This window comes from Paenibacillus sp. EZ-K15 (assembly GCF_002573715.1).
Classification (GTDB): Bacteria; Bacillota; Bacilli; order Paenibacillales; family Paenibacillaceae; genus Paenibacillus_AQ.
The window spans coordinates 460790-517887 of sequence record NZ_PDHM01000017.1 but is presented as its reverse complement, the minus strand read 5'-3'; the positions used below and the strand labels follow the sequence as shown (position 1 = coordinate 517887).

Sequence of the window (57098 nt, the reverse complement as noted above, 5' to 3'; positions counted from 1 at the left end):
ACCTTGATGTCCAAGTCGCACCTTGGCGGCAAAATCGTTGTGCAACTGCTCGGGCTGTCCGGCATGCTGCTTTGGCTCAACGTCGTAGCGGGTACGAATTACTGGTCGACCGGCTACGTCATTCCGTTCCTGATGATGGCGGCAACCCTTCTGATTACCGTAATATGCTGCACCAAAAAAATGCGCTGGCGCGAGTTCGCAGGTTTCTTGTTAACCCTGATCTTGCTTGGGTTTGTGCCCTTATTGCTGTATGCCATCGGCATGTCGCACGTATTATGGACAGCCGTTGCGGCGGCCGTATATTCCTTATTAACGTTTAGCGGGATGTGCCTGATTGCAGATAAGGGATTTCGAAAGGATATGAAGCGCAGATTACATTTTTGACAGGAGGTAAACATCATGTGCTCCATTACGATTAGAAGAATGGCAGATTATGAACGAGACGTTCGCGATGAAGTGGCGGAAGTGTTTGTCGATGGGTATTATAACGAATTGTCCTATTTCACCCAGGACCGAAGCACATTGAAGAAAGCCTTCCGGAGTTTCTTCAGTCCTGAGGTATTTTATGTAGCAGAGGTCCAGGGAATCATGATCGGGATTTTAGCCTGTTCCCATCATGGGCAGCGGGCCATGCTGGTCGAATTAGCTCCGCTTCAGGAGGCTTTTGGAGACAAGACAGGGGAGCTTGCATATAATGTCATGAAAAATGAATTTAACCCGGCATTGCCCTATGATGACGAGACGGGTTATATCGAATGTGTGGCAACTACCACAAAAGCGCGCGGCAAAGGCGTTTCCACCGCTTTAATGAAGCATGTCATGGAGGAGCTGCCATACAAGCGTTATGTTCTGGAAGTGACCGACAGCAACCAGGTCGCGCTATCGTTATATCAGAAATTAGGGTTTCGGGAATTTGAACGCAAATCCGAGGATGATACAAAGGAAAAAGGGTTCAGCGACCGTATTTATATGGAATGGAGAAAGTACGTACCGCGCAGTTAGGGGAAAGAGCGGGTTTGGATTGCGTCGTCTCATTTCGAGAAACCAAAAAGGCTTACAGGTAAAACCGTCTATGGAGATTGTCCATGGACGATTTCTTTTTTTCTCAATAAGATAGCCATGTAGCGGGCATATCCATCGCATTTTTGTGTAAATAATCGACAGGCTGTCACTCATAAGATGAAGAAGTGAAGGGTTCATTCCTAGGGATTGTGGGGAGGTGGCATGACTTGCTGTCGATGTTGCTCTTTATATTTTCCGTCGGTGCTGCAGTGGCCAGCGTGGACACCACCTGTGGGCTGAATGTGTTAGGCAGTCTGGAGGGCACGAAGGTCAGTAAATCCAAATATGCGCTGGTGTATATCGTGTCCTGTACTCTGGGCGGCGCTATGACGGGACTGGCGATCGGGTTCATCAATCTTTTGCTCAAATTAACCCCTGTTGGTTTATATCAAAACTATATTATTGTCGTGCTGTTTGCCATACTCCTGGGCTTAGAGTTCATTCAGAAAACAGGGATTCTCCCATCCGGAAATTTCATCGTTCCCTCGGAATGGATCAAGCACGCAGGGTACCTTTCCGCGGCATTATGGGGGCAGATTCTGGGCTTGGGTTTTATCACATTGCAGGTGGGCGTCCTCTTTCACGCCTATATCCTGGTCTCCTTGTTCGCCGCTTCATGGTGGCTGAGCCTGCTGGCAGGGGCAACGTTTGGTGTCGTTCGCGGTACCGTGTTCAGCCTCCCGCTGATCCGATCCATCGTGTACCGTATGCTTGAAAAAAGGGTACGCAACCTCACGCTTCTCACGGCCGTGCGGCAAACGGTATCCAAGCTGCTGATTATTGGTTCCATCATCTGGATCATCAGCTACTGAAGAGAAAGGAGCATACGGGTCCATGTATTACGCTTTGCTCGCGATATCCGTTACTCTGCCCATGCTGTTGTCGGTGGTGAGCTTTGGCTGGAGCCGTGTATTCGGTGACCCGGATCTTTTCCCCGGAAGTGCCCGTCTGCATGTTCTGCTCACCCTGCTGCAAGTCCTGTCCGTTACCATGGTATATTGTTTTCCATCGCGGCTCAGCTTCCTGGGCATCTCTTTACTCTATTTCGTTCAGGGCTTGGGTGTCGCTTATTTCATCCGGAAAAAAGGAAGGGTGGACTGTGGCTGCCTCGGACCTCAGATCAACTCCAAGCTTGGCTTTCCATTGATTGGGTTCAATCTGGCGATGGGTCTCATGGGGTTGGCCTACAGCCATCCTGTCTGGTTTACGCATAGTCACTCTTTCGAAGTTACTGGTCTACTTATGGAGGGAATGATGCTGCTGCTATCGTTGTTTATCATCATAGGGGTTCCGGATGCGCTGCATGCGATCCGAATATACCGCGAGATTGCCGCACCTTATGTTTCGAGAATAAAAAGGTTGTAAGGAGGCCGCGATGAACACGTTCTTCTGGATCTCATATACCGTGCTGTGGATTCTGGTCGTACCGTTGGTCATTCTGAATCTGGTCCTGTTCCGGCAGTTGGGGATTATGGTGATGGGTACCGCGAGAGGAGTGAATCAGTCCGGCATTCCGGTCGGCAAAAAAATACCCGGGGCCACAACGACGACCTTGCAAGGAGCCGAGTGGTCCACGAGCGAGCTGATTGGCACGCCTTCCCTCATGCTGTTCGGATCGCCGACGTGTAAGGAATGCGCCGATATTTTGCATGATTTTAGGCGGATCGCCAGGATGAATAACGTGAAACCCATTCTTTTGTTATTCTCGTCCGCGGATTTAGCATCGGATTATGTCCGAAAAATGGCTTATGACGATGAGGTGCTGATCGTAAGTTCGGAGTTTGCGAATCATCTGGATGTGCAGGTCACCCCCTATGCCTATGCGGTGGATATGAACGGCGTTATCAGGCATAAGGGATTGGTCAACAGTCGGGAACAGCTTGAAGCGTACGCGAAAGCATCAAGGGCTTCTTAAGATGAGGTGAGAGTATGTGGCGGAAGCCGGAGAACAAGGACGAAGAGACGCAGGTGTTGATCAGCCGGGTTACCCGGAAGATGAATCGGAAGTCGCTACTGAATAAATTTGCGCAAAAAACGGCCGAGACGCTTGCCAAAGTATTGGTCCGGCCCGATGATGATGATATCGTCAAAATCTCGTTTGCTGCGGGGCCCTGCCGGCCTCCGCATGGACAATATTGCTCGGGCTGCGGCGCAGATGCTTCCTGTCCGTCCGATTATATTATTTGCACACCCAAGACGGTGATTAACGATTGCAAAGGTCTATGTCCTTATCCTTCCGGGTGGTGGTATACGAGTGATCCAGTAGGACATCGAGCCAAGTGTCAGGATTGCATCTCGCAATATGTGCACCCTTATATCGGCCGAGATTGGTGTTATCAGGGAGCCCAAGTCTATGGGCGGTATGTGATCTGTGCATGCAGGTCAACGGAGCTGTATTGATAGAAGAATAAGGTATGTGATTTATGCAATTCATGATGAAATCAACATTGTAATCCAAGGTGGGAGGTGCCCGGTATGCAGCCGGATTTTTCGGCAGCTTCCAGCTGCTCGGAATCATTGCAGATGATCTATGATGCTTATTTTGCCACTTTAAATATTCAAAAGTCCGGCAGCAATGCCTATATGCTCGCTCCATCCGCGGGAGAAGGTGGCTTCTACCGCTTGCGGACCTATAGCGGCCTACAGATATGCTATTCGGATTATCAATATCATCGCCGGTTTACGAACCGGTTTCAATCGAAAGAGCCGATGATCGAGATTCAGTTCAATTTTAGCGGAGAACGGCATATCCATATTGGCGGAAAGGATCGCACCCTGGACCGTGGGACAAGCGCCCTGCTGTTGATGGAGGATATTGACGTTCGCTTTGCGCTACCGAACCAAGAGCGGCATCAGTCTTTCTCGCTTGGCGTTCCTGTCTCCCTGTTTAATTTTGCGGTGGCCCAGACTGCAGGACGTGAAGAGAATCATTTCAGGCAGCTGCTGGATGTTTCCGAATTTCAAAAAATCCACTTGTCTTTCAGCTCCTATGAACAAGAACTGATCAAGAGATTGATTCATGATGTTTGTCAGCCCATGCGATCCATGCTGCTTGTTGAAGGTACAGCCTATGAACTGCTGGATCGAACGATCCAGCAGCTGTTCGGTCATGAATCCTTGCCTGAAGGGCTATCAGCGGCTGATGTACGCAAGCTATGCCTCGCTCATGGGATTCTGGAGTCGAGATATGCTTCACCGCCTTCGTTGCTGGAGCTGGCCAGAGAAATTGGGCTGAATGATTATAAACTTAAGATGGGCTTCAGGCAATGCTACGGGACAACCGTATATGGGTTCATCCGGAAGGTCAGGATGGAGCGGGCGATGGAATTATTGCATAGCGGGGAGGCTAACGTGACCGAGGCAGCCTTGGCCGTAGGTTATCGCAATGTGAGTGCATTCTCGCAGACATTTCGCCAAACCTATGGTGTCAGCCCTTCTGAAGTTAAGAAGTACTACTGATACAGAGATTTACACGAATTCGTTTAACTTTCTTGTGATCGAAATAAGGCGTCCCCGTTTGGGGACGCCTTATTTTGTTTAAGTCGTCGAATCAAGCATCATTCGCAGAGGGCTGATCCCGTGTTCCAAGCACAACCAATGCCATCAGAAGGACAATGATCCCGATCAGCGCAAACGGGAGATGTTTGTCCACTCGATAGAGGGTCGTGCTGAGAATCGGGGAGATCATGGCAGCAATGCCCTGAACGGCAGACACCAGGCCGGCTACGCCGCCTTGCTGCTCGCGGCTAACCGCAAGCGAAGCGCCTGCCATAAATCCCGGCATCATCAACCCGGTGCCCACACCGAATAAGAAGAATGCGATGAAGTAGCTTATCAAGCTTCCGGTGAAGAGCAGCAGCAGCATACTGGCCATAAGCAGTACAGCGCCGATCAGAATCATCGCTTTTGGCGGCCATTTGAGTTTCTTCATCTGCAGGCCCTGCGTGACAATCATGGCGACTCCGCTAATCATCAAACTGAGGGAGATCATACGGGCTGTTTCCTGGGTCGTCAGATCGAGCTGATCCTGATAATAAAACCCGCCGATGACTTGCACCGTAATGATGCCCAGCATGGTGGCCAGGCCCGCAAATAAATAAAGACGAACTCCTTTTTGGAACGGATTCACACGGGGGGCCTTCTGCTGAATGACCGGTTTTGTGGCAGGGACAAGGTAAAGTACAGCAACCACAGCGATTACCGGTAGAAGGGCGCCAGCATACAGCGGGGCGATCAGGCTGATGAGCGCAAACCCGCCGGCAATAGCAGGACCCAATACTAAGCCTAAGCCGTTAGCCGAGCCAAGAAGTGCCATTCCGGCGGAGCGCCCTTTCTCGTCGGTCACATCGGCGATATACGCCTGAGCTGAAGAGGGAACAGCCGGAATAAAGAAACCCACCATAGCCCGAGTAACAATGAGCAGAAGGATAAGCAGCGCACCGGAGATTCTATCATGAAGACCCAGGTACATAACCGCAGTGAATAACATATAACTGACGAACATGCCGATAAAACCAAATACAATGACAGGCTTCCTGCCCTTGGAATCACTTAAATTTCCCCATACCGGTCCCATGACGGCCATTGCGATGGAGCCCAGGGATATGATCAAGCCGGAATGCGTCTCGCTTAATCCCAATTCTCTGATCAAGGGCGGCATAACGGGAGCGATGATCATTAATCCGACCATGGCGACAAATACGCTGAAGAACATGCTGATCCGGATTCTAGCCATTCTATTGTTTCCTCCTATCGTTCCGATTTGAAGCAACATTACGTTGTGAACATTGCTATTCATAAGCCTAAAGTATACTCGCGATTATTCGCTACCTGCTGGCGGATGAAGTTGTGGCGGAACGGATTATTTTAAGGGATAGGATGAATGGCTTTCGTATACTTCCATGTATTGCTTATTGAGAAACTATAAGGCGGTTTTTAGAAGTGGACGTAGACAATAATAGTTCAGGCAGCAGGTTCAGAAGCTTTACCAGCGTTCGGGCATCTCCGTAGTTCCAGCGTTCTGCCTCCAACACATGAACAAGGCCGTTCCGGACAGCCGGCAGGTTGTCCCATAGCGAGGACTGCATCATGTCTTCCGCAGCTTGCCTGGATACGGCATTGCCCGGTATAAGAATAAAGATACGGTCACCGGCGAAGAAGGGCAGCTCCTCAGTCGAAATTTCCTTATAACCCAACCCGTCGTTCAGCACCTTGCGAATAGGCTCCGTCGGTTGAAATCCACGCGCGTGATATAGACCTGTTGACATACCGGACATTCCCATAACGAAGAGACGGGATCCATGGTCATATACGAAGACGGACGCGGTTTCGCCAGGCTTCATGGCTTGCTGCAGTTCCCTCCACATGTTATCCGTCCTGGTTCGATACCAATTCAGCCATTGGTCTGCCTCATGCGCTCTTCCAAGCCAATCGCCAAGCGTATGCAAACGATGGGCGAGAGGAGCGAAGGAATTGAATGTGACAGTAGGGGCGATTTTTGAGAACCATCGGTATTCTTTTTCATCGGCATGGGCCAAAATGATCAAATCCGGTTTCCATTCCATGGTTTCAATCGAATTCTTCCGATGGCTTATATCAAGAGCATATTGAATATCAGCCTGCTGGTTATGGGTATTGGTCAGGCAATTGCCTTCCATTGGCCGCATTCCGATCGCGAGCAGATCACCGAAAGTTTCGCCGTAATACAGAATGCGATTTGGTACCGACGGAATATCGACTTCATGTCCGGTCCAGTCGTTTACGCGTTTACTGACGTCCATGCGTTCGGCGAATTGCTTCGGTGACATCCCCGTAATCTGGCGGAAACGGCGGCTGAAGTAGTATTCATCCGTGTATCCAATCTCTTGGGCGATGTTTCGCAGCGGTTCATTCCTTTGCGCTAGAAGTTCCTTGGCGCGATTAATGCGCAAGTCGGTTAAGTAATGCAGAGGTTTTTTCCCGGTTCGTTCCTGGAATATGTGCGTGAAACGCCAGGTCGATAATTCGGCCATCTCCGCCAGTTGTTTTACCGTCAGATCAGGATACATGTAGTGCTCGTCAACATATTGAATAACGCTCTCTACGGCTTGCACAGAGGTTGGTTCACGGTCTGCCTGAATATTTTGCTGAAGCAAAAAGACGAGCAATTCGTGAAACTTGGCATGCTGCTGCACCCAGTGGATATTAGATGAATATTCACCGTTAGAATGTAACGATTCAATCAGCCGGAGCAAATGAGAACTAGGATACGCACATAATTCAAACTTCCCCGGAATGAGTTCGTCTTTGTATGTTGTATGCTGCTGTTCACCGACTTGAATGACCGCGAAGGCAAGCGTGGAGTATTGAATGGCGTTGTCCGTTCCGTTATGAACCTGATAAGTGGTGCCGGGACACAGTAAATAACACTTGCCAGGCGTAATCGTGAGGACATATTGATCGATATGCAGACTGCCTTTACCTTTGGCAAAGATCAACAAGGTATGGGAGTTCGACGTCAAACAACCCGATGTCCATCCGATGGACTCCGTTCGGCTATCCGCATCCACTAAATGATAAGTTAAGGAACGATAGGGGATCTGAAAGGGATTCGCCTTCATGATGGCAACAACTCCATAATATTAATGATAATGATAATCAATATCGATAATTGTAAATAGAAAAACGAGACAATTCAATAGGTAAGTATTGAACTGTCTCATACAGATGGTCAGTTATTCGGTTATCATATTCGGAAGCTCTTGAAGTAACCATTCCCTTGTAGCTGCGTCACTACCGGATTTAGCAATGTCGATGGTATACACATGCCCATCCTTGACAGCAGGAAGGCTAGCCCAGATCGGACTGTTCATCATGTCTTGTGTGGATTTCTGAGCTTCGGGCTGAACCGGATTCAGGATAAAGATTCTGTCTCCGGCAAACTCGGGAAGGTTCTCCATCGAGATCTCCTTGAATCCACTGTCTTCATCCAGCAACTGTTGAATATTTGGCGTGGGCTTAAAGCCGTTAGGATGATAGAGTTCTTGAGATAAGCCCGTGCTGGCCATGACAAAGAGCCGGTCCCCCGGATAATACGTGAAGACGGAGGCCGTCTCATCGGGTTTCATGCCGACGGATTGCAGTTGCTGCCACATGGCATCTGCCTTAGCCTCATAATCGGTTACCCATTGTTCAGCTTGCGCCTTTCTGCCGAGAATATCGCCAAGCTCTGGCAAACGTTTATCCAAAGGAGCAAATGTATCAAACATAAGAGTGGGTGCAATCTTGGAAAGCTGTTCGTACGCCGTTTCGTCCGGGTCCGCCACAATAATCAAATCCGGATTAAGAGCGAGTACCTTCTCGAAGCTGATCGGGAAGCCAATGTCTTCGACGTTTTGAGTCTTATCTTCATAAACTGATCCTTTCACCCGGTCCATATCGGCGCCGATCGCTTGAACACCCAAGGCGAATAAATCGCTGAAGGTTTCCCCGGAAAATATGATGCGCTTTGGCGATACGGGGATATCAACACTGTGTCCTTTATAATCCGTATAGGAACGCATAGCATCTTCCGAGCCAGTATCGGATGGGGGGGAGTCGTTAGGGCTGACGGTTGGCTGAATAGCAGTTCCTGCCGTTCCCTGCTTCATAGAAGAAGGGGGGCTGCTCCCATTGCATGCCATCAACATGAGACTCATCAATGCAAGGATGCTGATAGTTATGGGCAATTTTTTAGTAGGTTTCATGGTTTCTCCTCCACAACGGTTTTCAAAACTATTAGAGATAATGATAATCATTCTCGTTAAAAACATCATAGCGGATGCTTGTTCCGGACTCAATGGACAAAAGAAAAGGTTCCTTTTCAGTTTGTACAAGCCGTTTGAAGTGGATAACGAAAGTGACAAAATTCATTTCGATGGTTTTGCACATCGTTCATACTTGGGTTCCAAAGACTGTATGCATGTCAGGAGGGAGCATGTTGTCGAGAATAAGACGCGGAGATATGATCCTGTTTGCCTTGATCCTGATCCTTGGCTCCTTCACCGGGCTGCAGTGGTGGAAGCATAGCCATGTGGATTACCAGCAGGGAGAACTCAAGGCCTTGATTACGGTGAATGGCAAAGAATACGAGACTGTCCCGCTGACCGGGGACGAACGTATCATTGATATTAAGACCAAGTTTGGACACAACACGTTGAAAGTGTATGACTACGGGATCCAGATGATTTACTCGGATGCCCCGAAAAGAATTGCACTGGATATGGGATTTATCTCGGAACCCTATCAGCAGATCATCTGCGTACCGACTAGAGTCGTGGTCGAGGTGTTAGTTCCCGAACACGAACAGCGTGAGACGGAACTGGATGCTGTGGTAGGCTAAGTTCAGGGTTCAAGAGGGTATGGCTATCATAAATTTTACTAAGAACCGGGGGTTATTGCCGGTTCTTTTCGTTATTTAGGACATTGGCGTGAATGTAAGGTTAGCGTAACTTTTTAGCTGAAAGGATAGTTATAATTAGAGAGGAAGTGAAGTCGTGTCACCATAATTTTCCGAAAAATAGGAACGAAGGAGGCTGAACATGCTTTCCATTATGAAAGGGCCGTACCTGCAAAACCCGACCGAGCACACCATGACCGTGATGTGGGAAACGTCGCTCCCTGCAACTTCCAGGGTGGACGTCCTGCATGCCGAGAGAATACATAGCGGACATCAAGGGAACTACAAGCAGCCTGTTGACCTATTCGGTACTTTCGCTGATGAGTCTCCAACACGGATACACCAAATAACCGTGAAGGGCCTCGAGCCCGGAACCACTTATTACTACAGGATCTACTCCCAGCATGAATCAGATGAGATTGATTCGGGATTTTATATGTTCAAGACGGCGGCAGGACAAGGAGAGCCATTCTCTTTTACGGTGACCAGTGAAACCGGGGGATATAGCGGGTTCGATTCGTCGGGAGGACATATTAATCAGAGAATTTTCAGCCGGATGAAGCAGTATCGACCCGATATCGCCTTGTTTGTAGGAGATGTCGTCCATGACGGGAAGACCGCTGAGGATTGGGACAAGTATTTCTTTGGACCAGGACGAGATTTTTTTGTGGATACGCCTATCTACAGTTGCCTGGGAAATCATGAGGACAACGCGTCATGGTATTACGACCTGTTTGCTTTTCCCGAACCGAAGAATTTCTACGCATTTCATTACGGAGACGTTCATTTCATCTGCTTGGACAGCACGGATTTAATCAGGAAAGAAGATTATCCTCGCAGCTCCGGCGTGATGAGTCCAGGAAATGCGCAGTATGATTTCTTGGAACGCGAGCTCTCAACATGTTATCGCAGGTGGAAAATTGTATATTTTCACTACCCGCCATATGTTTCAGGCGGATATCAGGTAGAGGATTTGCGGCAGCTTTGCCCGGTATTTGAACGATATGGGGTGGATCTGGTTATCAACTCGCATACAATTGTATATGAGCGAAGCCACCCCTTATCGCAAGGAACCGTGGATTATGACAACGGCATCGTGTACATCGTAGCAGGCGGCGCTGGTGCCATGCCGGGCTGGTTGCTACCGAAGAGGGAATGGCATACTTCGCAGTCATTGGCGGTGCCTCATTTTCTGCAAGTCGTTGTATCGTTGGATCGCTTGGAAGTGCGCGCCATCGATGATGAAGGGCGATTGTTTGATACGCTGCGAATACGAAAAAGCACTGAAGGCAAGAGGGATTACACATAGAAGAGATATGGTTGAATGAAGGTCTCCAGTCCAAGCAGTAATGTGGGGTGAAGATGAATATGATCGCATTGATATTAATTGTAGGCTTTTTATTCGTTGTGGTATATTTGAGGGCGATCTGGAACGTATTGCTGGACATTCGAAACGAGTTAAGAAACGATAGTGACAGAGGGGCATGATTAGATGATGAACGAGAAAAAAGACTACTCCCACGTATACTGGATTGGAGGCTCCCCCTGTTCAGGCAAATCCACGATTGCCGAAATGATCACGAAAGAGTACGGCTACACCTATTATCAATGTGATCTGTTCAACGAGAAGCATGTGAATGCATGTAATCGGTCTGAGTTTCCCACCATGTTCCGATTGAAGGATATGACATGGAATGCGTTGTGGTCACGACCTGTAGAGCAGCAGGTCCAAGAAGAACTGGATTTTTATCGCGAGGAATTCCGGATGATTGTGGATGATGTATCGGACATGCCGGACACGAGCCCCGTCATTGTGGAGGGCGCAGCACTTTTACCGGAAAAAGTAGCACAGCTGGTATTCAGCCCTCATCAGGCGATATGGATCGTGCCGGTAGCGGATTTCCAGAAGGAGCATTATGCGAAGCGGGAATGGATCCATGATATTCTGAATCAATGCGATGATCCTGATACCGCGTTTCAGAATTGGATGGGGCGAGATATCGGCTTTGCGGCATATGTGGCCAAGGACGCCATGGATCGGGGATTCAAGGTTATCTTCGTGGACGGAAGCAGAAGCATTACGGAGAACTACGAAGAGGTTAAACGGCATTTTAATCTATGAAAATAGCAGGGAATAAAATGAAGAAAATCAGAATTGCATTATTGGTTTTGCTGGTGCCTTTACTTCTGTCTCCCTTTGTGTACGTGCAGGCGAACAAAATGATCTACGCTAAGAAGGTGAATGCCTACCTGCTTGAAGAAGAACATCACAGCAAGGATGAGATAAAGTCGGTAAAAGGCGTCTGGGGCGTTAAGCTGCCTCCCTTTTATGTCGTCGTGGTGTTCAAGGACGAGCCTGATGTCGAATATATTTATTTTGCCCACAATTCGATAATGCAGTTCGAATACCGATTATCGCCAGAGGGGAGAGCCCGCGGAATTACCCGCTCGGACCTAAAGCATTATATTCCCAGGGACTGATATGGTATTATCTGATTTCAGTTTAAGTTGTTCAAGGGGGAACTTTGCATGTCCATTACGCTACAAACTTCACGTCTATTGTTGAAGAGCATTGATCAGGGTCGGGCATCGGATGTGGTGGATTTTATAGTCAAGAACGATGACCATTGGAAGGTATGGGAGCCCGCTAGAGAAGCTGAGTTCTATACCATCGATAAACAGGCGGAGATTCTGGCTGCGGAGAGTCGAAGCATAGCTGACGGATCTATGTTTAAAGTGTGGCTGCATCAAGATGATGAAATCATCGGTTCGATTGCGATCAGCAATATCGTTCGAGGTGCCTTTCAATCGGCACATGTGGGATACAAGCTGGCACAGGCTCATACGGGGAAAGGGTATATGACCGAAGCGCTAAGGGCCGTGGTCGCCTATTGTTTTGATACGTTGGAGTTGCACCGGTTGGAAGCTAACATCATGCCAAGAAACAAAGCTTCGTTGAATGTAGTGAGACGACTAGGCTTCTACGAAGAAGGACTGGCCATCAAATACCTGAAGATTAACGGCATCTGGGAAGACCACCTACATATGGTTATCCGCAATGAACGCTTGGAGTAAACGCATGGAAAAGGAAGATATATACTTCAATGATTTTTAAGACAAACCGATCATCAAGACTCAGACCTGAGATGGAAGCATTTGGGGTGCTGGGTCTTTCTCACAAATACGATAAGTTCAGGAGGTTATCGCTATGCCGTGGCCCATGGTCCATTTTGCGGTTGCCCAGCAGCTCTGCATACCGGAGCCGTCTCCGCATTTGCTGATAGGGAGCATTGCTCCGGATGCCATTCATGTTAGAGGCAAGATCACGAGAGAACAGAAAGGGATCACGCATCTGGTATGTGACGGAAGGCTGCCTGATGCAAACCTCATCAAGGAGAACTATCTGCATTATCTAAATCTGAAGCCGGGGAAGGCATGGAAAGAATATATATACGGTTATTTTGCCCATATCTACACGGATTTACGGTGGGTTCAGACGTTATACGCTGATTTTAAGCAAGAAAACATAGAGGACAAAGAAAACATTAGATTTACATATAACCAAGAGGTCAGTCAGCTTGAATTCGAATTGAAACGATCACAGCATTGGACAGACTCCATTTTGAATAAACTTAAGGATTCGGAAGGGCATGCCATGCCTCTTTTTGTTGAGAAGTCAGAGGTGGAGCAGTACCGAACGATCAAATTAGAGTGGCTGTTGGATGAACGTAATGAGCCGAAGGTTGAGCTGATTTATTTTACCTTAGATAAAGTAGAAGTGTTCATACAGGATACAGCTGGCGAGTTGAACACATTATTCACCCCTTCGGGGATTCATGCACATGGAGGTTAAATTGAAAAGAAAATATGCTGACCGGATCGATTGGCGAAGAGTCGTAAGCAGAAATTTCAAATGTGTATACATGGAGGAACAGGTGTTCAAGGGATATGTTACTTTACTTAGCCTTCATCAAGTAGAGAAAAGGTTATTCGTGCAATATCAAGACGAAGAATTGTGCATCGCAGCTGACGGGTACTTCTGGCTTCAGCAGTTTCCAGTGAATTCTAACTTCTGTGTGACCACGATGTTGAACCAGAACCATGAAGTGGTGCAATGGTATATCGATATTTCAAGGACGAATGGGATTAGTGACGAGGGGATCCCATATTGGGATGATGTCTATCTGGATGTTATTGTGCTTCCAGACGGAAACTTCTTCATTAAAGATGAAGATGAACTTGAGGAAGCCTTACGCCAAGGGCATATTGAACGTCAAGATTATAGGCTGGCTAAAGAAACGGCGGAGAAGATCAAATTGGAAATCCGATCTGGAGAAAACATGGTGATCAACAATAGTATCAGGCACTTTCAGCAATTGATAAACCTCTAACCATCCTCATCCCTGATGATCAAACATGGAAACCCGTCCAGCTAACCGACGAACAAAAGGATGAGGTTGAAGCCCATGTTATGAAACACACCAAAAATCTGTGAGTCTATTGTAATTGAGATACTAGGAGGACTTTTTATGCTTCAAGTAGAAGTTAGGCGACCCAATCGCGGCGATATAGATGCCATGGAGGATTTTTTCAGGGTCGTGATTACCGATACTTTTGCCAAAGAAGGTTTATCAGATTTATCGGAGGACATAGAACAGGAGATCGACAGCAAAAATAGGTACTTGAACGCGGATTTTGATACTCACGGAGAGGAGAGATACTTTCTCATCGGACTACTAGACAACAACATTGTGAGCTGCATCGAGTTTGGACCATCCAATACATTGATCCGGGAAGCTACTGATGGTGAATTGCGTGATGTGGTTGAAATCGGAACGGTATTTGTTCATCCTGATTACCAACAGCAAGGGATCGGAAGTCTAATGTTAAATGTCATGTATCTTACCCTTCTCATTAAAGGAATGACTGAATTTTGTTTGGATAGCGGATACTCCCAAGCACAGAAGATCTGGAAGAAGAAGCTGGGTGAACCCGATTATGTCCTTCAGGACCATTGGGGGAGCGGAGCAGACCATTTGATATGGAAAAGAAGGCTCGCGGATGTTCCAGTTCTATTCAGATTATAGACGGTTATTCGAACAATCGAAGCCAGGTGGAAGTTCTGGTTGAAAGCAGACATTTTTATTTATTGAATTAAAATTCATGTTATCGTATATTTATTCCTATCATATTGTAGGAGTGGTATATGTGCATAAGAGAATCGAAGAGCTTACCTTAAACGCTTGGCCAGCGCTCCAAACCTTGACACATCATGGATGGCTGTTACGATTTGCAGACGGTTATACCAAGAGATCCAACTCCATTCATGCTCTCTATACGGAGCCTTCCAAAGACCTTTATGGCCAGATTGAACAATGTGAGCGTTTATATGTGAAGGCTGGGCTTGACGTCATATTTAAAATGACACCATTCAATCCGCAGGAACTCGATCCTATTTTGGAATCCAAGGGATATACCATACAGGATCCTACCAGCTTTAGAGTGTTGGATCACTTGGATGATATTGAGCCTCCATCCCATGAGGAGGTAAAGATCGAAGAAAAGCCAACCGATGAATGGCTGGATGTGCTCGGGGATATTACCGGAATTTCCGAGAGAAACAAGGCTGTGAAAAGAAAGCTGTTTAACTATTCCGTGATACCGTATGGATTCTTCATCCTATATGATCAAGCTGAACCTGTAGCATGCGGGATCGGAGCTTTGGAGCAGGGCTTTGTAGGAATATATGATCTGGCTACGGCTCCGGCATGTCGAAATCGCGGGTTTGGCAAACAGTTACTGTTACATATACTGCAGTGGGCTAAGAAGAATGGAGCCACGAGCAGCTATTTACAGGTGGTACAGAGTAATCTTGCTGCAAGCCGATTGTATGATCGTCTTCAGTACAAAGAGATTTATTCCTATTGGTACAGACACAAGCGTATCGAAGGGGAAGCACATGCAACCCAAATCATGGATGTTCATGAATCTGACCCCTTACGTGAACAAGGGGTTACTCAATCTGAGGAACAGTTGTATAATCATGGAAGATGCCTGGCACGGATGACCCGGCTTTAGATGATGTTATCCGATGCGGAAAGTTGGTGAATCCATGTTTGATTTATCATCGAAATATTATGATGTAATTTACAGCCTTAAGGATTATGAGCAGGAGGCGCAGCAGGTCCGGGAATATATTGAAAGACAGGGTAAGGATTACCGGACCATGCTTGACGTTGCCTGTGGAACCGCGGAACATGCTTTGTTCTTAAAGCAGTACTATGCAATCGATGGTATCGATCTAAATCCCGAATTCGTCTCGATAGCGAAGTCGAAAAATCCTGAGGGTGATTATTCGGTTGCCGACATGACTCGTTTTTACTTGGACCGGAAATATGATGTGATCCTGTGTCTATTCAGCTCCATCGGATATGTGAAAACGCTGGATCTATTGGTACAGACCCTTACGCAGTTTAAGGAGCATCTGAACGAGGAGGGTGTCATTCTGGTTGAGCCGTGGCTTACACCGGATGTCTGGACCGCCGGAAGAGTGGACACGATCATGACTGAGCGTCATGGGATCCATATGAGCAGGATGTCCCATTCGGACCGCGAAGGCAATATTTCGATCATGAAATTCGAGTATTTGTTTGGAAGTGAGCATGGAATTGAGCATCACACGGAGGAGCATCGTTTGGGTCTCTTTACCGTGGAAGAGATGATCAAGGCATTCCAGGAAGCGGGCCTTCACGTGGAGCACGATCCGCAAGGCTTGATTGGAAGAGGCATGTATATTGCACGAAATATGAAGTAAGGAGGAGCTTGTAATATGTACGTCTATAGGCCGCTGGCAGACGAGGATTTATCAACGATATGCAGCTTTCCTCAAACGCCGGAGGAGCTGTTTTACGTGAGTCCCAGATCGGAGTTTCCTTGGACGCCGGAGCAAATCTTGAGTTTGCTAGAAAATCGATATGATCCTACGGTTATTGTTGAAGAATCTACAGGGCAGGTTGTCGCTTATGCAAATTTTTATGAGGATACTGATCAATCTCTGTGGCTCGGCAATGTTATCGTTGCTCCGTCGCATAGGGGAATGGGAGCCGCGCAGAAGCTGTTACAGACCATGATGGATATAGCCAAAGAGAAATATGGAATGACAATCTTTTATCTTAGCTGCCATAATACCAACTCCAGAGGGCTGGTTTTTTATCATAAGCTTGGATTTGAGCCCTTCGATGTCCGTATTACGACGTTAGATGATGATCAGAAGATGATTACCATTCAGATGAGACTGAATTTGGTCTAAAGCAGGATGCGTTGTTCAGTCTGGTTCTTGGAGTGAAAGGGGAGTAATGTATGTCCAGCATTCAGGCGGTGCTGTTTGATTTTGATGGTACTCTAGCGGATACGCTGCCGCTCTCGTTTAAAGCGTTCCGGGCGGTTTTCATGAAATATGAAGGTAAAACGTTGACGGATGCGGAAATCGTGCAGACGTTTGGGCCAACGGAGGAAGAGATTATAACTGAAAATCTCTCGAATCCAGCCCATGTTGACGAAGCCGTAGCCTATTATTACGAAGTTTTCGAGAAGGATTTTCAGAAGCATGTACATATGTCGGAGGCGATTCAGGATCTTATTAGGAAGCTGTGGGATTTACATATACCCATGGTCATTATTACGGGCAAGAGCAGAAGGTGCCTGGATATATGTCTAAGAAATCTGGAGCTGGACGGTTTTTTTGCTGCTACCATCACGGGTGATGAGGTTGAACGTTCCAAGCCGGATCCGGAAGGGATACTCAAAGCCGTTCAATTGCTGGGTCTGAGTACATCGGACGTGGTTTTTGTCGGCGACAGCGATGCTGATATAGCGGCAGGCAAATCAGCCCAGGTGTTCACCATTGGAGCGCATTGGTTTGATACCGTACAGAACGTAGAATTTAGCGTTGAGCCTGATGATATTTATACTCGGCCCGATCAGCTAATAGCCCTCGTCATGGGCCAGGGAAATTGAGCGAGGGAATGAATGCAGGAGGACTATATTGAACAACAAGACAAGTATCCATTCCCCAGGAATGCCCTTCACAATTGAATGTGAGGACATCCTGCTCAGGGAATATATGGTGGAAGACCTTGATGCGATCTTCAAGATCACGCACGAACCGGAGATCAGACAGTTCCTGCCCGGTTGGGATGTATCCAGGGAACAGCGACTCGAATGGTTAATCAACTATGAAATTGTGGAGAATCGACAGTTCTTGCAGGCCGTTCATGACGGCGGGGATGTGGGGCAGCTGCGTCTGCGACTAGCCATGATCTTAAAAGAAACAGGCGAATGTATCGGCTGGTGCAATACAGGTCCTAAGGAAGAGCTACCTCAGCCCAATCGAGAGATTATGTACGGAATCTCAAATCAGCATTACAATAAGGGATATACAACGCAAGCTGCACGGGCATTAATCCAGTTCTTGTTCCGGAATACAAGCGAGCGCGAGCTAAGCGCTTTAGCCGTCGTTCATAATCATGCTTCCAATAAGGTAATCCAAAAATGTGGGTTTAAGTATATGGGGGATATCGAGCTTGAGCAGGAGAGATATCATCTCTATAAACTCCGCAGAGAGAGTTAAGGAGGTATGATGAAACAGCTTGCCTTGGGTGCAGGAATCTTCATTTTGGTCGAATTGCTTCTATTTATACTCTTTGGAGTAGACGAATGGATCATGCTAATACTAGCAGCAGGGGTAATCATTACATTGTTATTGTTAATACTTGTTCGTCTATCGGAGCTGGTAAAGAGTAACAGGGATCATCTAGAGCACCAACAAAGGCAGAAGATTCGGGAATTAAATCAACAATCCAGATTGGAATAAGTAAGCTGTAAGGAGGCGCACCCGTGCGTTACAACGTTATTTTATTTGATGCAGATGAAACATTATACGACTATGCCAAATCGGAGGCTTTTGCGCTATCCGGCGTTTTTGGCGAGATTGATCAGGAGTGCACGGATGCCATCGTAAACAGCTACAGACGCATTAACCAGCAGTTGTGGCATGATTTTGAGCAGGGGAAGGTTACACAAAGGGACTTGCGTACGGCCAGGTTTGACCGGCTGTTGGCAGAACACGACATCAAGTGCGCCTTGGATGCCAATGCCTTTAGCGATATATACATAAAATATCTAGGGCAAGGCTCCTTTCTGATGGAGGAGGCAGAAGAGCTGTGCAGTCAACTTGCGGAACGCGGTCAACGAATGGCTATCATCACGAACGGAATCAAGGAAGTGCAGTTTAACCGAATCAGCCGGTCGCCGTTATGCGATTCCTTTGAATGCATCATTGTTTCGGAGGATGCCGGGTCCCAGAAGCCCCACGAAGGCATATTCGATTATGCATTCGATAAGTTGAATCACCCCGACAAGAAGGAAGTTCTCATTGTCGGCGATTCATTAACTTCCGATATACAGGGAGGCATTCGTTACGGGATTGATACCTGCTGGTATAACCCGCTGCGCAAGGCAAACCCAACATCCATTCAACCTAAATATGAGATCCATTCCCTTATGGAACTGCACGATATTATTTCATCTGAGTGATCTCTTCGTATCCTGTACCCGATGCGGCTTCGTCGAAGTATTCAATCCCGATGTGCTCAGAGGCCATAAAACCGGAGTACTGGGAACGTTACTCGATATAATCTGGCGTTAACTAAAATACATATCAACAAAGGAGCATGAACATGATACAGGCATTTATTTTTGACATGGATGGGGTCATTATTGACAGTGAACCGCTTCACTTTGAAGTCGATATTCAGGTGATGAACGACTACGGATCGGCGATAACCCATGAACAGCTGGAGAAGTATGTGGGCATGACCAATCCGGAGATGTGGGCAGCTATTAAAGATGAACATCAGCTTGCTCAATCCGTTTCGGAAATCATTGAATACCAATTGTCCAATAAAATTGAAATACTCACCTCACGGGAAATGGAGCCTATAGATGGCATACGAGAGCTCCTTGCAGAGCTTAAAGCACGTAACATACCGGCGGCTATTGCATCATCATCGCCACCTGTATTTATTTCGGCCGTTTTGCGTAAGTTCGATCTCCTGCATCATTTTGAATGCGTTGTGAGCGGTGAAGAAGTGGAGAAGGGAAAACCGGCACCGGATGTATATCTTAAGGCGGCTGAATTGCTCGGTGTGGATCCGGAGCATTGCATGGTGCTTGAGGATGCAAGGCACGGCGTTGCTGCAGCGAAGGCGGCTGGCATGAAATGCATCGGCTTCGTGAATCCGAACTCGGGGAATCAGGACTTATCGCAGGCTGATCATGTGGTGAACTCGGTCCGAGAAGTCGCGCAAATTTGTCAATTTGAATAGTTCATGGTCTTAGAGCTTGGCAGTTTGGCCGCATATTGCGGCTAAGCTGTTTTTTTGTTTTTGGTCCAAATGGTTATAAACTCAACTTATTGATCATAAAACTCGTTTATACTATATCTACTATATTATATCTACTATTAGTATCTAGACCTAAGTCTAGGTTGATTATCGTCTGAAGACGGAAGTCATCCTTCTTCAATCATGATATTCTTACATTAACATGATATGTGAGAGGAATGTGAACGGATGATTTCGGATATAAATTTGAACCACGATATCGCACAGTACACGGACTGCCAAGTGTGTAGTCTATCAGAGGAGACAAGGCCTGATGGATTTTTTACGTAATTTAGGCGATATCGGATTATTTATTCATGCCATGATCGATGCGATTATTTTTCCGATTCCGGCACTTTTCTCGCAATTGTCTTTAAGTGCATTGAGTCCGGACCGTGCGATCTGGCTCGCCTCGATCGGTTTTGTCGGCTGCTTGATCGGAACGCCGATCGGTTATGGAATTGGCAAGGCTTCCGGAAATTTGGTCTTAACCAAGGTCATGAAGAAAAAATGGTACGATTCCGCCACCGCCTTGTTTACCAAGCATGGCGAAGCCGCAATTCTTGTCGGTGCGTTTACACCGATTCCTTTTAAAATCTTCACCATTCTATCCGGCTGCATGAGCTATCCCTTATGGAAACTTCTCACCTACGCAGCGATCGGACGCGCCGTGAAGTTCTATACCGTAGGTGTGCTCTTCTACGTATATGGCCGTGCTGCAGAGAATATGGTGGACAGCGTACTTACGATTATTTTGATGTCCGTAGGTGCTCTGATTGGAGGGATTTGGCTGACGGTTCACTTTATCAAGAAACGCAGGAAAAAACGTTCGGAAATCCCTGCCGTGCAGGGTTCAAAAGATTCAGTTGATGTAACGGCAGGTGAAGAATGAATGATCGAGCGATTACGAAGATTTGATCACCGGGTATTTGTCTGGTGCAACCAGACGATCAGCAACAGAGCCTTTGATCGGCTGTTCGGCGGCATTACCCATCTCGGTGGAGCCACCTTTACGATTTTGAGCGCACTGCTCATCGCCTGGGCTGCATTTGAAGCATGGGACATAACGGCATATCAGAGTGCCATTGCCTTAACCATTAGCCATCTGATTGTTGTCCTCATCAAGAAGATCGTCAGAAGAGATCGTCCGTTTCGGGTTCTGGAGCAGGTGAAGATTGGAAATTTTCCATTGAAGGACTATTCCTTCCCGTCAGGACACACCACGGCGATCTTTGCCGTCATTACACCATTGTTGTTTCTGGTATCTCCGCTGCCAACGATACTGCTAATTATCCTGGCTGCGCTGGTCGGTCTATCCCGTATATATTGGGGATATCATTACCCAACTGATTGCCTGGCAGGCAGTCTGATTGGATTCGGTTCTGGATGGCTGGTCGTTTACCTGATGCATGTCATTGGAATCACATAACGTTAGATAAGGAGTAATATTCATGAGATCCATATATGAGCAAAAAATCATCATATTAACCGGAAGTCTGGGAGAGGGTCACAACCAGGCATCAAAGGCCATTGTGGAATCAGCAAAAAGAAACTACCCTCATCTGCGCGTGAAAGTCATTGATTACATGGAGTTAACCCATCCACGGCTGCATGTGGCTGGTCAGTTTTTCTTTGTGCAATGGATGAAGCACTTTCCATCCTTTTATGGATACTTATTCCAGAAAACGCGTGAGGAAAACACCCTCATCCAGATGCTGAAACGCTTTAGTACCTTCAGTCTTCACAGGCTCAGCACGATGCTGGAAACGGAAAATCCGGCTATCGTGGTCAGTACCTTTCCGCCGGCAGCAGCGGGCATGTCTCTGCTGAAAGCGATGGGGTTCACAAATGTGCCAACGGCAACCGTCATGACGGACCATACGGATCACAGTTACTGGATACACTCTCATACGGATTATTACATGGTTGGTTCCGATGTGGTACAGGTTGCATTGGAGCGCAAAGGCGTGCCAAGCGAAAAGATCTCTGTGACCGGCATACCCGTTAATCCGCTGTATAGTCAACCTGTCGATCCGGAACGGCTCCGAGCCTATTACGGCTTGTGTCCATCCGAACAGGTCGTGCTGATTATGGGCGGTGGAGAAGGGATGATCGATAAAGAAATTATCGAACTCTTGAAATCAAGGGCATACCCGCAGGGTGTTCGGTTTATGGTCGTGTGCGGCCGCAACATGAAATTATATCAATCACTGCTGGAAGAGTTTTCAGATCATCCGCAAATCACGGTCATGGCTTACGTAGATCGTATGCATGAATTGATGGCGATAGCGGACCTAATGGTGACAAAGCCGGGAGGCCTTACGATTTCCGAGGCATTAACGATGGAACGGCCGATGCTGTTAGTGAAACCCTTGCCAGGCCAAGAGCAGGATAATGCAGACTACCTGGTTGGAATAGGCGTGGCACGGCAAGCCATGGCGGGTGAACTGCAGCACCAATTGCTAACATTAATTACAAGTCCGCCCTTATTGCAAGAAATGAAGCGAAGAGCGGCCATTAACACGCATAAAGATTCGGCTTTATCAGTCCTGACAAGATTGATGGATATTCACCAGAATCAGCGCCATTCTCGTGAATGGCCTGAAGATATGAATCCGGTGCCTTACGAGGTGCTGAACAAAGAAGTTTATGTAAATGATGCTCTACAACACTACTATGACAGTTATCGGTAAGATGAAGGAGTTTTCCCCATGAATTTGTTTGAATTGGTTGAGCAGTTATTTGAACAATACGGCTACCTGGTGTTATTGATTGGGCTTCCCCTTGATTTTATTGCTCTTCCAATTCCTCCTGGAAATAGTACCTTAACCTATACCGGGTTTTTAACCTATAAAGGAATCATCGATATGGTTCCTGCCGTTGGATCTGCTTTTATGGGAGCGGCCATGGGGCTAACCATTACCTATATCCTGGGATACAAGCTGGGGATGCCGCTTATAGAGCGCTATGGAAAATGGCTGTTTATCAAGCCGTCCCTTGTAGAGAAAACGCAGGCCTATTACAACAAGTATGGAAATAAGCTGCTCATTATTTGTTTTTTCATACCCGGGGTCAGGCAATTTATCGGGTATTTTATCGGCATGATTCGGGTTCCCTATCGAACGGTGTGGCTGTATGGGTACACGGGCGTGGCCTCATGGGTGTTGGTCTTTTTCAGCATAGGCTTTATATTCGGCGAACAGTGGCAGTACATTCTGAATGTGGTTGAGCATTATTTGAAAGTGATCTTTATCTGCCTGGGGAGTTCATTTCTCGTTCTGCTGGTGTGGAGTCGTGTTAAACGTGAGAAAGCCAAGAAGCTGTCCAAAGTGACCAGGAATGAATAGTTATAAATGAAAAGAATACTTGCTAAAGATGGCCCAGCAAACGTGGTTTTATGGTATCTGTGCTGGGTTTTTATGTTTGGGACGAGCCTTACAGAATTTATGATATATTCTAAATAAGTCAGCAGCACATACATAAGGAGTTTGAAGAATAAAGGATGTAGTAGGGGGCAGATCATGAGCAAAATCATACCATTGTTCAGGGTATTCGATGAAACGAAGGCAAGGGAATTCTATATCCAATATCTTGGTTTTACCTTGGATTGGGAACATCGGTTTGATGACTCGGCACCGCTCTACATGCAAATAACAAGGGATTCGTTAACGATTCATTTGACGGAGCATTACGGGGACTGTTCTCCCGGAGCAGCCATTCGCGTGGAGATGGCAGGGATTGAAGGTTTTCACGAACAGCTGTTAAGCCAGAACTATCCGTATTCCAGGCCCGGAATCGAGACAGCACCTTGGAACAGCAAAGAGCTATGTGTCGTTGATCCATTCGGCAACCGAATCACTTTCTACGAGGAGTTGGAATCCAAGTGAAGAAGCTAAACAGGATGCGATTTGAACAAGCCAGGCAATATATGCTGCACCAGGCCAGGGACCTTGAACGGGCACTATTCCGGTACGAATTCGAGGACGGGTCGTTTACGGACGTATTAACCGAGCTCGGCAGATATCAGAACGAGGACGGTGGATTTGGTCATGGTCTTGAGCCCGATCTTCGCTGCAAGGAGTCATCTGCTCTGGCAACAACCAGAGCGCTTGAGATTCTTCGGTTAAATCCAGATCATCCGGAGCGCAGCGAACGGGTTATATCTGCGTTAAAGTATCTTGAGCACTCCTTTGTGCCAGAGCGGTCAGGGTGGGACATTATTCCTAAGGAAGCCGAGCAGTCTCCGAGGGCGATCTGGTGGCAGTACGGAGCCTTCAAGGATCATTGGGGAAATCCGAATGCGGATATCATCGCGTATTTTATCGACGAGCGGGAGTTATACCCTTTGGAGTCTTTGGATTCAAGGATTGATGATGCAGTGAACTATCTTAAACAATCCAGCGATCTTAATGAAATGCATGAACTGTTTTGTTATTTGCGCTTGAACGAAAGATTGCCGAAAGAGCAGGCGTCCGAGATCGGAGAAACCCTTGAGGTCTTCATGGATAATTGCATAAGCAGGGATCCTGGCAGCCGTGAGGGATACGGAGCAACACCTCTTAGCATTATGGATTCTCCGGATTCACCTTATTTTGCTAAATACCAAGAGCTTCTGCCGCTGGAACTGGATTTGCTCATAGAGGATCAAGGGGAAGATGGTGCCTGGGAGCCCAATTGGAGCTGGTACCAGTACGAGGAGGTATGGCCGTTGGCCAAGGAGGAATGGAAGGGTGTTTTGACATGGAATGCACTTCGAACGCTGCGTAATTTTGAAAGGATTGCGGTGGATTGACATCGGATTAGGAATACTGGACTCGTTGTAAAATGCTAATATCATTACCATAGGAATTTTACAAAAAATGATGGTCAAGGAGTGAGGGAACATGGATTTGAGATACCCGATAGGGCAATTTGAATGGGAAGGGCACTCCGCGCCTGAACAAAGGGAGCTCTGGATTCAAGAGATTAAGAGCCTGCCGGAGAAACTGAGGGCTGCAGTCCAGGGGCTAAGCCAGGAACAGCTGAATGTATCTTATCGAGATGGCGGTTGGACGATCCGTCAAGTCGTTCACCATCTTGCAGATAGCCACATGAACAGCTATATTCGGTTTAAACTTGCTTTAACGGAAGACAACCCAACAATTAAGCCTTATGACGAGCAGAAGTGGGCAGCCCTTCAAGATTCATTGATCCTGGACATTGACGCATCGCTTGTTTTGCTTGATGGCATGCATGCCAGATGGGGCGCTTTGTTAGACATCATGGATAACGGAGACTATCTCAGAACGTTCTATCACCCTGAGAACCAGCGAAAAACCAGTCTGGAATACGCCACGGGCATGTACGCCTGGCACGGAAAGCACCATACTGCACATATCACATCTGCAAGAGAACGATTGAAATTTTAGATATAGCACAGCCTACTCCGTCAACTGGCGGGGTTTTTTTACATGTCACCATGTCGTGATATCTAACTTAATTGTCGCAATTTTACACTGTGAATCGGGCGGTTCGTGTGATAGATTAATGGCATGATGTCTTAATATTAGATACTGAGGTGACGAGAATGATTAGAATCGGAAAAATTAGTTATTGGCATGTGCACGCGTGGGATTATACGAAACAAGCGCAGGAGCATCCGGATGCTCAAATCGTAGCGGTATGGGATGAGAACCCAGAGCGCGGAAGAGAAGCGGCGGAGAAGCAGGGTGTACCTTTTTATGAATCCTTGGATGACATGCTGCAAAGTGACGATATCGATGCCGTGATCGTGGATGCTCCGACATCCATGCATAGAGAAGTGATGTTGAAGGCAGCGGCAGCAGGCAAACACATTTTCACGGAAAAAGTAATTGCTGCCACCCTTCAAGAGGTCAATGATATCATCAATGCCGTGAATGAGAACCAAGTCAAATTAACGGTGTCGCTTCCGCGACTGAATGATGGCTATACCTTGGCGATCCGTGAGGTATTGCAGCAGGAGTTGCTCGGCACCGTAACACTCGTTCGTGTACGCTTGTCTCATAATGGCGCGACTGCTGGTTGGCTGCCAGAGCATTTCTATAGCCTGGAGGAATGCCGCGGAGGCGCCTTAATCGATCTGGGATGTCATCCGATGTATTTGACACGCTTGTTCCTCGGTGAAGAAGCGGTTGATGTCAATGCGAATTTCGGTTACATCACGGGGAAAGAGGTGGAAGACAACGCCGTTGCTACGCTCTCTACGGCTACAGGGGCTGTCGGTGTGGTAGAAGCCGGATTTGTTAACAGCTTCTCGCCATTTACGATTGAAATTCATGGTACGGATGGAACGATTCTGTATGGAACGCCTGACGCCAAGCTTCTGATTCGTTCAACGAAAAAAGAAGAGTACAAGGATGCGTGGATTGAGCTGCCAGTACCGGCGAATCGTGCAAGTGCATTTGAACAATGGATATCTCATATTCAAGAAGATACCGTTGCAGAGGAAAATATCGCATATGCGGTTGAACTAACCAAATTGATGGAAGCATCCAACCGTTCGGCCAAAGAGCATCGCGCCATTCGTTTGGATGAACTGCAAGCATAAGATACAGGGATGATGCATCAGGATGAATAACCATTTTCCATACGAATTGATGAAAGATCGGCAGGATGCCTTGGAGCGACTTGATCTGAGAGTTTATTGGGGTCGTTATGAGATCCGGGTTCTTCGGTTTCATCTCACCACCTTCCCGCCAGGAAAGATTGTTTCCTTTCATAAGCATGCGGAGTATGAGTTTCATTTCATACCCCGCGGCAAGGGGAGCGTTATTATGGAAGAGGAACCTTATGCGCTGCGGGAAGGCATGTTTTATTTAACGGGTCCGAATGTGCTTCATTATCAGGAGGCGGATGCAGCGGAGCCGATGGACGAATTATGTCTGCACGTGGACATTATTCAACGCGATGAGGTATCCGATCATGAGAGCCTGGCACTGCCTGTTTCGGATCCATGGGAAATGGCGGAAGCCGATGACTGTATGGAGAAGCTGAGGGGATTACCGCTGAAGCCAACGATGGATATCCATCGCGCGATGCCTTATTTCCTTGAGGCTTATCAGGCTTCTCAGGAGAAGTATTCGGGTCTGTATACAACGATTAAGCAGTGCATTATACAGATATTGCTGCGCGCTGTACGCGCATATGAATCCGAGCCATCAGAAGCGGAACTGCCTTCAAGAGATATGAAGGCTTACCGCTATCAATTGGCCCTGGAGTATATTCATGCAAACTCTTCGGGAGAGGTTGTACTGGATGACGTCGCGGAGAAGCTGCATATCAGCTCAAGGCAGCTGCAGCGAATATTCAAGGAGCAAGCGGAAGGGCAATCCTTCAGCGAAATACTGGAACATGTCCGCCTTGAAGCCGTATGCAGGAAGCTGATCGATACCAATTGGTCGATTGATAAAATCGCAATCCATGAAGGCTTCTCAAGCGGAAGTTATTTGCATACCGTGTTTCGAAAGAGGTATGGATATACGCCATCAACATATCGAGCAATGAATGTGAAATTGTAGGGGGAGTATCAGCCATGAGCAAAACCATTCGAATAGGAATTATTGGAAGCGGCGGCATTGCGGGGGAGCATGCAAAATATTATAAACAAATTGACGATGTGCAGATTGTTGCCGTAGCTGATATTTTACCCGGCAGAGCCGATCAATTTATTGAGCGCTGGGGACTTCAGGGGGCGATCGGATTTGATGATCACCGCAGATTGTTGGATCTTGACCTGGATGGCGTAAGCATCTGTACGCCAAACGTCGCTCATTACAGTACCACGATTGATGCGCTGTCAGCGGGCAAACACGTAATGCTCGAGAAACCGATGTCGGTCACTTTGGATGAAGCCATCGAGATGGTCCAGATCGCGAAGAAGACCGGGAATATGCTCAATGTAGGCTTCCAGCCGCGGTATGATCCGAACATGGGCATCATTAAGAATCTGATTCAAAACGGCGAGCTTGGAAAAGTCTATTATGTGGAAACCGGAGGCGGTCGCCGCCGTGGAATGCCGGGTGGCACGTTTGTCCGACAGGAGATTTCAGGGGCAGGCGCCATGGCGGACATTGGCTGTTATTCCTTGGACATGGCCCTGAACGCACTTGGATATCCTAAGCCGTTGACGGTTTCCGCGTATACATCGAATTATTTTGGCACGAATCCCAAATATCACTCCGAATCCGGAGCGTTTAACGTCGAGGATTTCGGCGTAGCGATGATTCGATTCGAAGGAGACCTTGTGCTTAACTTTAAAACTTCGTGGGCTATGCATATGGATACCTTGGGGGCGACCATGTTCCTTGGAACGGATGCGGGCATGAAGATTACACCGGCAGGTTCAGGCCCTTGGAGCGGTGTGTGGGATGGGAAGGTAGGATCGATCTCCTTGTTCCATGATATCCAAGGTCATCATACCGAAAGCGCAATACCGCTGGTCCACCATGAGCTTAACGTATTTGAGGAGAAAATCAAGGATTTCGTAAGCGCTGTGCGCGAAGGCAAGCCGGCACCGATCCCGGGCGAGCAGGTGCTTCGGAATCAAGCGATTCTGGACGGCATTTTGCGGTCTTCCCAAAGCAAAAAAGAGGTTGAGATTCATATTCCGGACTTGGATTGATGGTAAGAAAGCCGCGCGTGCAGCGCGGCTTTTTTTGTGCATTATGATACTTGTAGGATGATATTTTTAACATATAAAAGCTTCCATTTTTTAGATGGATATGATAGTATAAATGCGAACAATTGTTCCTTGAGAGAGTTGGATTGGACCTAGACATAATATCCGGAATGAAGGATGGTGCAGACCTGATGACTGATCGATATGCTGAAATCGATGAGGTAATCGCGTATATTCACAATAATATATATGAGCCTCTTCCGTTATCGACACTGGCGGATTACATAGGATACAGCCCATATCATTTTTCGCGTATATTTAAGGATCGAATTGGACTGCCTCCATTATATTATGTGTCCTCGCTTCGTTTGGAGAAGGCGAAGGACTTGCTATTACATACACATCTGAGTATCCGGGATGTCGCCATGGAGATTGGTCAGCAGAGTCTGGGTACATTTACAACACGCTTTACGGAAAGAGTAGGAGTGACCCCTTCCCAGTTTCGAAACTCGAGGGAAGAGGCGGACGAGCATCTGTTATCCCTGCAGAAACTGAACAGCTGGCGTGACTCCATACCAGTTGTGAATTCCAATCTGACAGTTGAGGGCACAGTAGAGGCAACGGCTCCATTTCAGGGTGTCATCTTGATCGGGCTGTTCGCCAAGCCGATTCCCGAAGGTTTACCGTTATACGGAACTTTGTTATCTTCCGTCGGCTCGTTTCGGTTCGGCGACGTCAGACCTGGTACATATTATCTGATGGCTACTTCGGTTCCATGGGGCATGCAGGCGGTCGATTTTTTGCTTCCCAAGTCTACTACGCTCCGCACCCGTTCGAAGGAACCCATTATCGTTACCCCAAACTCTAAGACCCCGCATCTTCATGTAACTTTGCATGTTCCCCGGCTGGATGATCCGCCGATTTTGATTTCTTTGCCATTATTAATGAATCACTTCCTTAAAAGGGTTGCTCCCATGTTACGTTAAATTGATGGGTATGATGAGTGCCCTATGCATTCGTTGACATTTGAGTTGTGATTCCTATACTTAAATGAGGGCGAATGTTATAGGCAGTATTGTTTTATGTAAGTAAGAACGAGAGATTTGAGGTGTCACCTGTGATTGTTGTAAGCTCGTGTTTAGCCGGTTTGCAGGTTCGTTATAACGCTACGGACAGTTTGGATGCGAACATTCAACAGCTGGTCAAATCGAAGAAAGCTGTGACCGTATGTCCCGAACTTCTTGGCGGATTCTCAACTCCACGGGAGCCTGCGGAGATCGTTGGAGGAAACGGTGACGACGTACTGGCAGGGAATGCTAGAGTGGTTGAATTGTCCGGGAAAGACGTGACCGAGATGTATATAAAAGGTGCCTACCAAGCGCTTCGAGTGGCGCAAGAGCTCGGAGCATTGCTGATCGTCCTGAAAGAGAGCAGTCCTTCCTGCGGCAGTGCCATGATTTATAATGGAGAATTTGCCAATGAGAAGATAGCCGGTTGTGGCGTAACTACGGCTCTGCTGCGCAGGGAAGGTTATAAGGTTATTTCAGAGCACGATCTTAGCGTATATGCAGCACAGCCGGAATACGCATCTCTTTTTATTGGGAGATAAATCAAACGTCTTCGTTTATATATTTTCGTCCTGCTCTATAATTATGATAGAATTATCATATCGACTGCTTACATGTTGTGATTCTTTATATTGGAGGGAATTATGGAACTCATAAATCAAACCGAAGTACAACAAATGATTGATAAATTGAAGGACCAGGATTTATATATTCACCTTGAGATGACAACAGGCGCTTATGCTGCTCATTATGACAGCACGAAGCACCCCGCGGCTAACTTTATTACGAATGCAACCATTCGTTACAGCCACGGTTCGATATCCGGCAATGGACCCTATCGGGTTGGATTGAAAATGAGTCAGGGCTGGGTATATACGGAAGGACTCACCCATTTCGAACAGACGGATACCGATCGGCTGATCATGGCAGGTCATGACAGTCAGGGCAAACTGGTTGTCGCTTTGCAGCTGAGCCGGGAGCCTTTTTAATAGAGAGAGGAGACGAGGATTGATGGAGCAAAACATACTGGTCATATTGCCGCACCCGGATGATGAAGCATTTGGTTTATCCGGAACGTTGGCTAAATATATTATGGAAGGCGCTCATGTTACCTATGCTTGCCTAACGCTTGGGGAGATGGGCCGCAATATGGGCATTCCCCCGTTTGCGAACCGTATCACGCTTCCAACCATTCGCAAAGCAGAGCTGGAAGAATCCTGCAAAGCGATAGGCATACAGGATTTGAGATTGCTTGGTTTCCATGATAAAACGATTGAATTCGAGGATCAAAATAAGCTGGATAGCGCGATTGCTTCTCTGCTTCAGGAGATAAAGCCATCGCTGGTGTTCACGTTCTACCCTGGATACAGCGTTCACCCTGACCATGACGCAACGGGCGCGGCTGTAATCCGCACGATTCTGCGGATGCCGGCCGGGGATAGACCAGTCGTTCAATGTCTGGCATTCTCCAACAATTGTGAGCAAGAATTGGGTAAACCGGATGTTTATCAAGATGTATCCATGTTTATGGTACAGAAGCTGAACTCCATTCAAGCCCATCGCTCTCAATTCCAAGCAGCGGAGCTGCTGGGCAAGAAACAGATGAAGGCCAAGGAAGTGGAGCAGCGCTTCGGGACGGAACGTTTCTGGACCTATACATTTGAATAAATCCCCATCATGGGATGGACCCATAAAAAGAGCCGCAGAATTAGCATCTGCGGCTCTTTTTTGCATGGTTTGGTCTAATGCATTGCGGAGAGAATGAATCGGCGTGCCGCCTCCTTAGAACAAATCGGATGGACATCAATACGGTAATTATCGATTAAGTCTTGCATGATGAAGGATGCAGCGATTCCGGCCCCGCCGAGATCCATATGCTGACTAATTAGGGGCTGCTAATGGACAAGGGGTAAAGCGTTCCTTTCATGCAGAAGGAGGTTTTGCCCGTCTCCTCTGATACAACGAGTACCAAGGCATCGCTGATTTCGGACAGGCCAATGGCTGCACGGTGACGTGTTCCGAGCTTACGATCACCATAGGTTTTGGCTGTTAAAGGCAACACGTTCGCAGCGGAAATAATCATCTCTTTACGTACGAGCACAGCCCCATCGTGCAGCGGGCTGCCGGGAACAAATATGGATTCAAGCAAGGGACTTGTGATTTCTGCAGACAAGGGAATCCCTGGCGTTATTAACGAATCCAGGCCATCTTCCCGTTGAATCACAATGAGCGCACCTAGTTTTTTTTGACTGAGATGATATATGGATTTCGCGATTTCTTGGTATTTGCTTGTGAAGGGGAAGAGAAAACAATTGAGATAATACGTTGATGAAATCGATTCAGCTTCTAAAAATTTAGTTCTGACAAGGTCTAACTCACCCAGCAGACATGAACTATCCTGGTCCAAATTGACGATAATATGCTGTAATTGTCTCGTGATATCTAAGAGCTGTTCCTTTAATTTGTTTTTCAGCGGCGTAAAATTACAATCTTGATTTTGCATCCGATATCTTCCTCCTTATCATTGGTATCATTACCATTCGGGGATATCGATATTCTCTAAAGCAGGTGGAGTTTCACTTATAGTTATACTCGGAAAATCCGATTTATTAGTAAAACTGATAAATGCTATAAGAACATTGTAATTGACCGGTCCAGGTAAGCTGTGATAGGTTCAAAGGAGAAATAAAATTAATTGTATCGTAATAGTAGGAATTAATAATGTGCGCTTTTGAGAGGTGGATATTGTTGGAACTTCAAGTAATGAACAGTCCTTTTAATCAGGAACAGGTGGAGCTGCTGAACCGCCTACTGCCCACACTGACAGAATCCCAGCGGACCTGGCTCAGCGGATTTATCGCTGCATTACAGGGAACGGCAGCCGCAGCAGCAGTTGCGGCAGCACCACAAGCGAACACGTTAGCCGCTGTATCAACGCCGGTGGCAACAGCTACTAAAGAAGTCACCGTCCTATACGGATCACAGACAGGCAATGGTCATGGATTATCGAAAAAGTTATCGAAGAAGCTGGAAGAAGTTGGCCTGCAGGTTACGATGTCTTCTATGAGCGATTTTAAACCGAACAACCTGAAGAAGTTACAGAATCTCCTGATTATCGTCAGTACGCATGGAGAGGGCGAACCGCCGGATAATGCAATCCCATTCTATGAATTTCTGCATAGCAAGCGGGCACCTCAGGTTGACCATCTTCAATATTCCGTACTGGCGCTGGGGGATACCTCGTATGAATTTTTCTGCCAAACGGGTAAAGATTTCGACAAGCGGCTCGAGGAATTGGGCGGCAAGCGGCTGACACCAAGAGTAGATTGCGATGTGGACTTTGATGAGTCGGCTGCAGAATGGATGAATCAGGTTCTGCTATCGTTGAACGAGGCTGGAGCGGGATCAACCGTTGTTGAAAATGTGAGTGCGGTAGCCCTGAGCGATAGTACGGAATCGGAATTTTCGAGAAGCCATCCATTTCAAGCGGAAATCCTCGAAAATTTGAATTTGAACGGAAGAGGATCAGACCGTGAAACTCGTCATATCGAAATTTCTCTTGAAGGTTCAAATTTGCAGTATGAGCCGGGTGACAGCTTAGGAATCTATCCGGAAAATCACCCGCAGCTGGTGGATGATCTCATCGCTGCTATGGGATGGAATGCTGATGAAGTGGTTGTCATTAATAAACATGGTGAAGCGCGAGCACTTCGAGATGCCTTGCTCCGTCACTATGAAATTACGGTTCTCACGAAACCTCTGATCGAACAAGTGGTTAAGATTTCAGGGAATACAGGACTTCAAACGTTACTGAAGACAGGTCATGAGCAGGAATTGCGCACCTATATTGAGGAACGGGATTTACTCGATCTGGTACAGGATTATGGTCTGCAGCAAGTGGCGGCAAGCGATTTTGTATCCATACTACGCAAGATTCCGGCCCGCCTTTACTCTATCGCTAGCAGCTCCAAAGCGTTTCCCGATGAAGTTCATGTTACCGTTCGAACAGTCCGTTATGAAGCACATGGCCGCCATCGCTACGGCGTATGTTCCGTACAATTGGCAGAGCGTCTGGAAGCTGGCGACTCGCTGCCGGTATACATTCAGCATAACCCGAACTTTAAGCTGCCTGAGAATCCAGACACTCCGATCATTATGATCGGACCTGGTACAGGCGTGGCGCCTTTCAGAGCATTTCTGGGGGAGCGGGAAGAGATGGGAGCAGAAGGGAAATCATGGTTGTTCTACGGAGATCAGCATTTCTCAACGGACTTCCTCTATCAGATTGAATGGCAGCGTTGGTTGAAGGATGGAGTACTGACGAGAATGGATGTTGCTTTCTCTCGGGATACGGACCAAAAAGTGTACGTACAGCACCGCATGCTGGAGAAGAGCAAGGAGCTATATCAGTGGCTCCAAGAAGGAGCCTGCGTCTATGTTTGCGGCGATGAGAAGAAGATGGCTCATGACGTGCATTCCGCCCTGGGGTCTATTCTCGAGCAAGAAGGCGGGATGAGTCCAGAAGAAGCTGCGGAATATCTGACGCTCATGCAGCAACAGAAACGTTATCAGCGGGATGTGTATTAAGATCATCCCTGTGGTTGCGAGAGGAGAAAAAGGAACATGTCTGATAATAATCTAGTATCACCCCATAGTGCGCCACATAGTGATGTTGAGGACATCAAGCGTCGAAGCAACTATCTGCGTGGCAGTCTTGTAGAGACATTAGAGGATCGCATTACGGCATCGATTCCCGAAGATGATAACCGGCTGATGAAATTTCACGGCAGTTATATGCAGGATGACCGGGATTTGCGTAACGAACGACACAAGCAAAAGCTTGAGCCTGCTTACCAGTTCATGCTGCGTGTTCGTGCCGCTGGCGGTGTCGTAACTCCGGAGCAATGGCTGATGATGGACCGTGTAGCCCAAAAGTATGCCAACGGAACGATTCGCTTGACCACTCGCCAATCTTTTCAGCTTCATGGCGTACTGAAGTGGAATATGAAGAGCACCATTCAAGAAGTGAATGAAGCGATGCTTAGTACATTGGCTGCTTGCGGTGACGTCAACCGTAACGTGATGTGCAATCCGAACCCTTATCAATCCGAAATTCATTCGGAGGTATACGAATGGGCACGTATGCTTAGCAGTCATCTCGATCCGCGCTCGCGTGCGTATCATGAGATTTGGCTGGACGGCGAGAAGATTGTAGACAGCCTGCAGGAGGAGCAGGAGCCGATTTATGGCCCGGTGTACCTGCCGCGGAAATTCAAGATCGGGATGGCTGTGCCGCCTTCCAATGATGTTGATGTGTATTCCCAAGATCTTGGCCTCATTGCAATCATTGAGGAAGGACAATTGAAAGGCTTTAACGTTTCGGTAGGCGGTGGCATGGGGATGACACACGGTGATCCGTTAACCTATCCTCAAGTGGCAAAAGTCATTGGTTTCTGCAAACCCGAGCAGATCGTTGACTTGGCCGAGAAGACGGTGATGATCCAACGTGATTACGGAGACCGTGCGGTGCGCAAGCATGCTCGTTTCAAATATACGATTGATGATCGCGGAATCGATTGGTTTGTCAACGAGCTCACAAGCCGTCTGGGTTGGAAGCTGGAGGAGGCAAAACCGTTTCATTTTGATCATAATGGTGATCGCTACGGCTGGGTTAAAGGCAGCAATGGCAAATGGCATTTTACATTATTCATCCAAAACGGACGTGTGAAAGACGAAGCCGATTACCTGCTGATGACAGGTCTGCGTGAAATCGCTCAAATCCATAATGGAGATTTTCGTCTGACGGCCAATCAGAATCTGATCGTTGCCAATATCAGCAGCCACAAGAAGAAAAAGATTGAAGAACTCATCAAGCGTTACGGACTAACGGACGGTTATCATTATTCTGCCCTGAGACGAAATTCCATGGCATGTGTAGCCCTACCAACATGTGGATTGGCGATGGCAGAATCCGAGCGCTATTTGCCGACATTATTGGATAAAATCGATGTCATTCTGGAAGAGAACGGACTTCGCGAAGAGGATATCGTTATTCGAATGACCGGCTGCCCGAATGGATGTGCCAGACCGATGCTGGCCGAAATCGCATTTATCGGAAAGGCGCCTGGCAAATATAACATATACCTGGGTGGAGGTTTCTCCGGACACCGACTGAACAAGCTTTATAAGGAAAACATCGGTGAGGCCGAGATTTTGGATTCCCTTCGTCCCATCATGAAGCAATATGCACAAGAACGCGAGCAAGGCGAGCATTTCGGTGACTTTGTTATTCGCGCCGGTTACGTGAAGGAAGTATTAGACGGGCAACAATTTCACGCATAATGATACTCAATTATAAACAAACCGGAGTTCTTCTTGAGGAGAGCTTCGGTTTATTTTGTTTACTGCACATGGGATTGAGATAAATTAAAACCGTTTGGGGAGTTCGTCCGTCTTAACCCATAGAGCATCATATAGAGAGAGAGAAGGAGAGGAGATCATGATGGGCTCCCAAGCAGAGATGAAAAAGGTGGTACTGACAACAACGGAAGAAGAAACAGATTTTTACCAGGCTATTATGGAACACAAGGACACACTGATCCATATTGCTTACAGTTATTTGCGCAACCGATATGATGCTCTGGAAGCGGTGCAGGAGATGACGTGTAGAGCATGGGTCAAGCGTTCAACGTTAAAGGAAGGGAGAGCATTCAAAGCCTGGATCATCCGCATCTTGATCTATGTTTGTATTGACGAACAGAGACGTCGCAAGCGAGCTGTCCCACTGCCTGATCATGAGCTGGAAAAAGCGATTGTCGAACCGGCTTTTGGCGGGTTCAATCATAACAGGCTTGCTATGTGGCCCGTTCTGAAAAAGGTGAAGCCCAAGTACCGACATGTGCTGATATTGAAATATTACAATGACATGACGCTGAAGGAGATAGCAGCGATCCTCGGCAAGCCGGAGGGAACAGTGAAGACATGGCAGTACAAGGGGCTGGCGCATTTACGAAAATTAATGAATAATCGGGGGGAATGGCAAGATGACTAGTCCTGAAGAACAAGCAATGCTTGCCGATGCGGAACAGATCCGTCAGGAACAACGGCAGCAGTTTCATGCTACCGATGCTACATACGCTATTCAGCGCGGGTTGGCGATGGGACGGACGCGAGGGATATCTCGACATCATTCTTTGAAAGTGGCTGCTCTCACACTCATAACGATAATGGCTGCCGGTTTGTGGCTGCTCAGTCCGTTCAAGGACACCGTTGCTCCACAGGCAGCCAAGGAGCAGACGTTGGATTGGGGAGCACTGAGCAAGTTTAAGGCAATGGACTATGATATCGATCAAAGTACATTGGAGTCGGCGATAAGAAACAATTATATCCAGATGATCAATAAGTCGGCGAAGTCGGGACCTTACCAGATTAACATTAACGCTGTTACAGCGGATGAGAACAAGTTAATATTGTTATATACAGCCAAGACGGATTCCAGCCAGGAGATCTATAATGTGAACAGCGTTAGAATAAAGGATGCGCAAACAGGCCGTTCTTTAGGAAATACCTCAAAAATAGGAGGCTGGGAGAGTCAAAGCTGGCAAGGGCGTGGAACATTAAAGTTGGATCGCAGCCAACCTTTCCCTAGAAGCATTGAAGTGGATTTTCAAATTGCATCCGTAGATCGAGGCAAACTGTCTGATCCCAAGACAGGAACGGTCAAGTCAGAGATGAATTACTCCGAGAGGATGAAAATTAAGTTCAACTTGGATCCGAAATTTGCTTCAATCAAGACGGAGACGTATCAACCAAATCAAACATTCAAGCTAGGCGATCATCAGATTGTGTTATCTGAGGTTGAGATTTCTCCGCTCATGACACAAGTAAGATTCGCTTACGATCCTGGGAAAAAAATTGATTTTCAAACCAAGATTTCGATAAGTGACATGGTACAACCATTCGAAATTGTATCGAAGACGGCAGATGGGCGAACTTATAAATTGTCCAGCTTGTCGGGACACGGAACGGAGGATGGGTCTCAGTATACGTTCAGCAGCAATATGCTGGATGATCCAGAGTCTATGGTACTGAAGTTGTATCCTGAATCCCGTTCATCGTATGCATCTGAACAAGAAGTAGAAAAACATATGCTGGAGTTCAAAATAAAATAAGAGAATAAGAGCCGCCTCTTGAAATGTGTGAGACGGCTCTTATTGTTGTTCATTGCTCCAATACGCCGGCTGTGCTCGTTTTCTTTTTAAACAACGGGATCAGCAGCGCCGAACCTGTCAGGAACAAGAGTGCGCTGACCGCATAAACAGCGAACAGGGACAGTTGGTCTTTGAGCAATCCCCCCAGCGACATACCCAGCACCATCATTCCCATAAAGATCGGGGTCAGGGTCCCGCCAACCCGACCAATGTATGGCCCATCCGTATTGTTTAGGATCAAAGTATTGATTCCAATGTGGATGGAGGGATAAAAGAATCCGTTAAGCACAAGAAGCAGCAGCGTAAATATTATGCTGGTTGACCAGCCGATACCGAGGTTCCCGACAGCACTAACGGTCAGACCGAGCGCTAGTAAGGCTTGAGGGGTTATTTTCTTGGCAAATGCCATGACGAAGCCTCCTCCGACGAGCATCGCCGCCCCATTGACCGTTAACAGCCATTGCAAGAATGACTTATCCTGACCGAGATTCTCAATCGTTACAAATATCGCGAGCGGCTGAATTAGTCCGGCTGCCAAGCCAGCCACGGCAAAGGTCACGCCCAGTGTTCGGAGCGTTTGATTATTCCATACATAACGAAGTCCTTCGATAAGCTCTTGTTTCAGGTTCTGCTGCTTGGATTGTGTCTTTTCCTGCAAATCACGAGGCAGCAAAGTCAGAATCAATCCAGAACCCAGGAATAACGCGCCTGTTGCGATCAGCGATATTTCAATGCCGAACCTTTGATATACAAATGCACCTGCGATCGGGCCGATGACCATAAAGAAGGCAACCATGGATTGAAACATGGCCATCACGGATTGCAGCTGTTCAGCGGGTACATGCTGTTTGAACAGCTTCATCGCTGAGGGCTGAGAGAATTGTGACAAGGCGGCTGAGAAGAACGTGAGTACCAGCAACGCCTGCCACGACCCGTTATGAACGGCAATTAGCACGAGAAATACCGATAACGCAGACAATGCATCAGAACTGACCATAGTACGCTTGGGTCGCCAGCGGTCCGCGAAAGTACCGCCGATGAAGGCAAACAAGAAAATGGGCGCAAATTCAGCTACGGATATGAGGGATACATACACAGGGTTATTGCCTGTCAAGTCGGTAACGTATAGCAGAATGGCAAAGTTGCGAACCCAAATGCCAAGATTCAAGAGAATGCGTGACAAGACAATCGTTCGAACATAGGGATTGTTAAGCAAAATGAAGGTGTCTCCTTTCGGATCTGTACTTAACAGATGGGATATCGTAAAAAACAAGCGAATGCGCATTTCGTTGTTTTATACATAGACATAATATTATTTTGTCTATAAATAATCAACTGTTTTTTTGTTTCATCTACTTTTTCGTAAAAAAAGCGCAGCATTTGTTCATGAGCAGGAAGTGCCTTTGAGACATTCGAAGAGGGCAGCACCAAGACCAGCACGAACAAGACTTGCAATGGCCGGAGGTTCGTCAACCCGGCATACATATCTGGGGGCAATTCCAGCCACCTTCAATAATTTCTCGTTCATTTGTTGGAATATAAAATCTTCCTTATAGCCAATAAAAGTTTTATCCTTCAATTCATCCAAGTTAATGGGTGTATGGTCAGCGAGGCTGTGCCCTTGGGGCATGGCATGGGAAAGACAATCTTACTCGTCGGCGATCATCACGGATTGATGATTACGGGGATGTGTCTATTTTCCGGATATACGCCCTTAACCTTGTTCAAGGGACTTAATAGAGATATAATGGACAGGGGTATTTATTGAATACCGGCTACAGATTCAATGATGAAAGAGAGCGGAAATGTATGGGCCGTAAATGGAATAATATTAAGGAAAAGAAAGCATCCAAGGATGCTAATACAAGTCGCGTATACGCGAAATTCGGTGTAGAAATCTATGTTGCTGCCAAAAAAGGCGAGCCGGATCCCGAGTCCAACCGTGCGCTGAAGGTTGTTCTTGAGCGTGCCAAAACATACAATGTGCCGAAAGCCATTATTGACCGTGCCTTGGATAAAGCCAAAGGCAGCGGGGATGAGAATTATGAAGAGCTGCGCTATGAAGGTTTTGGTCCGAATGGTTCGATGATCATTGTTGATGCTTTAACCAACAACGTCAATCGTACGGCGCCTGCTGTACGTTCTGCCTTTAATAAGAACGGCGGCAATATGGGCGTGAGCGGTTCAGTATCATATATGTTTGATCCAACCGCAGTAATCGGCGTTGAAGGTAAGTCGGCTGAGGAAGTTATGGACCTGCTGCTCGAGGCCGATCTGGATGTCCGTGACATCCTGGAAGAGGAAGAAGCGGTGATCGTCTATGCTGAACCCGACCAGTTCCATGCGGTTCAGGAAGCATTCAAAGCCGCTGGAATTACAGAGTTTACCGTTGCCGAGCTTACCATGCTGGCTCAGAATTTTGTCACCTTACCGGAAGAAGGACAGGTACAGTTCGAGAAGCTGATCGATGCACTGGAAGACCTCGAGGATGTTCAGCAGGTGTATCACAACGTGGAATTTGAGGAATAGTTAAGTAACGATTGATATCTTACTACATTAAAAAAACATCGTATTCAGGAATTCCTGAGTACGATGTTTTTTTGTTTTTTGGCGATTTATTTTAGCTACGGTAAGCAGCCAGAACATCAGCTTAGTTGTCGGCTTGAACCATAATCACTTCGGCGGAAGTGAATGCGGGTATGGACATGGTCATGATCGGGGAGTGGAAGACCTCGATTTTCATGCCGGGTTCCAGCTTCTCGTCGGGATTCAGTCCAATCACTTGAGTATCCTTGGAGATGTTGATGATGATATCGTTATCCGTGGATTGATCTGAACCTACATTGATATACAGTTGATCCTTAGAAGTGCGTTCGGATGCAGTTATCGTGCCTTCGACTTTGGGCGCTGAGGTATCGGAGACCACGATCTTATCTGCATGCGACAGGGCAGGGTAAATCACGGACACGTATTCAGCTTCGATTCGCAGACCCGATTTCAAGGCTTCAGCTGTTAATGATTTGCCCTCGGCATCTACAATCTTTGTGTCGCCATCAACAGCGAGCACGATGTATTCGAGGTCACCTGCTTTAACTGGTTTACCGGAAACACTAATTCTTCCATCCTTCATTTCTGTAAGGATTCCGTCAATGCCGGCTGCTTGCTCCTGATCGTATACCTCGGCATCCGCGTTGACCCGAATATAATTCGTTGTTGATTGAGGCGGCATACTTAACGCAACGGCAGGTCCATAGAAGGAACGAATGCTCATGCCGGTTTTCAGGTCGCTTGCTTTCATTGTGTTGCCATTTTGATCGATGATTTTTGCTTTTGGATCCAGATGAAGCAGAATGGTCTCTTGGCTGTCGTTGTACAGATTGGTTCCCTCCACAAGGATACCTTGTTTGTTAACCTCGGAGATAGTTCCATCTATAACGGCAAAGTCGTGATCCTGAACAATAATCGTAAGCGCCGAACCTTGAGCGGGTAAGCTCTTCGTTATGTTTGGACTATAGAAAGCTTTTATCGCTTTGTTTTTATCCACGATCGTTTGCAGCTGGACCTGGTTCCCTTGGACATCGATGATTTTAGTATCCTTGGATACGGAGAGCCTGATTTCTTGTTGATCGGTTGCTGCCAACCCCCGGCCGGCTACGGTAATCCATGTGCCTGTTTTGTCATTTACGAAGTCCGTTATGTAGCCCATCGTTCCAGGCACGCTCTTCTTCACCTGGTTCACGATGTTACCTTGTCCCGTATGGGCTGAAGCAGGTGGGACGTCCTGTGCATTCGCTGCTATCGGCAGTGCCGCCATCGCTAGAACTGTAGCGGTTGTTAGTACTTTGTAGATTTTTTTCATGGTAGTATCCTCCAAATGTAGATTATCCTAGATCGCTAGGATTCAGCTAAGTCGTATAATGAATTGGTAAAATGTACTTGCTGCAATATATCCATAGACGGACGGGACGTGCTAATGTTGCACAGAAAATGAAAAAATCTCTTGTGAGCATCGTGGCAGTCCAAAAATAAAAAGATCGCCCGATGCTGCGGGCGATCTTGGGGAGCGTAATGATTATGCAGAAATGATTAGGCTTTTATCCGTCCAGGGGTGCGAATAAGCAGGGCCAACACTGTAATAATTGCTGTAAAAAGAAAGATCATATTAAATCCATGCTGAATGCCAAAGGAATCGGATACTTCTCCGATCAAGAGTCCAACAACGGCACCTCCCAAACCAGAGGCAACGTAGATGAGGCCTTGCAGTGACCCGGCCTGCTTCGTGAGTTTCGAAGCAATGCCCTGAGCCGTCGGGAACAATACGGACAGGGCAAGTCCGAACAGCATCATCAGATAGCTGGCGTTCACAACCAGGACCCGCCCGAGAATCAAGGCTAGAAAAGCGAATACGGAGAATCCGATCAAGGTGCGTCTTTCGCCAAGCTTGTAGATGATGAACCCGCCCACGAAACGTCCAATGGTAAATAAGAAAGCAAAGCTGGCAATGATATACGCTGCCGTTGAGGCTTTCTGCGCCGCGTCCATCCCGGCTATGTCCAGCGACGTATAGAAGATAGGGAAGAAATTCAGGAATCCGGCTTCTGCTGCAACATAGAACAAAATGAACAGAATGACGTATAAAATTTGGCGATCCTTAAACAATCTTGCAACCGACATCAAGCTGACTTTATCTTGTCCTTCGGAGACGACCTTCCGTTCCGGTTTAAACATCATAAGTCCAGCCAGAATGAGGGCAATCACGACGGCTACTCCGATATAGAACATCCGCCAACTGATGTTGTGAGAGAAAATCGCATTCAGTACGAGCGGAGTAACAATCATTCCAACTCCGAATAACGCGTTGGCTAGGTTGAACACCACGCCGGATCGTTCCTTGAAGAAGGTGGGGATCAGCGTCGCAACAGAGACTGTCATGGAGCCGATACCAACACCGACAATCAGATAGAATCCGAGAAAGAAGGCCACGGCATAGGAGGAGCCGGTTCCGATTAAACCGAGAATCATCAGGACCGTACCGAAGGTCATGACGATCTTGATGCCTTTACGGTCTGCGAATATACCGGCCACAAGGCTTGCCAGCAAAAATCCTACTTGAAAGACGGATACCATAACGCCGACTTGGCTGAGATCCAGATTGATATCGGTCTGGACCTTCTCCAGAATGAGACCCTTGGTGTTCTGAATTCCGCCGAGTACAAACATGGTAGCAAAGATGAGAAAGTAAATAATGGGGCGCTGTATTTTTTGCATGCTAGTTCATTCCTTTCTCTCGATAGGTTTGTATGGCTTCAAACAGATCATCCGCAGCCCAGCCGTAACAGTAGTACAGCAGTTCATCTGCGGCACTACGCTCACCGGCCTTCACGGCCTCTATCAGATTCTGAGGAGAGATGTTCCACATCTGAATTCCGCTATAGATACGCGTATCGGGGGCGGATAGATTTCGCACCTTGTTGTTCTGATCAGCGACAAATTGAATAGGGAACCCTTCTCGCTTAAACGTCTCATAGGACAGGTCGTACGGAAGCTCAAAGAATCTTTTAAAAGCCCGGAATGCGCGTTCCTGTTCCTCTGCAGTATCCGCTAAATAATGAATCAATCCTTGTACGTCCGCACCGCCGCCCAGCTTATGATACGGAAAATGTTTCAAGGCGGGCGCAAACTTCGTGATGCTTGCATAATCCTGACCGAGCATCCAGCTGTAAGCAGGAGGCCAGAGATCCAGCCACAAGGTAAAGTCTTCGTTTACTTTCCTTACGCGATCGATGAGACGTTCCACGAAGCCGGTTACGCTTCGTTGACGAAACGTGATCCATTCTTGTATAAGCTCATGGTTTTGGGCAAACGTTACGGCCTCCTCGAATTTTTTCTCTGCAATTAGGGAGGTCCATTGTCTCAGCGTATCCTTGAGGGCGCTTACATCAATGTGCTGTTTTAGCATTTTTTTCTCGCAGTGCGGACAGAAGCAAGTTAACAATCCTTTCGGGTTCACTTCTTCGCCGCCCCAGTCCGGATACCGGATGCGATCAATCATGTAAGTGGTGTATCCGTAACGCTTGCGCAAGTCGAGCAATGCTGTTTCCCAGAAGCCGATGACATCGGGGGCATTGGGACAGAGCCAGTGAGGTATGACTTGTCCATCCATATCCGTAACTAGGTTGTTGGCGAGCAAACGGCCTTCAAAATGGCCATTTAAAATATTCAGCCACGGGATAATCTCGTACTCTTCGTCCTGCAGTGATTCTTTAATCATCATCAAGGGGTCCTGATCCGGGCTGAGGGTGAGTTCTCTTCGCTGATCAAGTCCAGAGCCCTCATAAGAAGGAAGGATGGCGTGCATCGTTCCCGTACCGAATACAACTTCGTGCACGGCGTTTCGCGGTAAACGGCCAACAGGGTTCGGATTTCGTTCGAAAATGGTATTAACTTCAGGGAAGATATAACGGACATCCTTCAGCTTACGAATATAGGACATAATCTGCGGTATACCTTCGTCTACAATATCATGCGGGTGCAATTGGATTCCTGACATTGATAATCACGCTCCTGTTAGTAGAGTTGTTTGTCATTCATATATTGAAGCGATGGGTAAGCTTGCTTCAAGCCCAGAATGGCTATGCCTTGCAGTGCCGATTGATGCTGTAGGGTTGAAATCTCGATCGTAACATCGGTCACGTCCGTAGTGTGGAGCCCCACTTTGGCATTCAATCCTTCGAGCGAGAGGGATTGCGTTAATCCACCCATAAGCAGGATCTTCTCCGGATTGAGCAGGGAAATAATATTCAGAATGCCCAGGGCCAGATGCTCCTCGAATCTAGAAACCAAATGACATGCCTGGATATCTCCCTCCACAGACATCTCAAATACTTCTTTAGCCGTAAGCTTCTTATCGAAAATCTTAAGCGCAGCAGCTTCCAAACCGGAACCGGAACATATAATTTCAAAGTGTCCCTTGTCCGATGGGGTATACAAATGATGCTGCTGAAACAGCATGTAACCAATTTCACCTGCTGCGTTTCTTGCACCTCGTATCAATTTGCCGTCAATCAGAATAGCGGAACCCAGCCCGGTTCCAATGCCAATGAGCACGGCAGAGTTTAAATTCTGCAGCGCACCGGCATACATCTCGCCGACAAGCGCAGCTCGCACGTCGTTCTCAACGGTAACGGGCACCTGAAATACGTTGCTAAAGTACTGCCTTAGATCAATGTTCTTCCATTCCGGCAAGTTGGGAGATCCTTCAAGGACCATGCCGCAGGATGGATCAACGATTCCGGGAGTGGCAATACTTATGAATGCGAGGCGGTTGGCCGGCTGTCTGGTAGATTCAATGAAATCTTTGATGTCGGTTGCCATATGGTCTAGAAATTCCCGGCTTGACTGATGCTTATAAGTAGCAACGGTATGCTTAGCGATGCATTCGCCGGCCAGATTGAACTGTCCGAAATGGAGGGTAGTCCCCCCAAGATCAACGGCGATACCGAAGGCGGCGTTCTTGGCAAAATGAAGTCTTGTGCCGCGTTTGCTTAAATCCGCGTCATCCTTCTCGTCAAAAATTAACTTCTCCTCAATGAGTGTCTTAACGATATCGGACACGGTTGCCTTGGTTATCCCGGTCTCTTTGGCAATGTCGGTCCGGGCTATAGGTCCCATATCCTTAATGGTGTTGAGCACAATCTCTTTGTTCATCCTGCGAATCGTGCTGGGCAAATGTACTTCCATTGTGTGCGATCACTACCTTCCTCTTTAAACACTCTGCTCTTTAAGTTTAATAAATAAACTTAAAAAGACGGATGTGTGAGATTCCCAAAACGTTTATGAAGAACAAACATTGAAAACCTCTATTTAAGTTTATAATATATCCTTAATGAAACCGGTGTCAATGGAAATTCATTAAACAATAAATGGTTGCCGACTGGATCACGTTCAAGTCGTCGCATATCTGATACCATATTGTTGGAGGATCATGTTATTGATGAAAAAGACGAGGGGGTGGCGCAGTGAAGGAAGAAACGCTGCTTCAGCTATTGGACGAGTTGAATCAGCAATAAACATTCTATCTTTATTGCTGCTGATTTTCCGTCACGGATTACAGACTATAGTTAAGAATATCTATAGGGAGAAGGGCCGTCCATTCGGACGGTCTTTTACGTGTTTTAAAAGAATCAATGTGTTATTTATAAGGTTCAGCGGTTTACAAATGAGCATCATTTAGGATATAAACGATCTAAAAGATGACAACAGCTTCAAACCAGCGTGAATAGTTCAAGAATCGAGGGATGACCTATGAATCTTCATGCACTTCGCATTTTTAATGATGTGTCGAAGACGGGAAGCGTTACGAGATCGGCCGGCAATCTGATGTTAAGTCAACCAGCCGTTACAGCCCAGATCCGCAATCTGGAGCGGGAGCTCGGCATGAAATTGATAGAGGCTAACGGACGCAATATTCAATTGACTGAAGCGGGTATAGCGTTGGCCAGGCATTCCCAGCGGTTATTTGCGATGGAAGCCGAGATGGAAGAGATGATGGAGGCCATCAAATCCGGTCAGCAGGGAAGCTTGCGAATATGCGCAACGGAGCTGCCGGAGAGCACTTTGCTGCCCGGGTGGCTGGTTGGATATAAACAGCGGCATCCAAGAATGGATGTGCAGCTGCTGAAAGGAAATTCTCGAACCGCGCTGCAGCGGTTGCAGAATGATTCGGTGCATATCTCCATCGTGTGCGGCAGCTGGCCTATTGAAGCGGAAGATATTGAGTCCTTTACGATTATGGAAGATGAATTAATTTTTGCTGTACCTGCCCTTCATCGACTAGCTGATAAAGAAGTTACTTTCCTTGAGCTTATGGAGGAACCTTTTGTACTGAGGGAAGAGGGAAGTTACACGCGAAAACAGTTATTGTCACTGATCGAGGGCTCGAATGCATGCGAACCTCGCTGTTCCATAACGATAGAGGGGTTGAAGGAATCAATTGAAGCGGTTAAAGCTGGATACGGAGCCGCACTAGTTCCTGCTCTTTCTATCAAGAAAGAACTGGCTTCGGGCGAACTTGGCAAGGTTCAAGTGTCGGGCGTAACTTTCCCGCACCCTATTCGGGTATGCACCAAAAGACAAGAAGCGGGACCCGCGCAAGTCCATACTTTTATATCCTATATTCAAGCGGATATCCGCGAAAAAAACCAGTATGTCCATGGATGATGAAGGTTTGCCCTTGATTCATCCATTTTTTTTTATGAAACGGAGTGAAAACAGTATTATTTCTTTATCGGTATTTGGAGTACACTCGGTTAAAGCGGACGCTGGATAAAGTAAAGTTTAGAAGGAGTGGGCTACATGAGAGCATACCTGTTTGAACATTTGGCATTTGTGCGTACACAAACGTTGAATCTTGTAAGGAATGTCCCGGATGATATAGCGGAGATGATTCCGAGTGGAATGAACAACCACGTAAAGTGGAATATGGGACATGTCTTATTCACATTGGAACGGTTTGCGTTCGGCGTAAATGGAGAGAGCATGCACCTTCCCGAGCATTATACCGAGCTGTTCCGGACGGGCTCTAAGCCAAGGGAGATTAGCGCAGAATGGCCATCCATGCACGAGCTTGTCGAACTGCTTGCGGTTCAGGTCGATCGAATCGAACACAGGTACGCGATGCATCTGCACGATACGGTCTTATCTCCCTATACAACTTCTAAAGGTTTAAAGTTAACCAGGGTAGAAGAATTCTTAAGCTTTTGCTTATATCATGAAGGCATGCATTTTGATAAAATGAAATCGATTCTCAGCCAAAATAACCGGGAATTTGACATATTATGAAGGAGTCTCATAATTTAGGGCGAATATATTCGAAGTAGTCTGTACAGTGAAAGAGGGTGACCCGGCGTTATCAAGAAAGATCTGTATATACGGCGAATCGCATTTGCCTCTGTATTGAAGTGTGAGGAATGAGGACACTTAAATACAACTTGAAGAGGAGTTAGGCAAATGGATATCGTTACCGAAAGATTAGTGATTCGCGAGTTTGAACCAGAAGATTGGCAGGATGTTCTGCAGTATACTTCCGATCCGGTGGTGATGCATTACATGCCTGAGCCGGTGCATACGGAAGAAACAGTAAAAGAATTTCTTGCGCAGAACAAGGGCGGTAAAGCTCATCATTTTGCAGTTATGCTGCAGGGAGAACAGCATGTGATTGGTCACATGGTGTTTCATCCATGGTTCGGCGAACATACGTATGAAATCGGCTGGGTGTTTAATTCGACCTATCATCGTAGGGGGTTTGCCACGGAAGCCGCCAGAGCTTTGCTTCAGCACGGCTTCGAGGTATTGGGGTTGCATCGAATCATTGCGACATGCCAGCCCGAGAATACACCTTCGTACCGGGTGATGGAGAAGCTAGGCATGAGGAGAGAGGGCTATTTTCAACAGTGTATCCCTCGTGGCGATATTTGGTGGGATGAGTATTCCTATGCTATGCTAAAGTCTGAATGGCGTACTATTTCATAGTTCTGTTGTTTTAACATGCTGTGCCCAATGTATCTCTCATAACAATGAGGTGCATTGGGCTTGTTTGTTTTGAAATCTGTGAATAAGGGCGGCTTGCCTAGAACGGATGCCGGAGCTAGATTAAGATTAGGCTTGGAGGTGCAACATGATGCGAAATATGCCCGCGAGGGAAACGGGGGGCAGAAGAAAGCGTATTGTGATTCAAGTTTTACTTGGACTAATGGGAATTCTGCTGATTTATACGATATATGTAGGGAACATGATTTGGAACTACGCGCAAAGAACAGTAAATATCCCGGCTGATGCAGCAATAGTGCTCGGGGCTGCTGTATGGGAGGGGGAGCCTTCGCCTGTTTTTCGGGGACGCATCGATCATGCATTATGGCTGTATGACCGTCAGTACATAGACAAGCTGATATTTACAGGGGGGCGTAGTTCGGAGGATGAACTTGCCGAATCGGAAGTCGCCAGGCAGTATGCCATCAAGCACGGTGTTTCAGAGAGCGATATCCTTATCGAAACGGCTTCGACGATCACCGAGCAAAATCTGCATTATGCCAATGAGATAGGGGATACAGCAGGGCTGTCCTCCTATCTCATCGTGAGTGACCAACTGCATATGAAGCGTGCGATGATGATGGCAGAAGATATGGGGCTTAAAGCCAATCCTTCACCCGCATCCCGGAGCGCGTATCAGAGCCTGAGAAGCAAAGTCCCATTTTTAATCAGAGAAGTCTTTTATTACATCGGTTATCAATTGGTTGCACCATTCCGATAAAGGGTCTGCCCAGAGGAAGGCCGTGTTCTGTTACAGATTCTTGAGATCGTTCGCAAGCATCTGATGGCTCCCCTTGTCGGTTACCTTATCGAGATACCTTGTCGCGTTTTCTTTGGACGCCATGGCTTGCTCCTTGTTTCCTAGGACCAGATAGGCTCGGGCTTCCGCTTCATACCCGTAACCTATATAGAATGGTTCGAGGTTTGCCGATGATCCGACAATGATGCAGCGCTTGGCATAACGCAGAGCTTGTTCGCCTTGACCCACTACCGCATACACTCTGGAGAGCAGCCAATATCCTATGGAAAGGTTGCGCTGTGTATGATCTTCAACCCGTGTCCAGTGCCAGAACGAGCTGTGACATATGTGAATCATGTTTTCTTCGTCTTCCGGTGTACGCTGTTTGTTCTCCATGATATCCCATACCTGATTGAAGCAGTCCATCGCAAATTGTTTATGTGTTTTTGGTTCCTGATTGTCCATGCCGTTTCCTCCGATAATATGTATGCGTTATAAAGCCGGTAAATGGATCGTAAAGGTTGTCCCATGATCAGGTATGCTCTCTACGTTCATCGTTCCGCCATGATTATGAATAATGTTCTTGGTAATCATCATTCCGAGTCCTGTCCCGGTGTCTTTGGTCGTAACAAAAGGCTGTCCCAGGGATTGGATTTGCTCCTGCGTCATTCCAACCCCTTCATCCTGCACGATAATTTGAACCTCTTGAGCGTTGTGCAGAATGTCCAGGGTAATGGTGCCACCTTGATTCATCGCTTCCATGGCATTTTTCAGCAGATTGATGAATACTTGCTTGAGCTGGTTGACTTCACCCTGAACGAAGACCGGTACCCTCGGATAATGAGGGATGATCTCGATATTTTTGAGGGCTGATTGAACCTTCATAAGCGTAATGATCTGTTCCATAATGGCATACACGTCGATGGGTCCGCTGACGTGAACGCCCTGCGGTTTCGAAAGTACCAGGAGTTCATTGACAATGAGCTCGATGCGTTTGAGCTCCGATTCAATGATATCAAAATAGAGCTCGTTGCTGTGTTCCGCTGATCGCAGCAACTTCACGAATCCATTAATCGAAGTTAACGGATTTCGAATTTCATGAGCAATGCCGGCGGCCAACTGGCCGGCGGTGGTCAGCTTCTCGGATTGCATCACGCGATCCTCTTCCATCTGCTGCTCTGTGATATCTCTGAAGATCCCGACCGCCGCTTTCTCGCCATCATAATTGATGATGAACGTGAACCCGTTGACCATTTTCTCTTGCCCGTCCAGGCAGCGTATCAAATAATCGACGCTTCCGATCTCTCCGCTCTCCGCATATTTTGCCCTGCGTTTCATCAATGCGTTATGGTACGATGCGTCGACGATCGCGTCGGTTGAAATTCCAAGGACGTCACGAGGATGCGCAGCGTTAACCAGTCTGAGCGCGGCAGGATTAACATAGTGGACATTGCCTTTTTTTGTGATGAGTACGGAGAGGGGCAGTCCTTCCAGCAGCTGCAGAAACGAATGTTCCTTCTCGTTGAGTTTCTGTTCCTTCTGCTCCAGCTGTTTCATGAGCAGTCTCAGCAGCGTTCGATCCTCAAATTGTACCAAATATCCCTTGGGACCCTGCTCCGGATCCTGCTCAACGCTGCAACGTGCATTAAGGTATAACTCGCGATCGGACGGATGGCGATAAGCATGTTCAAACGGGGTTACGGATTGCTGAAGGCCATGCGCAGCTCTTGCGTTCTGAACCACTCGATTCAGTAACTCGCGGAAGCTGTTTTCTTCTTGCGGCGCCCCGGCAGTTAACTCATGCTGCGTGTATCCCAATAGATCACATAGTGCCGAATTGACCTTGAGAATCGTTCCATCAAGCGATACCATTGCCATTCCGATTACAGATTGTTCAAAGGCAAAATCATGATTAGGGCTGGAATAAGGCAGCACTGCAAGTCTCCTTTCAAAATTCTGGGAGGATTGAATGTACCCATATTATAAGTGGGTCGAAATCATTCATCAATCCTTTAAAGCGATAGATTTTAACGGAAACATCTTGTTTTGGCGAAAAATCAGTGAAATCTATCACATGTCATAGACATGAAAGAAATAGAGCGGGGCTTTTAGAGGGAGATGACGTACTCAGTTCAAGAATGACAAGGCAGCAAGAATGACAAGGCAGTGAGAATGCCTTGCCATTCCAAGGAGAAATCGATGATATAACGAGCCGGTTGTATCAGATTTTCATTGCATGATCTAATGAGAGCCTAAGCTCATCCGTAATGGGTCCCATAGGCAGTCGAAGGGTGTCCGATGAGATGATACCCTGCTTGGCAAGCAGCCATTTTAGCGGAGCAGGATTCGACTCTTCGAACAGCTTTCGAATAGAGGGAAGCAGTATGTTAAACTCGATCTCAGAACGGGGGAAATTTCCTTGGGCTGCTAATCGAAACACCTGAATGAAAACTTCGGTATTCACATTGGCCGACGCCAATATTCCACCAGAGGCTCCATGAACCAGCATTTCATGAAAGAGGACATCGTTGCCGCATAGAACGGGCTTCGTATCGTATGGGGATAAGCTTCTCATAAGCTCTGTACTCGAAGTGCTGTCTTTCATCCCGATCACCCCGGGTATCTCCATGATTCTTCTTATGGCATCAACCGGTAACCGGATTCCAGTACGCGAAGGAACTTCGTATAGTATTACCGGGATCCCGACCTCGGCCACCCTTCGGAAATGCTGCAGAATGCCATCGATCGAAGGACGACTGTAATACGGCGTGACGACCAATACCGCATCAGCACCGATATGGCCTGCCAGTTCCGTTCGCTTCATGCTGGATACCGTATCGTTCGTACCGGTACCAATGATGAGCGGCAATAGCCGTCCGCCCAGACTCCCCCGTGTTTCCTCCACAACCTGCACGACTTCCTCCCAAGCAACTGTCGGCGCTTCACCGGTCGTTCCGTTGATGACCAATCCCTGAATATCGTAGGATAACAAATTCTTCAAATAATGATGATAAGAAGGAAGATCCAGTTCGTAATCCTGTAAAAAGGGAGTGATCACAGGAACAAAAATGCCATGCAGTTCTTGCTGACTCAACATAACCTTTCCTCCAATTCATGAGTGATGGCTATACTTTAACATGGGAATTAAGATCGGAGTTATCTATAATAATAGATAATTACTATCAATATTATTGATAAGGAGATAGGGATGGAACTCATCTACCTGCAAACGTTCAGGGAGGTTGCGATTCGCCAGAGTTTTACGAAAGCCGCGAATGAGTTGGGTTATGCCCAATCCAGCGTAACGACCCAGATTCAGAAGCTGGAGAAGGAATATGGCGTCAAGCTGTTTGAACGTTATGGCAAAGGCTTGCGCCTGACGAAGTCCGGCGAGGAGCTGCTTAAGTATGCCGTTCAAATGCTGGATCTGTACCAGCAGTCGAAGGAAAAGCTGACCAAGCAAGGCGGAGGCACCTTATCGATCGGAACGATAGACTCGCTGGCCGCTTATTTTCTTCCGTCCGTCATTCACCAGCTGAAACAAAGGCATGAAGATCTTGTCATCCGCTTACAACCGGATCGTGAAGATAGCATCATCAGTAAGGTGAGAGAGGGCGAGTATGATCTCGGTCTTATTTTGGATGGAAAACCAGAGGACTCCTCCTTGAATTGGATCGCCATTCGGGAAGAGCCCCTTCTGCTGATTGCCCATCCGGATCATCCGCTTCTTGTTAAACCCGTCATAGAGCTAGAACACCTGGCTAATGCCGAATGGATTATGCCCGAGGATAGTTGTAATTACCGCGTGATGTTGGAAAAGGTGCTGCGTGCTAGCGGAGTTCCAATGCGAATAGGCCTGGAATTGGGCAATCCGGAGGCGATCAAGAGATATGTGATGTCCGGTACGGGCATCTCATTATTGCCGAAGATGGTAGCAGAGGAGGAAATCAAACGTGGTGAGCTTGCGATTCTTCCCTTTGCGCATTCCGACATTCGACTGGACATTCAGTTGGTTATTCACCCCAAGAAGTGGTTTTCTCAATCGCTGAAGGATGCGATCGATATGCTGAAGTCTAAATCCTAATAGCGCCTTATGGTGATATTGCAATTAACGGGAAGATTAAGTATGATTTAAATAACAATGTATAGGTTTATGTGTGACTGGCGTAGCATGGGGGACCATGAGGGAGCACATAGATGACGACGGCCGTACGCCTGGGCAGAGGTAAGGGAAGCTTATTTTCCTTACCTCTTTATTATTTTCTGCTTCTATAAATCTCTGAAACTACGAAAAGGGGATAAAACAACGATGTTAAAAACGAAGAAAATACTGCTGCTAGGTTCGGGAGAACTGGGAAAAGAAGTCATGATTGAGGCGCAGAGACTGGGTGTTGAAACCGTAGCCGTCGATCGTTATGCCGACGCTCCTGCCATGCATGTTGCCGATCATAGCCATGTCATCGATATGCTGGATGGGGAGAAATTGCGCGCCATCATTGAGCAGGAGAAGCCGGACCTGATCGTACCTGAGATCGAGGCGCTGGCCACCTCGGAGCTGGTTAAGCTGGAGGAAGAGGGGTACCGGGTTATTCCTACTGCCAGAGCTGCAAAACTTACGATGGACCGAGAAGGGATTCGCCGGTTAGCTTCAGAGGAGTTAGGGCTGCCTACTGCGGGCTATCGATTTGCCGATACTTATGAGGAGTTTAAACAGGCTGTTCTGGACATGGGGTTTCCGTGTGTAATTAAACCTCTGATGAGCTCCTCAGGCAAAGGCCAGAGCGTATGCCGCTGCGAAGGAGATATCGAGCCCTGCTGGAACATCGCCATGGAGGGCGGCCGTGTGCAGAACGGAAAAGTGATCATTGAGGAATTCATTACGTTCCTGTCGGAGATCACGCTTCTGACCGTTCGTTCCGTCAATGGAACAAGCTTCTGTGCACCAATCGGACATATTCAGGAAAGCGGGGATTATATCGAATCCTGGCAGCCACACAATATGTCGGAAGAGCAAATCGAGGAAGCTAAATATATTGCAAGGAAGATTACCGATGAGCTTGGCGGTTATGGATTGTTTGGGGTCGAACTGTTCCTGACTGAGGATAAAGTGTATTTTAGCGAGGTGTCTCCGCGACCGCATGATACAGGATTGGTTACACTGGTCACGCAAAATTTATCTGAATTCGCGCTTCACGTCCGTGCCATTCTTGGGTTTCCGATCCCGGAGATCGAATTGATCACGCCGGGAGCCAGCCGTCCGCTGAAAGCGGTGCGAGAGCTGGAGAATTACACAATTACCGGCGCCGAGCAAGCATTGGCTGTTCCGAATACTCAGCTGCGTATTTTCGGAAAACCGGTGACCAAGGTCGGAAGACGGGTCGCAGTTGCGTTGTCAACCGCCGGCACAGTGGAGGAAGCGCGTTCGCGTGCGAAGCTGGCTTTGGATAAGCTTGCTGTTGAAGAAGCATAATCATTTCCGATTCTTAGGGTGGTGCTTCCATAATCATGAGAAAAAAGGTCAACCGATTAACCGGTTGATCTTTTTTCATTGACGTTATTTCGTGGATCAGAATCGGGTATGAACCGTTCTAATCATCATGTCTTGTTTTCGTTTTGGTTTTGATGATAAATATGCAGAAATTTATGTTCTTTCATGATAAGATACACAAGAATACAAACGACCCGCACCCATTATAATGTTTTCAATGAGATGCTCTATGGGCACGATTTAAAGCGTTATAATATCAAATAAATATATAGAGGAACGTTTAAGACGGCATAGGAGAATCTACATGAGAGACATGACGCAAGGAAGTCCGATCAAGCTGATCATCATGTTTACGATCCCGCTTTTGATCGGAAATATTTTTCAACAATTTTATAATATGGCGGATACCCTGATCGTGGGGCGCACCATTGGTGTGAACGCACTTGCGGCTGTTGGCTCGACGGGCAGTATTTTGTTTTTTGTCATTGGTTTTGCCCAAGGTTTGACGGCCGGTTTGTCCATCATAACGGCGCAGCGCTTTGGCGCCAAGGATATCGCGGGTGTTCGCAAAAGCGTGGGAACCAGTATATGGATTAGTCTTATATTCACAGTTTTCCTTACCATTGTGAGTGTCATATTCACGAGGCCTGTCCTGGTCATGATGAACACGCCGGCAGAAATTTTGGATGATGCTTATTCGTATTTAATCGTTATCAACTGGGGTGTTGGCGCAGCCGTCCTGTTCAACTTGCTGGCGAACCTGCTCAGAGCGCTTGGGGACAGCCGGACGCCGCTTCTCTTCTTGGTGGTCGCAAGCATTCTGAACATCGTACTCGATCTGTTATTTATTCTTGTATTCAAGATGGGAGTAGCCGGAGCGGGGCTTGCCACGGTGGTATCGCAGCTGTTCTCCTGCGTACTCTGTTTATTATACATTCATAAAAAAGTTCCGCTGCTGCAGTTCAAGAATGCCGATTGGTCCATCGATTGGACATTTATACGCAAGCATATGTGGGTCGGTTTCCCGATGGGCTTCCAAGCCTCCATCATTGCGATCGGAGCCATCATTCTACAAATTACGCTTAACGGTCTCGGGGCAACAGCCGTAGCCGCATATACGGCGGCCCAGAAGATTGACATGCTTGCTACGCAACCCATGAGTTCCTTTGGCATTACGATGGCGACTTTTGCTGCCCAGAACTTCGGAGCGAATCGCATAGACCGAATCAAGCTTGGAGTTAAACAATGCATATGGGTCTCGGGATCCTTCAGCCTCGCTGTGGGCTTGCTGGTTATATTTGCGGGTCCTGCAGCCGTCAGCCTCTTTGTCGGTCAAGGACAGGAAGAATTGCTGTCCCTTAGCAGGCTGTATTTCTTATCGAACGGTAGCACCTATTTGCTTCTGTCGCTGTTGTTCATCTACCGCTTCACGCTGCAGGGACTGGGGCAGAGCTTTATCCCAACCGTAGCCGGCATCATGGAACTGATTATGCGGGTATTGGCTGCCATCTTCCTGACCGCGCAGATTGGGTTCCTCGGCGCAAGCCTGGCAAATCCGCTGGCTTGGCTCGGAGCCGTCATTCCGCTCGGCATTGCCTACTACTTGAGCATTAAAAGATTAAGCGCGCCTGCCAAACCCGTCTCCGTACCTGTTCAGGCGTAAGGATTTTTACACAATTGAATTTAGAACGAATCATGACTTAATGAACAGAAATCATTCTGTTGTTCAATAGCCATGCATTCGTTCTTTTTTTTTGCTTCATCAAGCTTGAAAAAAGATGCATTCCAAATTTGGATGCGCCGGGGTAAGATCACATTAGATTCTTTTAACTAATTTGACAGATTAGAACAGGAGAGGTTGCCTTGTATAAAGTGTTGTTAGTGGACGATGAAGCCGATGTTAGAGAGGGACTCGTGCAGGAAATCCAGTGGGGAGCCTGCGGATTTACGATCGAGGGAACGGCGGAGAACGGGAGAGAGGCCATGGAGCTTGCGGAGCGATTGGAGCCGGATGTCGTCATTACCGATATCAGTATGCCGTTTCAGGATGGGCTCCAGTTGGCCTCGTGGCTCAGAGAGTTTCAGCCGCTGTGCAAAATCGTGATCTTAACCGGATACGATGAATTTGATTATGCCCGTCAAGCGATTACGCTCAGCGTGGACGAGTATTTGCTGAAGCCATTCTCTGCCGAAAGCTTCATGGAGCTGTTGGGAAAGATCAAAGACAAGATCGACATGGAGGTTGCGGAGCGTGAGGACGTGCGCCAGTTGAAGGAGCATTACCGCACGAGCCTGCCTTTGCTTCGGGAATCGTTTCTTGCGTCTCTGCTCACCCGGAAATTGCCCCGCTCGATCATAGAGGAGAAGACTCGAAATTACGAATTGTCTGTGAATGGAGGTTGTTACCTGGCTGCGGTTATGGCATTATATCCCGCATCTGTAGATAAGG

62 protein-coding genes and 1 riboswitch (2 of these 63 running past the window's edge) are annotated in these 57098 nt (G+C 47.3%); of the genes, 49 read left to right on the top strand and 13 right to left on the bottom strand.

All coding sequences use genetic code 11. The features are described 5' to 3' along the window. The 7 genes from CRG97_RS18955 to CRG97_RS18925 form a co-directional block, all read left to right on the top strand. Window positions 1-384: the 3' portion of a DUF6320 domain-containing protein gene (locus CRG97_RS18955; protein ID WP_237566486.1), read on the top strand. The gene continues 201 nt to the left of window position 1, outside the view; only the last 384 of its 585 coding nucleotides appear in the window; its start codon lies off the left edge, out of view; the stop codon is at window positions 382-384. 15 nt (window positions 385-399) lie between these two features. Then, window positions 400-1002, top strand: a complete 603-nt coding sequence (locus CRG97_RS18950; protein ID WP_098746234.1) for a GNAT family N-acetyltransferase — start codon at window positions 400-402, stop codon at window positions 1000-1002. 236 nt (window positions 1003-1238) lie between these two features. Then, on the top strand, window positions 1239-1874 hold the full coding sequence (locus tag CRG97_RS18945) for a hypothetical protein (protein WP_237566514.1): 636 nt from the start codon (window positions 1239-1241) through the stop codon (window positions 1872-1874). A 22-nt stretch (window positions 1875-1896) separates the two neighbouring features. Further along, window positions 1897-2427 (top strand): MauE/DoxX family redox-associated membrane protein, encoded by a 531-nt coding sequence (locus CRG97_RS18940; protein WP_098746230.1) that lies wholly within the window; start codon window positions 1897-1899, stop codon window positions 2425-2427. Between the two features lie 10 nt (window positions 2428-2437). After that, the gene (locus tag CRG97_RS18935) at window positions 2438-2977 is read left to right on the top strand and encodes a thioredoxin domain-containing protein (protein WP_098746228.1); all 540 of its coding nucleotides are present in this window, start codon (window positions 2438-2440) and stop codon (window positions 2975-2977) included. Between the two features lie 14 nt (window positions 2978-2991). Further along, entirely contained in the window at window positions 2992-3462 is a 471-nt protein-coding gene (locus tag CRG97_RS18930) for a hypothetical protein (protein ID WP_098746226.1), read from the top strand. Between the two features lie 75 nt (window positions 3463-3537). Continuing rightward, complete coding sequence (locus tag CRG97_RS18925) at window positions 3538-4521, top strand: helix-turn-helix transcriptional regulator (protein WP_098746225.1); 984 nt, start codon at window positions 3538-3540, stop codon at window positions 4519-4521. A 91-nt stretch (window positions 4522-4612) separates the two neighbouring features. Here CRG97_RS18925 and CRG97_RS18920 read toward each other — a convergent pair whose 3' ends face one another. From CRG97_RS18920 to CRG97_RS18910, 3 genes are all read right to left on the bottom strand, one after another. Next, window positions 4613-5797 (bottom strand): MFS transporter, encoded by a 1185-nt coding sequence (locus tag CRG97_RS18920; RefSeq protein ID WP_098746223.1) that lies wholly within the window; start codon window positions 5795-5797, stop codon window positions 4613-4615. A 175-nt stretch (window positions 5798-5972) separates the two neighbouring features. Further along, entirely contained in the window at window positions 5973-7661 is a 1689-nt protein-coding gene (locus CRG97_RS18915; RefSeq protein ID WP_098746221.1) for an AraC family transcriptional regulator, read from the bottom strand. A 114-nt stretch (window positions 7662-7775) separates the two neighbouring features. Next, window positions 7776-8786, bottom strand: a complete 1011-nt coding sequence (locus tag CRG97_RS18910) for an ABC transporter substrate-binding protein (protein WP_098746219.1) — start codon at window positions 8784-8786, stop codon at window positions 7776-7778. A gap of 230 nt (window positions 8787-9016) precedes the next feature. On the opposite strand from CRG97_RS18910, the gene CRG97_RS18905 reads away from it, so the two are divergent. The 29 genes from CRG97_RS18905 (at window position 9017) to bshB2 (ending at window position 31293) form a co-directional block, all read left to right on the top strand. Next, a complete protein-coding gene (locus tag CRG97_RS18905) occupies window positions 9017-9421 on the top strand; it encodes a NusG domain II-containing protein (protein ID WP_237566485.1) in 405 nt (134 codons plus the stop codon). A 199-nt stretch (window positions 9422-9620) separates the two neighbouring features. Further along, complete coding sequence (locus CRG97_RS18900; protein WP_098746214.1) at window positions 9621-10787, top strand: purple acid phosphatase family protein; 1167 nt, start codon at window positions 9621-9623, stop codon at window positions 10785-10787. Between the two features lie 183 nt (window positions 10788-10970). Further along, a complete protein-coding gene (locus CRG97_RS18895; RefSeq protein ID WP_098746212.1) occupies window positions 10971-11600 on the top strand; it encodes a P-loop NTPase family protein in 630 nt (209 codons plus the stop codon). Window positions 11601-11617: 17 nt separating this feature from the next. Continuing rightward, window positions 11618-11959 carry a DUF3139 domain-containing protein gene (locus CRG97_RS18890; RefSeq protein WP_098746698.1) on the top strand — a complete coding sequence of 114 codons (342 nt, stop codon included), beginning with the start codon at window positions 11618-11620 and terminating at the stop codon, window positions 11957-11959. Between the two features lie 48 nt (window positions 11960-12007). Continuing rightward, window positions 12008-12553 (top strand): GNAT family N-acetyltransferase, encoded by a 546-nt coding sequence (locus tag CRG97_RS18885; protein ID WP_098746210.1) that lies wholly within the window; start codon window positions 12008-12010, stop codon window positions 12551-12553. Between the two features lie 133 nt (window positions 12554-12686). Further along, on the top strand, window positions 12687-13331 hold the full coding sequence (locus CRG97_RS18880; RefSeq protein WP_098746208.1) for a hypothetical protein: 645 nt from the start codon (window positions 12687-12689) through the stop codon (window positions 13329-13331). Window position 13332: 1 nt separating this feature from the next. Then, entirely contained in the window at window positions 13333-13869 is a 537-nt protein-coding gene (locus tag CRG97_RS18875) for a ribonuclease FAU-1 family protein (RefSeq protein ID WP_161952955.1), read from the top strand. Window positions 13870-14007: 138 nt separating this feature from the next. Then, window positions 14008-14565, top strand: coding sequence for a GNAT family N-acetyltransferase (locus CRG97_RS18870; protein ID WP_098746204.1), 558 nt, complete (start codon window positions 14008-14010; stop codon window positions 14563-14565). A gap of 121 nt (window positions 14566-14686) precedes the next feature. Beyond that, on the top strand, window positions 14687-15556 hold the full coding sequence (locus CRG97_RS18865) for a GNAT family N-acetyltransferase (RefSeq protein ID WP_098746202.1): 870 nt from the start codon (window positions 14687-14689) through the stop codon (window positions 15554-15556). A gap of 13 nt (window positions 15557-15569) precedes the next feature. After that, on the top strand, window positions 15570-16292 hold the full coding sequence (locus CRG97_RS18860) for a class I SAM-dependent DNA methyltransferase (RefSeq protein ID WP_098746200.1): 723 nt from the start codon (window positions 15570-15572) through the stop codon (window positions 16290-16292). Window positions 16293-16307: 15 nt separating this feature from the next. Continuing rightward, entirely contained in the window at window positions 16308-16787 is a 480-nt protein-coding gene (locus CRG97_RS18855) for a GNAT family N-acetyltransferase (protein ID WP_098746197.1), read from the top strand. Between the two features lie 50 nt (window positions 16788-16837). Continuing rightward, complete coding sequence (locus tag CRG97_RS18850) at window positions 16838-17494, top strand: HAD family hydrolase (RefSeq protein WP_098746195.1); 657 nt, start codon at window positions 16838-16840, stop codon at window positions 17492-17494. A 28-nt stretch (window positions 17495-17522) separates the two neighbouring features. Next, window positions 17523-18107, top strand: a complete 585-nt coding sequence (locus CRG97_RS18845; protein WP_343225200.1) for a GNAT family N-acetyltransferase — start codon at window positions 17523-17525, stop codon at window positions 18105-18107. Between the two features lie 266 nt (window positions 18108-18373). Continuing rightward, window positions 18374-19072 (top strand): YjjG family noncanonical pyrimidine nucleotidase, encoded by a 699-nt coding sequence (locus CRG97_RS18835; protein ID WP_098746191.1) that lies wholly within the window; start codon window positions 18374-18376, stop codon window positions 19070-19072. A 143-nt stretch (window positions 19073-19215) separates the two neighbouring features. After that, complete coding sequence (locus CRG97_RS18825) at window positions 19216-19863, top strand: HAD family hydrolase (protein WP_098746189.1); 648 nt, start codon at window positions 19216-19218, stop codon at window positions 19861-19863. Between the two features lie 331 nt (window positions 19864-20194). Further along, window positions 20195-20812 (top strand): YqaA family protein, encoded by a 618-nt coding sequence (locus CRG97_RS18820; protein ID WP_098746188.1) that lies wholly within the window; start codon window positions 20195-20197, stop codon window positions 20810-20812. Further along, the gene (locus CRG97_RS18815) at window positions 20813-21349 is read left to right on the top strand and encodes a phosphatase PAP2 family protein (RefSeq protein WP_076321829.1); all 537 of its coding nucleotides are present in this window, start codon (window positions 20813-20815) and stop codon (window positions 21347-21349) included. Between the two features lie 22 nt (window positions 21350-21371). Beyond that, on the top strand, window positions 21372-22613 hold the full coding sequence (locus tag CRG97_RS18810) for an MGDG synthase family glycosyltransferase (protein ID WP_098746187.1): 1242 nt from the start codon (window positions 21372-21374) through the stop codon (window positions 22611-22613). Between the two features lie 18 nt (window positions 22614-22631). After that, complete coding sequence (locus tag CRG97_RS18805; RefSeq protein WP_098746185.1) at window positions 22632-23267, top strand: DedA family protein; 636 nt, start codon at window positions 22632-22634, stop codon at window positions 23265-23267. A 174-nt stretch (window positions 23268-23441) separates the two neighbouring features. Then, on the top strand, window positions 23442-23807 hold the full coding sequence (locus CRG97_RS18800) for a glyoxalase superfamily protein (protein ID WP_098746183.1): 366 nt from the start codon (window positions 23442-23444) through the stop codon (window positions 23805-23807). Further along, entirely contained in the window at window positions 23804-24712 is a 909-nt protein-coding gene (locus CRG97_RS18795; RefSeq protein WP_098746181.1) for a hypothetical protein, read from the top strand. The genes CRG97_RS18800 and CRG97_RS18795 overlap by 4 nt, the downstream gene beginning before the upstream one ends. Window positions 24713-24803: 91 nt before the next feature. Then, entirely contained in the window at window positions 24804-25328 is a 525-nt protein-coding gene (locus CRG97_RS18790) for a YfiT family bacillithiol transferase (protein ID WP_098746179.1), read from the top strand. A 158-nt stretch (window positions 25329-25486) separates the two neighbouring features. Further along, window positions 25487-26488: a Gfo/Idh/MocA family protein gene (locus CRG97_RS18785; protein ID WP_098746177.1), complete on the top strand. Its 1002-nt coding sequence runs from the start codon at window positions 25487-25489 to the stop codon at window positions 26486-26488. A gap of 22 nt (window positions 26489-26510) precedes the next feature. Further along, window positions 26511-27458, top strand: a complete 948-nt coding sequence (locus tag CRG97_RS18780; protein ID WP_098746175.1) for an AraC family transcriptional regulator — start codon at window positions 26511-26513, stop codon at window positions 27456-27458. A gap of 14 nt (window positions 27459-27472) precedes the next feature. Beyond that, on the top strand, window positions 27473-28561 hold the full coding sequence (locus CRG97_RS18775) for a Gfo/Idh/MocA family protein (RefSeq protein WP_076321821.1): 1089 nt from the start codon (window positions 27473-27475) through the stop codon (window positions 28559-28561). Between the two features lie 188 nt (window positions 28562-28749). Then, window positions 28750-29544, top strand: a complete 795-nt coding sequence (locus CRG97_RS18770) for a helix-turn-helix transcriptional regulator (RefSeq protein WP_098746173.1) — start codon at window positions 28750-28752, stop codon at window positions 29542-29544. Window positions 29545-29675: 131 nt separating this feature from the next. Continuing rightward, window positions 29676-30167, top strand: a complete 492-nt coding sequence (locus CRG97_RS18765) for a 2-thiouracil desulfurase family protein (protein ID WP_098746171.1) — start codon at window positions 29676-29678, stop codon at window positions 30165-30167. A 102-nt stretch (window positions 30168-30269) separates the two neighbouring features. Further along, window positions 30270-30614: a YojF family protein gene (locus CRG97_RS18760; RefSeq protein ID WP_098746169.1), complete on the top strand. Its 345-nt coding sequence runs from the start codon at window positions 30270-30272 to the stop codon at window positions 30612-30614. Window positions 30615-30636: 22 nt separating this feature from the next. Then, window positions 30637-31293, top strand: coding sequence for a bacillithiol biosynthesis deacetylase BshB2 (bshB2, locus tag CRG97_RS18755; RefSeq protein ID WP_098746167.1), 657 nt, complete (start codon window positions 30637-30639; stop codon window positions 31291-31293). 217 nt (window positions 31294-31510) lie between these two features. On the opposite strand, the gene cdaS is transcribed toward bshB2, so the two are convergent. Next, on the bottom strand, window positions 31511-32128 hold the full coding sequence (gene cdaS / locus CRG97_RS18750; protein ID WP_098746165.1) for a sporulation-specific diadenylate cyclase CdaS: 618 nt from the start codon (window positions 32126-32128) through the stop codon (window positions 31511-31513). 245 nt (window positions 32129-32373) lie between these two features. On the opposite strand from cdaS, the gene CRG97_RS18745 reads away from it, so the two are divergent. From CRG97_RS18745 to CRG97_RS18730, 4 genes are all read left to right on the top strand, one after another. Continuing rightward, a complete protein-coding gene (locus CRG97_RS18745) occupies window positions 32374-34212 on the top strand; it encodes an assimilatory sulfite reductase (NADPH) flavoprotein subunit (RefSeq protein ID WP_098746164.1) in 1839 nt (612 codons plus the stop codon). A 36-nt stretch (window positions 34213-34248) separates the two neighbouring features. After that, window positions 34249-35967 carry an assimilatory sulfite reductase (NADPH) hemoprotein subunit gene (cysI, locus tag CRG97_RS18740; RefSeq protein ID WP_098746163.1) on the top strand — a complete coding sequence of 573 codons (1719 nt, stop codon included), beginning with the start codon at window positions 34249-34251 and terminating at the stop codon, window positions 35965-35967. Window positions 35968-36124: 157 nt separating this feature from the next. Further along, window positions 36125-36676: a sigma-70 family RNA polymerase sigma factor gene (locus tag CRG97_RS18735; protein ID WP_237566483.1), complete on the top strand. Its 552-nt coding sequence runs from the start codon at window positions 36125-36127 to the stop codon at window positions 36674-36676. Continuing rightward, window positions 36669-37796: a DUF4179 domain-containing protein gene (locus CRG97_RS18730; protein ID WP_098746161.1), complete on the top strand. Its 1128-nt coding sequence runs from the start codon at window positions 36669-36671 to the stop codon at window positions 37794-37796. Before CRG97_RS18735 ends, CRG97_RS18730 begins: the two co-directional genes overlap by 8 nt. A gap of 49 nt (window positions 37797-37845) precedes the next feature. On the opposite strand, the gene CRG97_RS18725 is transcribed toward CRG97_RS18730, so the two are convergent. Both CRG97_RS18725 and CRG97_RS18720 read right to left on the bottom strand, forming a co-directional pair. Next, the gene (locus tag CRG97_RS18725) at window positions 37846-39051 is read right to left on the bottom strand and encodes an MFS transporter (RefSeq protein ID WP_202618964.1); all 1206 of its coding nucleotides are present in this window, start codon (window positions 39049-39051) and stop codon (window positions 37846-37848) included. Window positions 39052-39219: 168 nt separating this feature from the next. Beyond that, a complete protein-coding gene (locus tag CRG97_RS18720) occupies window positions 39220-39465 on the bottom strand; it encodes a LysR substrate-binding domain-containing protein (protein ID WP_098746159.1) in 246 nt (81 codons plus the stop codon). A 179-nt stretch (window positions 39466-39644) separates the two neighbouring features. On the opposite strand from CRG97_RS18720, the gene CRG97_RS18715 reads away from it, so the two are divergent. Continuing rightward, a complete protein-coding gene (locus tag CRG97_RS18715) occupies window positions 39645-40364 on the top strand; it encodes a YebC/PmpR family DNA-binding transcriptional regulator (protein ID WP_076321809.1) in 720 nt (239 codons plus the stop codon). Window positions 40365-40485: 121 nt separating this feature from the next. On the opposite strand, the gene CRG97_RS18710 is transcribed toward CRG97_RS18715, so the two are convergent. The 4 genes from CRG97_RS18710 to CRG97_RS18695 all read right to left on the bottom strand — a co-directional run bounded on the left by CRG97_RS18710 (window position 40486) and on the right by CRG97_RS18695 (window position 45575). Then, window positions 40486-41694: a peptidase gene (locus CRG97_RS18710; protein WP_098746157.1), complete on the bottom strand. Its 1209-nt coding sequence runs from the start codon at window positions 41692-41694 to the stop codon at window positions 40486-40488. Between the two features lie 227 nt (window positions 41695-41921). After that, the gene (locus tag CRG97_RS18705) at window positions 41922-43103 is read right to left on the bottom strand and encodes an MFS transporter (protein ID WP_098746156.1); all 1182 of its coding nucleotides are present in this window, start codon (window positions 43101-43103) and stop codon (window positions 41922-41924) included. A gap of 1 nt (window position 43104) precedes the next feature. Continuing rightward, complete coding sequence (locus CRG97_RS18700) at window positions 43105-44385, bottom strand: hypothetical protein (RefSeq protein ID WP_098746153.1); 1281 nt, start codon at window positions 44383-44385, stop codon at window positions 43105-43107. A gap of 17 nt (window positions 44386-44402) precedes the next feature. Continuing rightward, on the bottom strand, window positions 44403-45575 hold the full coding sequence (locus tag CRG97_RS18695) for an ROK family transcriptional regulator (protein WP_098746151.1): 1173 nt from the start codon (window positions 45573-45575) through the stop codon (window positions 44403-44405). 564 nt (window positions 45576-46139) lie between these two features. Here CRG97_RS18695 and CRG97_RS18685 point away from each other — a divergent pair. From CRG97_RS18685 to CRG97_RS18670, 4 genes are all read left to right on the top strand, one after another. Beyond that, entirely contained in the window at window positions 46140-47054 is a 915-nt protein-coding gene (locus tag CRG97_RS18685) for a LysR family transcriptional regulator (protein ID WP_098746148.1), read from the top strand. 135 nt (window positions 47055-47189) lie between these two features. Further along, the gene (locus tag CRG97_RS18680; protein ID WP_098746146.1) at window positions 47190-47675 is read left to right on the top strand and encodes a DinB family protein; all 486 of its coding nucleotides are present in this window, start codon (window positions 47190-47192) and stop codon (window positions 47673-47675) included. Between the two features lie 168 nt (window positions 47676-47843). After that, entirely contained in the window at window positions 47844-48365 is a 522-nt protein-coding gene (locus CRG97_RS18675; protein WP_098746144.1) for a GNAT family N-acetyltransferase, read from the top strand. A 145-nt stretch (window positions 48366-48510) separates the two neighbouring features. Continuing rightward, the gene (locus tag CRG97_RS18670) at window positions 48511-49143 is read left to right on the top strand and encodes a YdcF family protein (RefSeq protein ID WP_098746142.1); all 633 of its coding nucleotides are present in this window, start codon (window positions 48511-48513) and stop codon (window positions 49141-49143) included. A gap of 30 nt (window positions 49144-49173) precedes the next feature. Here the strand turns inward: CRG97_RS18670 and CRG97_RS18665 are convergent, their stop codons facing one another. The 3 genes from CRG97_RS18665 to dapA form a co-directional block, all read right to left on the bottom strand. Next, window positions 49174-49626, bottom strand: coding sequence for a hypothetical protein (locus tag CRG97_RS18665; RefSeq protein WP_098746140.1), 453 nt, complete (start codon window positions 49624-49626; stop codon window positions 49174-49176). Between the two features lie 27 nt (window positions 49627-49653). Then, window positions 49654-51096: an ATP-binding protein gene (locus tag CRG97_RS18660; RefSeq protein WP_098746138.1), complete on the bottom strand. Its 1443-nt coding sequence runs from the start codon at window positions 51094-51096 to the stop codon at window positions 49654-49656. 286 nt (window positions 51097-51382) lie between these two features. Next, window positions 51383-52258 carry a 4-hydroxy-tetrahydrodipicolinate synthase gene (gene dapA / locus CRG97_RS18655; protein WP_098746136.1) on the bottom strand — a complete coding sequence of 292 codons (876 nt, stop codon included), beginning with the start codon at window positions 52256-52258 and terminating at the stop codon, window positions 51383-51385. A gap of 111 nt (window positions 52259-52369) precedes the next feature. Here dapA and CRG97_RS18650 point away from each other — a divergent pair, with 111 nt between their 5' ends. The 4 genes from CRG97_RS18650 to CRG97_RS18635 form a co-directional block, all read left to right on the top strand. Next, a complete protein-coding gene (locus tag CRG97_RS18650) occupies window positions 52370-53245 on the top strand; it encodes a LysR family transcriptional regulator (protein WP_098746134.1) in 876 nt (291 codons plus the stop codon). Between the two features lie 63 nt (window positions 53246-53308). Further along, window positions 53309-53389, top strand: a riboswitch (ZMP/ZTP riboswitch). 81 nt (window positions 53390-53470) lie between these two features. Next, window positions 53471-54631, top strand: a complete 1161-nt coding sequence (purT, locus tag CRG97_RS18645; RefSeq protein WP_098746132.1) for a phosphoribosylglycinamide formyltransferase 2 — start codon at window positions 53471-53473, stop codon at window positions 54629-54631. A 322-nt stretch (window positions 54632-54953) separates the two neighbouring features. Continuing rightward, on the top strand, window positions 54954-56312 hold the full coding sequence (locus CRG97_RS18640) for an MATE family efflux transporter (RefSeq protein WP_098746130.1): 1359 nt from the start codon (window positions 54954-54956) through the stop codon (window positions 56310-56312). A 200-nt stretch (window positions 56313-56512) separates the two neighbouring features. After that, window positions 56513-57098, top strand: the start of a protein-coding gene (locus CRG97_RS18635; protein ID WP_098746128.1) for a response regulator. It continues 1049 nt past the right edge of the window; 586 of the gene's 1635 nt are visible here — the first part of the coding sequence; the start codon lies at window positions 56513-56515; its stop codon lies off the right edge, out of view.

What these genes read in the sequence shown, in the direction of transcription:
- CRG97_RS18950 (WP_098746234.1), top strand. Translation starts at nt 400, where the DNA reads ATGTGCTCCATTACGATTAGAAGAATGGCAGATTATGAACGAGACGTT.
- CRG97_RS18945 (WP_237566514.1), top strand. Translation starts at nt 1,239, where the DNA reads ATGTTGCTCTTTATATTTTCCGTCGGTGCTGCAGTGGCCAGCGTGGAC.
- CRG97_RS18940 (WP_098746230.1), top strand. Translation starts at nt 1,897, where the DNA reads ATGTATTACGCTTTGCTCGCGATATCCGTTACTCTGCCCATGCTGTTG.
- CRG97_RS18935 (WP_098746228.1), top strand. Translation starts at nt 2,438, where the DNA reads ATGAACACGTTCTTCTGGATCTCATATACCGTGCTGTGGATTCTGGTC.
- CRG97_RS18930 (WP_098746226.1), top strand. Translation starts at nt 2,992, where the DNA reads ATGTGGCGGAAGCCGGAGAACAAGGACGAAGAGACGCAGGTGTTGATC.
- CRG97_RS18925 (WP_098746225.1), top strand. Translation starts at nt 3,538, where the DNA reads ATGCAGCCGGATTTTTCGGCAGCTTCCAGCTGCTCGGAATCATTGCAG.
- CRG97_RS18920 (WP_098746223.1), bottom strand. Translation starts at nt 5,797, where the DNA reads ATGGCTAGAATCCGGATCAGCATGTTCTTCAGCGTATTTGTCGCCATG.
- CRG97_RS18915 (WP_098746221.1), bottom strand. Translation starts at nt 7,661, where the DNA reads ATGAAGGCGAATCCCTTTCAGATCCCCTATCGTTCCTTAACTTATCAT.
- CRG97_RS18910 (WP_098746219.1), bottom strand. Translation starts at nt 8,786, where the DNA reads ATGAAACCTACTAAAAAATTGCCCATAACTATCAGCATCCTTGCATTG.
- CRG97_RS18905 (WP_237566485.1), top strand. Translation starts at nt 9,017, where the DNA reads ATGTTGTCGAGAATAAGACGCGGAGATATGATCCTGTTTGCCTTGATC.
- CRG97_RS18900 (WP_098746214.1), top strand. Translation starts at nt 9,621, where the DNA reads ATGCTTTCCATTATGAAAGGGCCGTACCTGCAAAACCCGACCGAGCAC.
- CRG97_RS18895 (WP_098746212.1), top strand. Translation starts at nt 10,971, where the DNA reads ATGATGAACGAGAAAAAAGACTACTCCCACGTATACTGGATTGGAGGC.
- CRG97_RS18890 (WP_098746698.1), top strand. Translation starts at nt 11,618, where the DNA reads ATGAAGAAAATCAGAATTGCATTATTGGTTTTGCTGGTGCCTTTACTT.
- CRG97_RS18885 (WP_098746210.1), top strand. Translation starts at nt 12,008, where the DNA reads ATGTCCATTACGCTACAAACTTCACGTCTATTGTTGAAGAGCATTGAT.
- CRG97_RS18880 (WP_098746208.1), top strand. Translation starts at nt 12,687, where the DNA reads ATGCCGTGGCCCATGGTCCATTTTGCGGTTGCCCAGCAGCTCTGCATA.
- CRG97_RS18870 (WP_098746204.1), top strand. Translation starts at nt 14,008, where the DNA reads ATGCTTCAAGTAGAAGTTAGGCGACCCAATCGCGGCGATATAGATGCC.
- CRG97_RS18860 (WP_098746200.1), top strand. Translation starts at nt 15,570, where the DNA reads ATGCGGAAAGTTGGTGAATCCATGTTTGATTTATCATCGAAATATTAT.
- CRG97_RS18855 (WP_098746197.1), top strand. Translation starts at nt 16,308, where the DNA reads ATGTACGTCTATAGGCCGCTGGCAGACGAGGATTTATCAACGATATGC.
- CRG97_RS18850 (WP_098746195.1), top strand. Translation starts at nt 16,838, where the DNA reads ATGTCCAGCATTCAGGCGGTGCTGTTTGATTTTGATGGTACTCTAGCG.
- CRG97_RS18825 (WP_098746189.1), top strand. Translation starts at nt 19,216, where the DNA reads ATGATACAGGCATTTATTTTTGACATGGATGGGGTCATTATTGACAGT.
- CRG97_RS18820 (WP_098746188.1), top strand. Translation starts at nt 20,195, where the DNA reads ATGGATTTTTTACGTAATTTAGGCGATATCGGATTATTTATTCATGCC.
- CRG97_RS18815 (WP_076321829.1), top strand. Translation starts at nt 20,813, where the DNA reads ATGATCGAGCGATTACGAAGATTTGATCACCGGGTATTTGTCTGGTGC.
- CRG97_RS18810 (WP_098746187.1), top strand. Translation starts at nt 21,372, where the DNA reads ATGAGATCCATATATGAGCAAAAAATCATCATATTAACCGGAAGTCTG.
- CRG97_RS18805 (WP_098746185.1), top strand. Translation starts at nt 22,632, where the DNA reads ATGAATTTGTTTGAATTGGTTGAGCAGTTATTTGAACAATACGGCTAC.
- CRG97_RS18800 (WP_098746183.1), top strand. Translation starts at nt 23,442, where the DNA reads ATGAGCAAAATCATACCATTGTTCAGGGTATTCGATGAAACGAAGGCA.
- CRG97_RS18790 (WP_098746179.1), top strand. Translation starts at nt 24,804, where the DNA reads ATGGATTTGAGATACCCGATAGGGCAATTTGAATGGGAAGGGCACTCC.
- CRG97_RS18785 (WP_098746177.1), top strand. Translation starts at nt 25,487, where the DNA reads ATGATTAGAATCGGAAAAATTAGTTATTGGCATGTGCACGCGTGGGAT.
- CRG97_RS18780 (WP_098746175.1), top strand. Translation starts at nt 26,511, where the DNA reads ATGAATAACCATTTTCCATACGAATTGATGAAAGATCGGCAGGATGCC.
- CRG97_RS18775 (WP_076321821.1), top strand. Translation starts at nt 27,473, where the DNA reads ATGAGCAAAACCATTCGAATAGGAATTATTGGAAGCGGCGGCATTGCG.
- CRG97_RS18770 (WP_098746173.1), top strand. Translation starts at nt 28,750, where the DNA reads ATGACTGATCGATATGCTGAAATCGATGAGGTAATCGCGTATATTCAC.
- CRG97_RS18760 (WP_098746169.1), top strand. Translation starts at nt 30,270, where the DNA reads ATGGAACTCATAAATCAAACCGAAGTACAACAAATGATTGATAAATTG.
- bshB2 (WP_098746167.1), top strand. Translation starts at nt 30,637, where the DNA reads ATGGAGCAAAACATACTGGTCATATTGCCGCACCCGGATGATGAAGCA.
- cdaS (WP_098746165.1), bottom strand. Translation starts at nt 32,128, where the DNA reads ATGCAAAATCAAGATTGTAATTTTACGCCGCTGAAAAACAAATTAAAG.
- cysI (WP_098746163.1), top strand. Translation starts at nt 34,249, where the DNA reads ATGTCTGATAATAATCTAGTATCACCCCATAGTGCGCCACATAGTGAT.
- CRG97_RS18735 (WP_237566483.1), top strand. Translation starts at nt 36,125, where the DNA reads ATGATGGGCTCCCAAGCAGAGATGAAAAAGGTGGTACTGACAACAACG.
- CRG97_RS18730 (WP_098746161.1), top strand. Translation starts at nt 36,669, where the DNA reads ATGACTAGTCCTGAAGAACAAGCAATGCTTGCCGATGCGGAACAGATC.
- CRG97_RS18720 (WP_098746159.1), bottom strand. Translation starts at nt 39,465, where the DNA reads ATGCCCCAAGGGCACAGCCTCGCTGACCATACACCCATTAACTTGGAT.
- CRG97_RS18715 (WP_076321809.1), top strand. Translation starts at nt 39,645, where the DNA reads ATGGGCCGTAAATGGAATAATATTAAGGAAAAGAAAGCATCCAAGGAT.
- CRG97_RS18710 (WP_098746157.1), bottom strand. Translation starts at nt 41,694, where the DNA reads ATGAAAAAAATCTACAAAGTACTAACAACCGCTACAGTTCTAGCGATG.
- CRG97_RS18705 (WP_098746156.1), bottom strand. Translation starts at nt 43,103, where the DNA reads ATGCAAAAAATACAGCGCCCCATTATTTACTTTCTCATCTTTGCTACC.
- CRG97_RS18700 (WP_098746153.1), bottom strand. Translation starts at nt 44,385, where the DNA reads ATGTCAGGAATCCAATTGCACCCGCATGATATTGTAGACGAAGGTATA.
- CRG97_RS18695 (WP_098746151.1), bottom strand. Translation starts at nt 45,575, where the DNA reads ATGGAAGTACATTTGCCCAGCACGATTCGCAGGATGAACAAAGAGATT.
- CRG97_RS18685 (WP_098746148.1), top strand. Translation starts at nt 46,140, where the DNA reads ATGAATCTTCATGCACTTCGCATTTTTAATGATGTGTCGAAGACGGGA.
- CRG97_RS18680 (WP_098746146.1), top strand. Translation starts at nt 47,190, where the DNA reads ATGAGAGCATACCTGTTTGAACATTTGGCATTTGTGCGTACACAAACG.
- CRG97_RS18675 (WP_098746144.1), top strand. Translation starts at nt 47,844, where the DNA reads ATGGATATCGTTACCGAAAGATTAGTGATTCGCGAGTTTGAACCAGAA.
- CRG97_RS18670 (WP_098746142.1), top strand. Translation starts at nt 48,511, where the DNA reads ATGATGCGAAATATGCCCGCGAGGGAAACGGGGGGCAGAAGAAAGCGT.
- CRG97_RS18665 (WP_098746140.1), bottom strand. Translation starts at nt 49,626, where the DNA reads ATGGACAATCAGGAACCAAAAACACATAAACAATTTGCGATGGACTGC.
- dapA (WP_098746136.1), bottom strand. Translation starts at nt 52,258, where the DNA reads ATGTTGAGTCAGCAAGAACTGCATGGCATTTTTGTTCCTGTGATCACT.
- CRG97_RS18650 (WP_098746134.1), top strand. Translation starts at nt 52,370, where the DNA reads ATGGAACTCATCTACCTGCAAACGTTCAGGGAGGTTGCGATTCGCCAG.
- purT (WP_098746132.1), top strand. Translation starts at nt 53,471, where the DNA reads ATGTTAAAAACGAAGAAAATACTGCTGCTAGGTTCGGGAGAACTGGGA.
- CRG97_RS18640 (WP_098746130.1), top strand. Translation starts at nt 54,954, where the DNA reads ATGAGAGACATGACGCAAGGAAGTCCGATCAAGCTGATCATCATGTTT.